The sequence below is a fragment of the Antricoccus suffuscus genome (genome assembly GCF_003003235.1).
Lineage (GTDB): Bacteria > Actinomycetota > Actinomycetes > Mycobacteriales > Antricoccaceae > Antricoccus > Antricoccus suffuscus.
Window position 1 is genome coordinate 1 of record NZ_PVUE01000025.1, and the last position, 51,799, is coordinate 51,799.

The following is a 51,799-nucleotide window of genomic DNA, read 5'->3' on the forward strand; positions in this document are numbered from 1 at the left end:
CGGTGCCGTTGCTACCAGCGTTGCCGGTGCCAGCACCATCGCCGCCGCCGTTGCCGTTGCTGCCAGCGTTGCCGGTGCCAGCACCACTACCACCATCGCTGCCGCCGTGACTGCTGTTGCTGGTGCTGTTGGTGTCGAGGAGTCGGTTGACTGCCGTGAGTAACGCGTCGTGCACGCGCTGCCCACCACTGCGGGCGTCCCGCCCGGACGCGTCGGCGGGTCGGGGCGCGGCGAGCGGGTCGAGGACGGCGCGCAGTTTCGCGAGCAGTTCGGCGGTCACCTGACCGGTCACGGCGCCACTGTGGTGAAAATGCACGGCGCGTTGCCGGGCGCGTTGCTCGTCGCGGGGTTCGTCACCGTCGGGGTCCAACCGGTCGATGATCTCGGCCGCGAGCCGGGTGAGGTCTTTCGGCCCGAGGGTGGTGGCGTGAGTGGTCAGGATGGTTTCTGCCTCGCCGCGGTCCGCGTCGGAGACGTCGGGCCGGTGGGCCAGGTGGTTCAGGCAGGTAGTGATCACGCGGGCTTGGGCCGGGGTGAGGCGTCCGGCGCGTTGCCGCGCCGCGAGGTACTCCCACATCGGTGGCTGCGGCTGGCCGGTGAACGTGACCCGCGGGCCGAGGCTGGCGGCGGCCTCGACCCGGTGCCGCGCGTCGGTGTGCGTCAGGTGCAGTGTGTCGGCGAGCAGGATCGCGATGGTCCGTTTCGACGCTACCTGCGCGGCACTGGTGTCTTCTAGCGCGCCGATGACCGCGTGGTCCACCGCGGCCAACGCGTTACGGGCTTGTTCGAGGTTAGTGGCGAACTGCATCAACCCGGCCGGTCCGAGCCCGGACAAACTGGCGCGGTCGGCGGTATCGATCAACTCCCGCGCGGCCTCAGTGAACGCGTGCTGGACGGTGGCGAGGCGGTCGGGTGCGGGGAGGTAGGCCACGCTCACGACCAACTCACCTCGTTCCATTCGCCAGTCACTTCATTCACTAGCACGTACGTTCGATTCTACTCCGAGGTATCGACGCTTGTCTAGAGGTCAGACTCTATTTTTCGCACGATCACCCAAACGGCGCTATCGGCCCCTCAGAACTGTGCGCGGTCGGCCGCGCGACGACCGGCGTCCCAGCCACGCGGATTGACTGAGTAGGTCCCGCTCTTGCCCAGCCGCGGAAACAGCCGATCAAACTCGCTCTCGACAGCTTCGGCCTGCCGCGCGAACATCGGCACCAAATCGCGGCCGTGCGCTTTGGCTTCCGCCGCGGTGGCCTGCGCGTCCGCTTCGACGAGCCGTTCCCCTATTCGGACCGCGTAGGCCAACAGGAACGACTTACGGAACGATGACGACCGATCGTGTCCACCCGATTGCGACCCGCCCTCCTCGAGCATCGCGTGGGTCGCCTGGACCAGCAACGACGTAAAGAGCATTTCGACTTGGCGTACGTCGACCGGCGTACCGACAACCGTCGCGATCGCGAGCTCTTTGGACCAGACAACGCGGACCCGGTTGGCCTCGCCGATGTGGTGCAGAAGCTGCACTTTGGCCGAGGCATAGGGAGCGACGATGTGGATCCGGGTGGACTGAATTGCTATCTTCTCGTTCTCGCCCTGCAGCAGCGCCTCGTCGATAGAGTGACGCGTCATCAGATCCTGCGCCTTCGCCGTGAGCGCTTCGGCCTCGGCGGCGTACGGCGTCGCCTCGGCCTTGGCGAGAAGGTTGCGGATACGGCCGAGGATCTTCGCGTTGTGAGCGCCGGTCGTCTGCCGTTCGCCATTCTGCCGATGCCGGCGACTCCACTTCGACGGCGGCGGGAGGAGCTTGGGCATGTCTGGTTGGTAGCACAGGATGCCGATCAGCCTCAGCACGTCCAGCCAGGCGTCGCGTAGCGTCCGGCCCGCCTCCGATTGCATGTCGATCGCGGACCAGGGTTTCGTTGTAAGGGGCTCGGGCCCTTCCTGGTCTTCCACCTCGATCTCGAACAGCCCGACCTCGGGCTCGGGAGCCGGAGCGATCGCCTCGACGTCCTCGTCGAGTTGAAAGAGTTCATCCAACTGGTCGAGCCAGCCATCCGGAGCGCGGAGCGCCGCCGACGAGCGACGCGCCTCCTCGCTTACCGCCGCAAGTGCGAGCGGCTCAAGTCGTGGCGCCTGGCGTCGTACCGCATGGATCGAGTCGAGCGGCTGCCAACCGACCTCCCACAGTTGTTGCAGTGCTTGCATCAACACGTCGGTCGCGAGCTCGGTCGGTCCTGAGACACCCTTTGACCTGGCCGCCGCGGCTTCGGCAACCAGGTCATCAACGAGGCCGCTGTGCTGGCGCCCGCGTTTGATCGCCAGCACCAAGCCGATCTCAATCATTCGTTGTTCTAGGGGATCCATTTGCGCGCGCTCAAACAAAATTCCTCACTCCTTCGCGGTCTCAACCTAGCGAAGCAGAAGCGTCCGACACGTGCCTGCGTTGTCCACAACCAAAGTCGGAGGATCTGGGCTGAGCGGTTCCTCCGGAGGTCAGGTCTTGGAAACGTCGAACGAGGATCAGTGTGACACGCTTCGATGAGTCTCGGACGCAATCAGCAGCGATCGTTTCCTGCTGACAGCAAGGCCATAGCCGTCTAGACCGTGTCCCATAAGAGCTTTGCGGCGAGCGCGAACCCGAGGATCGCGATGACGATTCGGGTCGGACGCTCGGGGAGCCGACGCATGATCTTCGGGCCGATGAAGCTTCCGACTACGCCGCCGATCGCGACCGCGAGAGCGGCGAGCCAGTGCACGTGGTTGAAGATCGCGAACCCGACGGCCGCGGTCAAGTTCGCAATCCCGAGCAGCACGTTCTTCTCGGCGTTAACCCGCGGCAGACTCTCCCGGCTCGACATGCTGAGCATCGCGAGGACCAAAACCCCTGCGCCAGCGCCAAAATAGCCGCCGTACATCGCGGCGAGCAGGACCACGATCAGGAAAACCGGACCGGTCCGGCGTAGGTGGTTACCGTCGACCTGGCGCTTCAGGATGTACGGACGGGCGAGGAGTACGCCGCTTGCCCCGGCAACCAGCCACGGGACGATGAAAGCGAAGACCGTGCCGGGCAACGCAAGCAGCAGTACCGCGCCTGCGGCACCGCCGACGAGCATCAACGCAGCCAGCGGCAGCAGTGAGCGAGCCTTTCCGCGCAACTCGGGTCGAGAACCCAGTACGGCACCGACGGTGTTAGCAGTCAGGGCAACGGTATTGGTGATGTTCGCCTGCACAGGAGGGATTCCCACCAATAGCAGCGCGGGGTAACTCGCTAGTGACGCCAGCCCGGCGATCGACCCGGCCAAACCGGCGCCGAAGCCGGCAAGGACGAGAAACCCGAACTGGGCAGTGGAGAGCACGGAATGAAACTACCGTCAGTAGCTCATCGACATTCCACCGTCTACCGCAATCGTCTGACCCGTCACGTAGGTGTTGAGAGCCGACCCGAGTAGCAGCGTTAGCGGTACAACCTCTTTTGCATCACCGAATCGTCCGAGCGGGATCCGGTCTGCGGCGAACGCCCGCCGAGCCTGCTCATCCGGAAATGCGCGATCCAACTGCCCGCTGCGGATACGGCCCGGCGCGATGCAGTTGGTCAATATGTCGTATCCGGCAAGTTCGCGGCTCAGCGTCTTCGCGAGCACCGTCACGCCCGCCTTGCAAACATTCGACACGACGTGATCAGCGCGCGGTTCCGCCGCGGAGACCGCGCCGAATATCACGATGCGTCCTGACCGGACCTTCAATGGATCCGCGGCAGCGCGGCACAGTCGCATCACGGCCATCAGGTTTGTCTGCAGCGCCATTTCCCAGTCATCGTCCGAAGCAGACTCAATCGTTCCTGATACGGCACCGCCTGCGGCTGCGATGACCGTATCGATGCCTCCCATCGATGCGGCCGCGGACTCGACGAGCCGCTCCGGCGCGCCATCTGTGCTCAGGTCGACGTACGACGACCCCTTGCATCCTTCCGGCATAGCCTTCTGCTGATTGCGCCCAGCGCCGAAAACCACCGCACCTTCGTCGATGTAGCCCTCAGCGATGGCTTTACCCAGCCCGTCCGTGGCACCTGTCACCAGTACCCGCCGCCCTGTTAGCCCAAGGTCCATTTTGAGTCTCCTCGTCGAGTTTTCTTGATATCTCGAGCGCAGTACGCCCTATCGTCGTTCGTATATGGCGGGACGCTTTTCGATGAATGAACGGAGCGCCTCTGCGTGGTCGCGGGTCTGCGCCATCTCAAGGAACTTCTCCCGTTGTAGCGTGGCCGCCTCCTTGGCAGTCAGGTCGAAGGCACTCGTCGCGCAGGCCTTTGTGTTCTCCACCGACAGCGGCGCGCGCGATGCGATCTGCTCAGCGAGATCGAGTGCTGCGGGCACCAACGCGTCCGGTTCGTGCAGGGAACTGACAAGTCCGAAGTGATCGGCCTTCGCCGCGTCGTACATCTTGCCGCTGAGCAGCATCTCCTTTGCGCGGCCCATACCAATGACTCGAGGAAGCCGCCACCAACTCAGTATGAGCCCGACGTTGACACCGGCGCAGACGAACCGCGCATTGGTGGACGCTATCCGGATGTCGCAACACAGTGCGAGTTCGAGCCCGCCACCGAGGGTAAAGCCGTTGATCGCCGCGATTACAGGCACTCGCGATTGCTCGATCCTGGTCATGATCGCGCCCAAGCTGGTCGGCGCATCGACGTACGCGCTGAGGTCGTCGAGCGAGGTGACCTGTTCTTGTTCTTTCAAGTTTGCCCCGGAACACCACGACTTGTCCGTGCCTGTGAGTACGACGCAACGTAAATCCGTATCGGCCTCGACCTCGTCCAGTACCCGGAGAAACGCACGGTTCTCCTCCTTGCCTAGCTGATTGCGAGGCGGGCTGTCGATGACAATCATTGCCACGCCGGCGCGCGGCCGCTCGAGTCGGATGGCCGTCGTGTCGGCGATATTGTCGTGTGCAGTCATGTTTGCCTCCCGGCGCTTAAGTGGTTGATAACTCGATTCATCAAGAGTTACGGCGCACTAGCTTTGTTTCGTTTGTGGAGTGATTCCGGCGTAAAGACACTTCCCTGCTTTACCAAGCGATCGATTTCGTCGCTCGACATCCCGACCTCTCCAAGAACTTCTACGGTGTGCTGTCCATGTAGCGGTGCCGCGAATCGAATCGATCCTGGCGTGTCGCTAAGCTTCGCGGGTATTCCCAGCGCCGGGATGCTCCCCTCGATCGGATGCTCGACGTACTGAACGAGCTTGCGAGCAAGCACTTGCTCATTCGACAACGACTGGCGATAGTCGAGGATGGGGCTCGCAGGTATGTCGGCGACCAGGAATGTGTCGATCCACTCGTCGACAGTGCGATCGCTAAGCGCCTGTTCTATTTCAACGATCAGCGCAGGCAAATTCTCCATACGGTTTTGGTTCGTGGCGAATCGGTCGTCATCGAAAAGCGCAGGTCGTGAAATCACCTGGCAGAATGCCGCCCAGAACTTCGCGTTGTTGACGGCTATGGCCAGGTAACCGTCTTTCGCCTTGACAGCTTGGTAGGGCGCAGTCGCACGATGGGCGCTGCCCAAGGCCTCCGGGACATGATCTGTCGCCCAGAGCTCCGCGCTTTCCCATACAGACAGCGAAATCGCGGCGTCGAGCAATGAAGTCTCGACATATTGTCCACGTCTGGTTCGAGTGCGAGCGATGATCGCCGTCAGGATGGCCTGCGAGCAGACCAGACCCGCGGTCAGGTCGCCAATCGGCAGCCCAGCCTTGGCAGGGGGTCCATCCGGCGAACCAGTCACGCTCATGATTCCGGAGAGTGCCTGTGCGAGTAGGTCATAGCCGGGGCGCTGTGCGTAGGGCCCGTCCTGGCCAAATCCAGAGATGCTCGCGTAAATCAGCTCCGGGTTGACGTGTGCAAGCGTCGGCCAGTCGATCCCCAGTTTCGCGGTGACTCCAGGGCGGAAGTTCTCGACGAACACATCCGCCTGCGCCACAAGCTCCAACAGCGCCGCACGCCCGTCGTGATCTTTGAGATCCACTACAAAGCTTCGCTTATTACGGTTGACCGCCAGAAAACCGGCGCCGTCGCTGCCCTTCATCGGATATCCCATCGCCCGCGGGGCCGTACTGGGTTGCTCGATCTTGATGACATCCGCGCCCATGTCCGCCAGCATCATCGTGCAGTACGGTCCGGCGATCACCTGAGTCATATCAAGGATCGTCAAATGGTCGAGTGCTTGCACAGAGGATTCGCTCCAATAGTTGGCGGCGCTTGAGAGCGCCGATGGGGATGAGCTTGGTGTCCACGCGTCGATCGGCTGACACCTTGTTGAGATCGCCTACGCGCTGACGAGCTCACTCGAGGCCTCAACGGTTTCCGACACCCGCTCGACAGCTACCGCGCCATTGAGCCTACAAATGACGCTGTCGCCATTTTGTACACCGACATACGGGCTAATATCGGCCAGCAGCGGGGTTTCAAACCCGTTCAACCGGATCCGCACCTCTTTGGACTCACCGAGAAAGACGACATCCTCCACGACACCTTCGAAATCGGCATCAGAAGTAGAACCATCATCGACAATGCTGACGCCTATCGGCCGCACAACGGCCCACGCATCCGAACCGGTGGGCAGGTCGGAAACGCTTGCGCATTGGATGCGTTTCGACCCGGTCTCGAGCACACCGTCACCGACAACTGTCGCCGGGAGCATGTTCGCTCGCCCGATGAAGCCCGCGACGAACTCGTTCGCCGGTCGCAGGTACAGGTCGGCCGGCGTGCCCACCTGCTGAATTACGCCTTGGTCCATGACCACGATCCGGTCAGCTAAGGCCATCGCCTCACTTTGATCATGAGTCACGTATACCGCGCTAAAACGAAGCGCTGCATGCAATTCGTGCAGCTGCTGACGCATCTCTTCACGTAGCTTCGCGTCGAGGTTCGACAGTGGCTCGTCCATGAGAAGAAGCGTTGGATCCACTGACAGTGCTCTGGCCAGCGCAACTCGCTGTTGCTGTCCGCCTGAGAGTTCTCCAGGATAGCGATCGGCAAGGTGGTCGAGCTTGACCCGCGCCAAGGACTCCTCGATCCGCGTCTGCATGGTCCGCTTCGGCATTTTGCGAAGCTTCAACCCATAGCTGAGATTTTTAGCCACTGTCATATGCGGCCACACCGCGTAACTTTGAAACATCATCGCCATGTTGCGTCGCTCCGGAGGGACGACGCGTCGGGACGAGGAGATCACCTTGTCCTTCAAGAGGATTTCCCCGGACGAGGGATGCTCGAACCCGGCGATCATTCGCAGTGTGGTGGTCTTTCCGCATCCGGACGGGCCCAGCAGCACAATGAACTCGCCGTCCTCGATCTCAAGCCGAAAATCCTCCACCGCCGTTGCGTCGCCGAACTTCTTACCGAGCCCTCGCAGTTCGAGTACCGAACCCATATCATTTGCTCCTCTTGCCTAGAAACCGATCACTGGCCAGGATCCGGCCCACAATTACGGCGATCATCGTGATGCCAACCATTACTACTCCGAGCGCCGCGATTCGTCCGTACAAGGCCTGTTCATAGAGGTTGGTCACGAGCGTCGGCATCACCTGCGTGTCGATACCCACCAGCAGCATCGCGGCACTGATCTCGTGAGTGGAAAGGACGAAGGTAAAAATCCACGCCGAGACCATCGCCCCGCCGGCGAGCGGCACCGTAATACGTGCCATCGTCTTGACCAGCCCAGCGCCGCCAATCCGAGACGCCTGCTCAAGCTCAGGGTTAATCTGCGCAATCGCAGGCTGTATGTTCTGAAACGCGATTGGCATGAACCTGACCCAGAACGCGACGATCAGAATGACGCCCGTGCCATAGATCAGGATTGGTGGGCGGGAGTACGCCGCGAGCATTCCGATCGCAAGAATCATGCCCGGCACTACTAGCGGCGTCGTCGTGAGGAACGCGAGGACACGGTTCACCAGATTGTTTCGTCGTTCCGACAGATACGCCACGACAAAACCGACGATCATGCAGAGCGTCCCCGTCCAAAGTGCGAACTCCAGGGAGTTTCCGATCGCTTGCGCACCGTTGTTGAATACCCAGTTGAAATTGTCGAAGTTCAGATCGAGACCGAGCCGGGTCCAGTTTCGCAATAGCGCCATATATACGAGCGTGCCGGCGGGCAGCAACACCGCAATCACAAAGAATCCCCATGACAATACGGCGGCAGGCCATTTCCACGCGCCGAGCTTTACTTTGTACGGCGCACCGCCTCGACCGCCCACCGTGACATAGCTGCGGCGCCCCATGATCCGTTTCCGAAGCCAGATCAACAGCGCCGCGAAAATGACGAGCGGAAGTGCGTACGCTGCTGCGAGTTCGGGGCGTTGCGGGAACGCGAAGAACGAGAACAGTTGGGTCGTGATCACCTGCTGTCCGGCAGGAACAGCGATCAGCGCGGGCGCTCCGTAGAGCGCGATGGTCTGCAGAAAGGTCACGATCATCGAACTGAGGATCGCTGGTAACACTAGCGGCAGCACAATCGTTATTGTCCTTCGCAGTCGGCCAGCACCCATGATCGCCGCGGCTTCCTCAACCTCTCCACCGACATTGTCCAAGCTGGACACAGTGAATATGAACGTATACGAAAACAAGCTGAACGAGATCAGCAGCGCGAGGAACGTCATCGAGAAGACGTTGAACGGCTTGACACCGAACAGCGAATCGGTCAGCTTATTGAGCATCCCCGAGTTTGGGCTGGCCAACAGGACCCAAGCGACCGCCGTAATCAGGGACGGAAGCACAAAGGAGATATAGACGGCCGAACGCATCAGCTTCGCGCCAGGCAGGTCTGTGCGAGCAACCAGCCATGCGAGCGGCACGCCGATTACGACGCACAAGATCATGACCGTTCCGCTGAGCCGGATTGAGTTCCAGACCGGCCTTAGGAACTCCGGGGCGCTGAAGGCGTCCACGAAGTTGCTGAACGTGAAGCCATCCCCCTTGGGATCACTGATGCTGTCGAAGAAGATCCAGGCGAGTGGTAATACCACCACCAGCAACAGCACGACCAACGTCACGAACGACGGAATGCCCCACTTGACACGCTCACTGATCATGGGGCGCCTGGTTCGGACCTCACCCGGCCGGCCCGGAGACGGTGGCGCGCCGACCGCTCCCGGATGCGCGCCCGCCACTATGTGTACCGGCGACTCCTGTCCTACAGACATACGCGACACTCCTCATCGGTGTACGGCATCGGTACGCCGGCCCGAACACACATGGGCGACATGCGTATCAGCATCGTGGCCCAAGTGGCCACGCTCATGCGCCGAACAGGGCTTGCCAGCGTTTGATGACTACGGGAACCGTGGACTCCAGCGCTGGCAACTCCGGCCGGATGTAGTCGGCGGTCTTGGCGCCATCCAAGTTCTTGGGCGGGTTGACGCCCTCGATTACCGGCAGAAGACTCGCATTCTCCGCGAGGTACTTTTGCACTCCCTTGCTCAAGATGAACTCGGCCAGGAGTTTTGCCGCCGCCGGATGTTTGGCACTCTTCGGAATCGCGTTGGGACACGGCATTATCACTGCCCCGTCCTCCGGATACACCATCGCAATCGGGCTACCGTCCTTGATTGCCTGCGCGACAGTCTGATCCGAAGAAACACCAACAGCACGCTCGCCGCCGGCAACCCGCGGAATCGTATCGGTGACCGACTGCCCGACGAGTACGTCCTGCTTCTGTAGGTTGACCAGGTACTGATCGCCGAACATCAGGTACATCTGCGTTGCCCAAGTTCCGACATAACCGCTGGCGCCCGGGTTACCGGTCGCGATTTTGCCTTTCCACTTGGGATCGAGCAGATCACTCCAATTCTTCGGCGCGTCTTCGGGCTTCACCTGGTCGGTGTTGTACGAGATGATGTTGTTGCCAACAGCGCCAATGTGGTAGTAGCCGGCGGGGTCGTCGTACGCCGAGTACGCGCTGATCCGGTTGAGGTCCTTCCTCGGCTTGAAAGGCAAGAGCTTGCCGTCCTTGGCGAGGCCAGCGACAATTCCCATCTCGGTGATTCCTAATAGATCCGCTGACGGCTGTCCCGCATCTTCCTCTTGGCTATATCGCTGGTAGATCCGCTGGGCAGTTTGGCGATAGAGACTCACCTTGATCTTCGGGTATGCCTCTTCAAATAGGCTTTTGACGGTCTCGGCGGTCTCGCTGTCGTAGTGCGCTGTGTACCAGGTGACCGCGCCTTCCTTCTGGGCATCGGCTAGATATGGCGAGCTCTTATCCGCAAGATCTTTGCCCGCTCCATCTGTCGTCGACCCTCCACCGCAGGCCGCCAAACCCAGCGCCAGAGCCAGAATCGGCGCAGCGAGAAATTTCAAATGACGGTTCATTCCACGTGCCTTCCAATAGCGCGTCAACAGACGGTTTGCGTGTTTGCTCGTTCAACTGGGAGAAATCGCTAACCACGTGTTGGCGGGAGATGCGTTGGACTACCTGAACTCAGAATTGAGTCTCGCTCGATCCTGATTCATACCGTTCCGTTTTACGGAACACATGTTCCGTTTTGACGTCGGACGTCATTTAACAACGGTCGTAGGGTGATGTCAATAACCGCGCTTAGATCAGACGACTACGGAGTTGGCCGCCCCGATGACAAGGGCCCCGTATTCGGCCCACTTGGATCGCGGCACACGCGACGATGGCGCGGAGATACTGATAGCCGCTACCGGGCGTCCCAGACGATCGACGATGGCGGCCGCGATCGCCGTTATATCTGGATTCCCTTCGCGATCATTAATCGCGTAGCCCTTCCGTCGCGTCTCTTTGATCTTCTTCATAAAATTGTCGAACGAGGTCACCGTGCGCGGCGTAAGTGCGGCCAACTCGGTGCCAACAATCTGTCGGATTTCCTCGTCAGATAATGGCGCTAGCATCGCTTTGCCGGTCGATGCGGTATAGGCCGGCTGCGTCCCGCCAATCCGACTCCACGTGCGCAACGCACGCGCCGGCGACGACTTCTCGATCAACACAACGACCGATCCCTCAAGGACAGTCAGATGGACGGTCTCCTGAACCGCCTCGGTGAGTTTCTTCATCGCCGGTTTGGCGACCCGCGACAGGTGTTTCTGAACGTCCATGTGTGCAGCCAGACCCAACACTTTGCTGCTCAGGATCCAGTCCCGGTTGTCGCTGCGCAGAATCCATCCCTCGCGCGCCAAAGCTTCGAGCGACCGCTGCACCGTAGTCTTCGGCAATTCCAACTCGCGCGAGATCAGGGATACCCCAACCGGCTGGTTTTCGGCAACGCATTCCAGTACGGCAAACGCGACTTGGAGACTCCTCAACGTATTTCCAATCATGATGGCGCTAGGGCGCAACTAGGGCACAGCAGGTCAAGAATCCGCCGGATCGGCCTGGCGCGATAGACAAGAAGCGAACCTCGTCAGAATTCTATGGGCATCGCACACAAGAGCGACGGACTCAGGCCGCGAGTTCTGACGGTCGGGAGGTCATGCGGCCTGGTCGTAATGGGCGCCGCCGCGTACGACCTCCTGCATGGAAGTTAACCTGGTGTCCCCATCACAGCAGGGAGCATGAGTGACCATCCATAGCAGTATCAGCGAACTTTCCGTCGAGGTCCGCAATGGAGTTGCGATCCTCAGCCTCAACCGAGCCGAGAAACGCAACGCGCTCGCATTACGTATGTGGCAGGCAATCCCGGCGATTCTGGATAGCGTCGAGGCCGACTCGGACATCAGCGCATTGGTATTCACCGGAGCGGGCGATCATTTCAGCGCGGGCGCCGACATCAGCGAGTTCAAGACTGTGCGGGGCACCGAGGAAGGCGCCGACAGCTATCGGAACGCAGTCGATGCCGCGGAACGCAAGCTCGCGGCAATGACCAAACCGACCATTGCGATGATCCGTGGCTACTGTGTCGGTGGCGGCTGCGAGATCGCCCTCGCTTGCGACTTCCGGATTGCCAGTACGACGGCGAAGCTCGGCATCACCGCCTCCAAGCTCGGCATTGTGTACGGCGTACCGTCCACCCGCCGACTCGCCAGCATCGTCGGCCCGGCATGGGCAAAATACGTGTTGTTCTCGGCGAAGATCCTGGACGCGGCGAAGGCCGACAAGATCGGCCTTCTCACCGAACTCGTCGAAGACGAGGCGCTGGAGAGTACGACGTTCGAGTTCGCCGAGCTGCTCGCCGGCCGGTCGCCGATCACCATCGCCGCGTCGAAGATGGTCATCGACCAGTTCAGCCAGGTCGACACTCTTGAGGCACCGGACCTCGCGCCGCACGCACGCGCGGCCGTCACCGGCACTTATTATCAGGACGCGGTGACCGCCTTCAACGACAAGACACTCCCCCGCGAGGTCTGAATCGGCCTCTAAACTGGCGACATGCCAACCGCCCCACCAATCCGCGCGGCGGATATTGCAGCAGCCAGCGAACGCATAGCCCCCGTCGTACGGCGCACTCCATTAGAGTTCAGCCCCCGGCTGTCCGCGTCGTACGGCGCGACGATCTATCTCAAGCGCGAGGACCTTCAGGTCGTCCGGTCGTACAAACTGCGCGGCGCTTATAACGTGATGGCGCAGTTGACGGACGCCGAGCGACGCGCGGGTGTGGTCTGCGCTAGCGCAGGCAACCACGCTCAGGGCGTCGCTTACTCGTGCCGCACGCTTGAGATCTCCGGCCGGATCTACCTTCCGCGCAATACGCCGCGGCAGAAGCGAGACCGGATTCGCGCCCTCGGAGCAGATCAGGTCGAGCTGGCGTTCGTCGGCAACACGTACGACCAGGCGGCCGCGGCCGCGATGGAGTACGCCGCGCAGACCGGCGCCACCGTGGTCGCGCCATTCGACGACCCGCGCACGATGGCCGGGCAAGGCACCGTCGCAAAGGAAATTCTCGAGCAGCTCGACTCTGCACCGGACTCCATCGTGATCCCGGTCGGCGGCGGCGGGCTGGCCTCAGGGATGACAGTGTGGTGCCGCGAGCAGGCCGCGTCGACCCGACTTATCGGGGTAGAACCCGAAGGCGCGCCGTCGATGCAGGCAGCGCTGGCGTCCGGGATGCCGGTCAAGCTGCCGGCCCCGGACCCCTTCGTCGACGGCGCCTCGGTCGGTCAGGTCGGCAGCGCTCCGTTCGACGTGCTGTACGCCGGGGACTTCGAAATGGTCGACGTGCCCGAAGGCGCCGTGTGCACCCACATGCTTGACCTCTACCAGAACGAAGGCATCATCGCCGAGCCCGCGGGAGCCCTGTCGATCGCGGCCCTCGACGTGATCGAGATCAGGCCCGGCGAGACGATCGTCTGCGTGATCTCCGGCGGCAACAACGACGTCTCGCGGTACGGCGAGATCCTCGAACGCTCGCTTGTCCACAAGGGCCTCAAGCACTATTTCCTGGTCAACTTCTCCCAAGAGCCCGGCGCGCTGCGGCGGCTATTGGACGCAGTGCTCGGCCCCGACGACGACATCACGTTGTTCGAGTACGTCAAACGCAATAACCGAGAGCTCGGGCCGGCGCTGGTCGGAATCGAGCTCGGTAACGCGGACAGCCTGCCGGCGTTCCTCGAACGCGCCGCGCACGCGCCGTTCGAGATCGAGATTTTAGAACCGGGCTCCAACGCCTACCGCTATCTGACCTAGCCGCAGCCCGCGGCTGCCGTAACCTTCGCCCAGGTCTCTGGACCGACAATGCCGTCGGCGGTCACTCCTTGCGCCGCCTGGAACTCCTTCACCGCGGCGACGACCGACGCGGCCATTTCGCTCCGGTTGGCCTCGTCTTTGGCCAGGTACCCCTTGTCGGCCAGGAACTGCGCGAGGTCGTAGACCTGCCATCCACTGGTCGCCCCGATCGACGCATCGGCGGACAATTTGGGCAGGCTGGCGGCAGGATACGAGCAGACACACAGCAGGTTGCTCAGTCCGTCCGTTGCGCTGCCTTTCAGCGTCTTGAGGCTCGTCCCTGGCAGAGTCTGGCGCGCGGCGCACGCCGCATTGCCGTCCGGATAGGGACCGAACGCAATGACCACGCTTGCACCGGAGGTCGAGTTCGCCAGGCAACCGGCCTGGATCTGGCTGAGCACCCCACCGGGGTACGTCGCGGCGATCCCCGCCGGGTCGGACAACAGCGCCGTCTCACTCACGCCGCCATCGGTCACGACGTACGACGGCCCGGCGCAGTCCAGCGCGGGCAGCGAATCAGGGTTCGTGGTCGGCGGGGCGGACGACGTACTTGACTGACTTGCCGATGATGACACCGAGGACGACGGCGACGAGGTGCTCGCAGACTTCTTGGACGCCGCGCCGGTCTGGCCGAACACGATGAACGCCACGACGACAAGTACGACGACGACGGCAACCACCGCGAGCACGGGACGTAACGGAATTGGGTGCCGATCCGAACTCGCGTGCCGCGGCCCCCGTTGGTTATTTGGCGAAGTCACCCAGCAATTTTAGGCCGCGAACACTTCGAACGCGCGCGTATCCGTCGTGTCGCCGGGCGAATCCAGTAGCGTTACCTCCGTGGTGAGCCAGTGCTAGGTCCGTATCGGGAGGTCTTGCGCACCCCACACACGATTCCGATGGAACTCTCCGGGTTCATCGGTCGGCTACCGCTCTCCATGGTCGGGCTCGGGTCGGTATTTCTGATCATCGGCAACTATCCGGGCAAGGCATACGGCCTCGGGGGCACTGTCGCGGCCGTCGGCGCCATCGCCACGGCCATCATGGGCCCCATCCTCGGCCGCTTGGCCGACCGGTTCGGACAGCGACGGGTGCTCATCCCCGTCGTCATCCTGTTCGGTGCCGGCGCGACGCTATTCATCATCGCGGTCAAGAACCTCGCGCCGGCGTGGGTGCTCTGCATTGCCGCGTTGCTGGCCGGAGGCTGTATCCCGCCGGTCGGGTCGATGCTGCGCGCACGATGGTCCTACCTCCTCGAGGGATCTCGGCGGCTTCCGGCCGCACTTGCGATGGAGTCGGTCCTCGACGAGCTGGTCTTCATCATCGGACCGGTGCTCGTGACGTTTCTGTCCTCCACTGGGCACGCGACTAGCGGGATGGTGGTGGCCGCCGCACTGGCCGTCATCGGCAGCCTCACCTTCGCGGCCCAACACCGGACCGAACCACCGCCGGGCCGGTCCGAGAGCTATTCAGGTCCGTCCGCCATCCGTACGCCGGGCCTGAGCATTCTGTGTCTCGTCGGGTTGTCCATGGGAATGACGCTCGGCACGTTTGAACTCGTACTCGTCGCATTCGCCAAGTCGCAGCACGAAAGTTCGCTCGCCGGCGTGCTGATCGCGGCGCTCGCCGTCGGCTCGATGCTCTCCGGGATCGTCTGGGGCACGATCAACTGGCTCGCACCGCTCAACCGCCGGCTGCTGCTCATTCTTTGCGCCCTCGCGATCGCGACGCTGCCAATGCTCGTGACCACCAATATCTGGCTGCTGCTGATCTTCGTCGTCATCTGCGGGATGGCAGTCTCGCCGACCCTGATTACGTCGTTCACGTTGTGCGAGGAGCTAGTGCCCCGCGAATCGACCAACGAAGGGTTCACCTGGATCGGTACGACGATCGCGCTCGGCGTCGCCGTTGGCACGTCTGCTTCGGGCATCATCGTGGACTCCTACAACGCCAATCTCGCCTTCGGGGTCGCGACCATCGCGGCCGGGATCTCCGCACTTGCGGTGTGGGCGGCGCAACGACTGCTGCATCCGAAAGGGCGCATTATCTCCACCGATTCGTCGTACGGCTATCCGGACCTCACCGAGTAGCCGGCCGGACACTACAGTCGAGGCATGCTCGTAGCGTTCAGCATTTCCCCAGGTTCAGCGTCCGAAGACGGCTCCGTCACCGACGGGGTCGCGGCGGCGGTCAAGGTCGTTCGCGACAGCGGACTCCCCAACGAGACCAACTCGATGTTCACCAACATCGAGGGCGAGTGGGACGAGGTCATGGCCGTCATCAAACGCGCGATCGACGCGGTCGCCGCCACCTCGCCGCGCGTCGGCCTCGTGCTCAAGGCAGATATCCGGCCCGGGTACGACGGGCAGATGACCGCCAAGGTCGAGCGCCTCAACTCAGCGGTCGGCTAAGACGCCGGGTCCGGATGTGTCCGAGACCTCGTGACTACGAAATGCCCATAACTACCGTTGCGGACATTGGCCAACTCACCGAGTCTCGGCTGCGTTCGCTGCGCTCACCGCTCGACGGCCGAGAATTGATCGGCCGGGAATCGCGAGGATCAGCATGATCACGGCCGCGGCAATCCCGAGCCCGACGATCGTGCTGCCACGTTCCATCGTCTGTTTACCCCAGATCAGCGACAGCACCGTCGGGCTGGAATACCCGATGTACACCACGATGTAGAACATCGAGATCAGCGCACCTCGACGCTCGGGTGGCGCGAGCAAATCCGCGACGGTCACGCCGGAGGTCATCGACAGACCGCCGGCGAGGCCAATCACCACGGACGCCGGGAGCACCCACGGCCAGCCGCCCGGCTGTACCGCCAAGTAACCGAGTGCACAGCCAGCGGCGCCACATAGCCCGGCCATCCAGCCGGCGTTACCAGGGCCCAGCCGCTTGGCCCAGATCGTCGCCAGGGCCGCGAAGCCCTGCACCAGCAGCGCACTGACGCCGAGGATGAAGTAGATCTGCACGAACCCGGCCTCGCCGAGCTGGATCGGGAACGCCACCAGCGAGAGCATCGCGAAGGTGTAGACCAGTAACCCGCACGGTACGAGGTAACAGAGAAATCCGGTCACCGTCCCTTTGGGTAGCCCGATCTGGATTCGACCCGGCCGGTGCTCGGTCATCGTCTCGGGAAGGGACCGGGCGATCGCGATTGCGGCGACCACCGCTATCAAGGCGATCACGAACGAGAGGATTCTCGGCAGCGGCAGCCACTGGACGAGGATGCCGGCGACAAACGGTCCGACCGCGAAACCGAAGGCCATGACCCCGCTGGCGCGCATCGCCGCGCCGGCCGCATGTTTCGTGCCGGCGAGCTCACGGAGCCAGACGGTGCCGACGGTGAAAACGGCACCACTGGCGACACCCTGGACGAATCTCGCGATGAGGATCATCGGCTCGCCCCACGCCGCGGCGCCGAGTAACGCGATGATTGCCAGCAGCAGTAGACCCATCGACGGTACGACGACGGCCTTTCGGCCGCGCTTGTCCGACTGCGGCCCACCAATGAGGAAAGCGATCATCAGTCCGATCGCGTAAACGGTGAAGAACAACGTCAAGGTCGTCGTGGACAGCTTCAGATCGACGGTATAGAAGAGCATTACCGGCGATACCGTCTGCGCGGAGTACGCGATCGCGAACAGCGCCAGGCACAGCAACGTCTGTTGTCTACGCGTCCCAACCGCGTCGTTTACGACGCGCGCATTTGCCATAGTCGGACCCTAGTGCACGACGATACGACGCGTGGATCGGCAACCGGCGAGGACGACGTTCATAAAGGACCGACCTTATTAAGTGGACGCCGGATCGCATGCGGCGTAAAGTTTTCCGATTGTGTCGACTGCCCCGGACCAAGCCAGCGCCCTTGAAGAACTCGCCGCCGAACGCGCGCACATGATCCGCTCGGATGAGTGCCTCAACCAGATGCGAGCGGTGGCCGAGGGCGTCGGTGACGCCGGCAGCGACGCGTGGACCTCCGAAGTGCTAGGCCGTTATCGGGCCGAACGGCTGGAGTCACTCAAACGAGACCGGCACGTGCCACCGTTCTTCGGGCGGATCGACTTCGACGAGCGCGCCGACGGACCCGAAGAGACATTCCACGTCGGTCGACGCCACATCCGCGACGAGCAAGGCGATCCCATCGTGATCGACTGGCGCGCTCCGATGTCCGAAGCGTTCTACCAGGCGACCTCGCTCGAACCGCGCGGAGTACGACGGCGACGACGGTTCGGTTTCGCGGACGGCGCTCTCACGTCGTACGAGGACGAAAACCTGCAGGATGCCGTCATCGACCCGCTGACCTCTCAGATTCTGCTCAGCGAAATCGAACGTCCGCGGGTCGGCCCGATGCGCGACATCGTCGCGACCATCCAGCCGGACCAGGACGACATCGTGCGATCGGCGCTCGACGTTGACATTTGCGTGCAGGGCGCGCCGGGCACCGGAAAGACGGCAGTCGGGCTGCACCGCGCGGCGTACCTGCTGTACACCTACCCGGACCAACTCAAGCAGGCGAAGGTCCTGATCGTCGGGCCCAACACCTCGTTTCTGTCGTACATCGGCGCGGTGCTGCCGGCGCTGGGCGAGTTCGACGTCGACCAGAGTTCGGTTGAGCAGATCACCGACGAGGTCACTATCCGCGGGACAGATCGCCCCGAAGCGGCTCGGGTCAAGGGCGAGGCGCGGATGGCGCAAGTCATCGCCAACGCCGTACGCCGCAAGATCACCAAGCCGCGCGAATCCGTTCAGCTGACTATGTCGGGGCGCAAATACCGTGTCTCCGAACATCATTTCGTGCGCTACGTCGACGACATTCGGCGCAGTGACGTCTCGTACCTCGCGGGTCGAGAACGACTGTCGTTAGCCCTCGCCGAGGACGTACGCCGCCAGAAAGAAGCCGGCGGCGGATCGCCGACCGACGCCGAGTTGCGCCGCACGGCGCGCTCGCGCGAGGCGCAGGCTGCCGTGCAGGCAGTGTGGCCGCTGGTCACCGCGCCCGGGTTGATCTTCGAGCTACTCACGAATCCAGACACGCTGGCCGGAGCGGCGCACGGAATCCTCGACGAGAACGAGATCGAACTACTGCTGTGGGACAAGACACCGGCAAGTGTCAAGCGCGCTCGCTGGTCGGTCGCCGACGCCGTACTGGTGGACGAGGCTGCCGGCCTGCTCAATCGGGTGCGTTCGTACGGCCACGTCATCCTGGACGAAGCGCAGGACCTGTCTCCCATGCAGTGCCGGTGTATCGCCCGACGGTGCGTCAACGGCTCGCTCACGGTGCTCGGCGACATCGCTCAAGGAACGACCGATTGGGCGGCGACGTCGTGGGCGCAGACCCTGGAACACCTCGGCCGGCCGCAGGCGCATGTCGAGCCGCTGACGCTCGGCTATCGCGTCCCTGGCGAGGTCATCGACTTCTCCAACCAGCTGCTGCCGCTGATAGCCCCGGAACTCCCGCCTGCCTCGTCGGTACGCCCTGGTCACGGTTCACTACGCATCGAACAGGCCGCCGACATCGAGTCCCGGCTGGCCGAGCTGGTCATCGAGTCGGCCGGCAAGGAGGGTACGACGGCCGTCATCTGCGCAGATGCGAGCGTGACCTCAATCGTGAGCAACTTGGCGGCGCGAGAGATCCGTATCACCGTGCTCGGCGATGGTGACACAGGTCTGATTGACGTCGTACCGTGCTCAATAGTGAAAGGTTTGGAGTTTGATCACGTGATCCTTGTCGAACCGGCAGACATCGTCGAAGCAGAGGACCGAGGCCTCAATCGCCTCTACGTATGCCTCACCCGCGCCGTGGCTGACCTGCACATACTGCACCGCCGCCCGATGCCCGATTTTGAGTGAACAGTGTTCACATTGCCGACGCCCCAACTAGTTTTGCGTAGATCACACCGAACTTCTTTGAGAAGTTCGAATGTTCGGGTTGCTAACTTCCGAAAAGTCTTTAAGGTTAATACCGGAAAACCTCCGGTTGCAGCTCAGACCCCCCGCTGAGTTAAAGCTCATCTCTCCCCCCGTTGAGATTTTGCGAGCCGGAGGTTTTCCCCTTTCTTAACGGCTGTACCTAATGGCCGTCGTGGTCCGATTTGACATACATCAAGTCACCTCCGTTGCCGCGGCACTTATCAGCGCTACCAACGGGTTTGGCACGTGTGCGCACGACATCGGGCGCATGAAACAGTAGGTGCATGGCCAGCACCCCACCGCGACCGCGCGTCCACGTCATTGCGCTGGGCGGCACGATCGCGTCCACCGCCTCCGGAGCCGACACCGGCGTCACTCCCGGGATCAGTGGCGACGACCTTGTGCGCGCGGTACCGGCGATCACCGAGTACGCCGACATCACGACCGAGCAACTCGCGCAGGTCGGCTCGGCAAGCTTGACGGTCGGCAAGATCGTCGTCGTTGCCGAAGCGGCGCGAAGCGCCATCGACGACGGCGCCGTGGGCGTGGTTGTCACGCAAGGCACCGACTCACTCGAGGAGACTGCGTTCGTACTCGCGATGCTGCACGACCGGCCGGAGCCGGTGATCGTCACTGGCGCCATGCGCAACCCCACGCTTCCCGGCGCGGACGGGCCCGCCAACCTGCTCGCCGCCGTTCAGGTGGCCTGCAGCGAGCAGTCCCGAGACTTGGGCGCCGTCGTCGTTTTCAACGACGAGATCCATGACCCCGTCTTCGTGCGCAAGAGCCACACGTCGAGCCCGGCGACGTTCACCTCGGGCCCAGCGGCCGGCCCGATCGGCTGGGTCAGCGAGGGTGACGTCGTACTGCCGCACCGACCGGTACGGCGCACGCCACTGCCGATGCCGTCTGGTGAGATCGCGCCGGTCGCACTTCTTCCGGCCACGCTCGGCGATGACATGCGGCTTCTAGACTTCCTGCGGGAGTGCGGATATGTCGCCGTGGTCATCGACGGAATGGGCGGCGGCCACGTCCCCGAGACCGCGGTCGACGCAATTGCGCGGATCGCCGCGCAGATGCCGGTCGTGATGGCCTCGCGGACCGGTGCGGGCCGCACGCTGCGCCGTACCTACAGCTACCCCGGAAGCGAGATTGCGCTCGCGGGGCTCGGCGTACTGTCCGCCGGCGTCCTGGATGGGCGCAAGGCCCGGCTCGCCCTGTCCCTCCTGCTGAGCGTCGCGTCCAGTGCCCCCATTGACCAACGTTGGCGCACCTTCATCGACGAGATCTGAGAGTCCGCAGGGCGCGGCGGCGGGGGGACTATCGGCGAGCCGCCACAAGACGTTCATCGTCGACGGTGCCGTAGGTGGTGGTGCGCTGACGGGGCGTACGGCCGGCGCCGCGGACCATCGTCTCGAGCTCTTCCACTGACTTGCGCGAACCGTGCATTGACCCCGCCATCCGGCTGATTGTCTCCTCCATCAGCGTGCCGCCGAGATCGTCGACACCGCCGTGGATCACGCGAGTGCACTCCTCGGGCCCGAGTTTGACCCACGAGCACTGGATGTGGTCGATCCGTTCGTGCAGCATCAGCCTGGCGACCGCATGCACGGCTCGGTTGTCGCGCACCGTGGGACCGGGCCGAGCGACTCCGGCCAGATAGATCGGGGCGTTGTTGTGCACGAATGGCAGCGGCACGAACTCAGTAAAGCCGCCGGTCTCCCCCTGCAGGTTGCGCAGCACTCTGAGATGGCCTATCCAGTGATGAGGCTGGTCGACGTGGCCGTACATCATCGTGCTGGTCGTGGGGATGCCAAGCCGATGCGCGGAGGTGACGACCTCGATCCACTGCGCGGTAGGCAATTTCCCCTTGGTAAGCACCCATCGCACCTCATCGTCGAGAATCTCCGCGGCCGTGCCGGGCAACGAATCTACGCCGGCCTCTCGGGCCGCGACGAGGAACTCGCTGATCGAGACGCCCATCCGCGCGGCCCCGTTGACGACCTCCATCGGGCTGTACGCATGCAGGTGCAGACCCGGCGCGCCCGACTTCACTGCCTGCGCGAGCTCCAAGTACGCCGTACCCGGGAGCGCAGGGTCAATGCCGCCCTGCATACAGACTTCGGTCGCGCCTACCGCCCAGGCTTCACGGGCCCGATCGGCTACCTCGCTGAGTGACAGCGAGTATGCATCGGCGTCCGTACGCCGCTGCGCAAATGCGCAGAACCGGCAGCCGGTGTAGCAGACATTCGTGAAGTTGATATTGCGGTTGACGACGTAGGTCACGTCGTCGCCCACGGTGTCACGTCGTACGTCGTCAGCCAGCGCGCACACGGCCTCCAGATCCGCACCATCGGCCGTAATCAACGCGAGCGCCTGCTCGTCGGACAGCGCCGAGGGATTGTCCCTGGCAACCCGCAGAGCCGCGGCGACATCGCTGCCCAACGGCTTAACCGTGGTCGGGACCGAGGCCTTCACGGCCGCCCAGTCGCCATACACCTCGTCGAAGTCGCCTCGCCGGTCCGTTGTCCTGCCCACGGTGTCGATGCTTGCGTGCAGGTCCGTGCGGCCGGTGCCAGCACCGTTTTGCGCCAGACCACCGTCGGGCTCTTGCCACGGCCTGCCTTCTGCGGTTACGTCTGCCGCCAGACCGTCCGGGCCCGCGAGAGCCGCCACGTGTGCACTCAACCGCGGATCGAGCCACGGTTCGCGCAGGTACGGCGGATGAGCCGTCAGCCGCTCGCGCAACGTGAATCCCGCCGCGTCAACGATCTGCGCCAGGGCCTCAATCTCGGGCCACGGACGCTCCGGATTGACGTGATCGGGCGTAAGCGGCGAGATTCCGCCGAAGTCGTCGACACCGGCAGCGATCAGCCGCCGGGTCTGGTCCAGATCGACCAGGTTGGGCGGGGCTTGGACACGCATCCGCGGACCCATCACGACCCGGGTGACCGCCACGGCCGCGAGGAACTCGTCGAGCTCGACGTCCGGGACCGACCGCATCGCGGTGTCGGGTTTTGCCCGGAAGTTTTGCACGATGACCTCCTGCACGTGACCGTGCAGTCGGTGGGAGCGGCGGATGGCGAAAATCGTCTCAGCCCGCTCGGTCAGCGTCTCGCCGATGCCGACAAGCAAGCCGGTCGTGAACGGAACAGACTGGCGGCCGGCATCCTCCAGCACGCGCAGTCGCACCTCGGGATCTTTGTCCGGGCTCCCGTCGTGCGCATGCACCCGGGCGGTGGTCTCAAGCATCATGCCCATCGACGGTGCGACGGGCTTGAGCCGCTGCAACTCCGACCAGGTCATCACACCCGGGTTGAGGTGCGGCAGCAGACCGGTCTCCTCCAGTACCGCGATCGCGCACGCCCGCACATACGACAGCGTGTCGTCGTAGCCCGCCTCGTCGAGCCAGGCGCGGGCCTGCTCCCAACGGTCCTCCGGACGGTCCCCAAGGGTGAAAAGCGCCTCCTTGCACCCCATCGCCGCGCCCTGGCGGGCAATCTCGAGGACCTCGTCAATGCTCAGGTACGCCGACGGCACCCGGCCGGGCACCGTCGCGAACGTGCAGTAATGGCAACGATCACGGCACAACCGGGTCAGCGGTATGAAGACTTTCTTGCTGTACGTGATCAGGCCCTCGCGTGCGGCGTCGATGAGGCCCTGGTCGCGAACTCTGGACGCCGTCACGCATAACTGCTCGAGATCGTCGCCGCGCGCGGCCAACAGGACGGCAGCTTCGCCTACGTCGAGCGACTTCCCGTCTCGGGCTCGAGCGAGCGAGCGGCGCATCGCGCTGGATGTGGGAACCGACTCGTGCATTGGCGCTCCTTCGGCAGGTTTTGCGGGGCCCAGCGAGCATGCAAGCCGCCGCGAGTGGGCCGCTACCGACATTACGTGGTGCGCTGGTGGCCGAATTGGCGCGGTGCAAGTTTGGCAAGCTGCGTATCGGCGACACGACCGGTGGCGCTGGCACTCCGTTGTCTCATATGCTGAGATAGTCCGTGATCACCATCACCGAGTCGCGTCACGCCAGCACGGCCCCATCACGGTCGTCCGTGCGTAGTCGCTTTGCGAATCGTCGCTACCGCGGCCGTCGCGCTAAGGAGTGAAAGCCCATGTCTTTGCATTACGTAACCCCGGAGCCGGTGCCCGACATGGTGCAACTGCTCACGCCCGAGGGACAGCGCGTCGACAACCCCGAGTTCGAGTGGACCTTCACCGACGACGAGATCCGCGGCCTCTACCGCGACCTGGCGATCGTGCGACGAATCGACGTCGAGGCCATGGCGCTGCAGCGGCAAGGCGAACTCGGCATCTGGGCGTCCTGCCTCGGACAAGAGGCCGCGCAAATCGGTAGCGGACGAGCACTCAGCCCTAACGACATGGCGTTTCCGACGTACCGCGAGACCGGTGTCGCCTGGTGCCGCGGAATCGACCCCCTTGACCTCACCGCAGCGTGGCGCGGTCTCAATTACGGCGGGTGGGATCCGATCGAGAAGAAGTTCAACCTCTACACGATCGTGATCGGATCACAGACCCTGCACGCGGTCGGCTACGCGATGGGCGTGCAGAAGGACCATGCCGACGACGCCGTCATCGCCTACTTCGGTGACGGTGCGAGCTCGCAGGGTGATGTCAACGAGGCGTTCATCTTCGCCGCGTCGTACGACGCCCCGGTCGTCTTCTTCTGCCAGAACAACCAGTACGCCATCAGCGAGCCCTTCTCTCGGCAGTCAAGGGTGCCGCTTTACCACCGCGCGGAGGGATTCGGGTTTCGCGGGATCCGGGTCGACGGCAACGACGTACTCGCGTGCCTAGCGGTGACTCGCTATGCGCTCGAGGAATGCCGCACGGGCAACGGCCCGGTGCTCGTCGAGGCCTACACCTACCGGATGAGCGCGCACACCTCCAACGACGACCCGACCCGCTACCGGCTCGCGGCGGAGGTCGAGGAGTGGACACTGCGCGACCCGATCGAACGCGTCAAGGCCTACCTCGTGCGCAACGGCCACGTCACCCAGTCGTTCTTCGACGAGATCGACGCCGAAGGCAACGAGATCGCCACTCGGCTGCGCGCCGGCACCCTGGCAATGGAACCGCCTGCGCTGGAAGAGATGTTTGACTGGGCGTACGCCGAACAGACCGACCTGCTCACCAAACAGCGCAAGGACTTTGTCGACTACAAGGCATCGTTCGTCAGCGAGGAGGCATAGGTCATGGGCGAGAACATCACGCTTGGCCGAGCGCTTAACATCGGCCTTCGCAGGGCGATGGAGGACGACCCCAAGGTACTGCTGATGGGCGAGGACATCGGTAAGCTCGGCGGGGTGTTCCGCGTGACCGACGGCTTACAGAAGGACTTCGGCGAGGATCGCGTCATCGATACGCCACTGGCCGAGTCCGGAATCATCGGCACTGCGGTGGGTCTGGCCATCCGCGGCTACCGGCCGGTCTGCGAGATCCAGTTCGATGGCTTCGTATTTCCGGCGTACGACCAGATCGTCACGCAGGTCGCCAAGATGCACCAACGCACCCGCGGCAAGGTCAAGATGCCCATTGTCATTAGGATCCCGTACGGCGGAGGCATCGGCGCCGTCGAGCATCACAGCGAGTCGCCGGAGGCCTATTTTGCACACACGCCCGGTCTCAAGGTCGTGTCGCCGTCCAACCCTCAAGACGCGTTCTGGATGATTCAGCAGGCAATCGCGTGCGACGACCCCATTGTCTTCTTCGAGCCAAAACGTCGCTACCACGACAAGGCCGAGGTCGACACGTCGGCGCCGCTTTCCGCTGCGCCGCAACATCTTTTCAGCGCGACCGTCGCACACTCAGGCACCGATGCCACGCTGTTGTGTTACGGACCCATGGTCAAAACCTGTGTGACCGCAGCCGCTGCCGCGAAGGAAGAGGGGCGTTCACTGGAAGTGGTCGACCTGCGGACGCTGTCGCCGCTGGACATGGCGCCGATTATCGCCTCGACACGCAAGACCGGTCGGGTCATCGTCGTACACGAGGCGCAAGGCTCACTCGGCATGGGAGCCGAACTCGCCGCCCGAATCACCGAAGAATGCTTTTATGACTTGGAAGCACCGGTGCTACGGGTCACCGGCTTCGATACGCCGTACCCACCCTCACGATTCGAAGAGGACTATCTGCCCGACCTTGACCGCGTACTAGACGGCGTCGACCGCGCCTTCGGATTCTAGGAGGCGCCGCTCATGCCCACGATCAGCGAATTCAAACTGCCGGACATCGGCGAGGGCCTTACCGAGGGCGAGATCGTCAAATGGATGGTCGCTGTCGGCGACACGGTCACGCTCAACCAGCCCATCGTCGAAGTCGAGACGTCCAAGGTCACGGTCGAACTCCCCTCGCCGTACGCCGGTCTCGTCACGGTGCTGCACTATCCCGAAGGCGCTACGGTCGAGGTCGGAGCGCCGATCATCGCCATCGACACCGACCCGGACGGTACGGCGCCGGCGACCCCGGACGCCTCCGAAGGGATGCTGGTCGGGCCCGGGCCAAAGACTGCTTCCACCGCACGACGTGCGCGTCATGGGAAGCCTCCGGGCGTGGCCGAGGCGGTACGAGCGACGAAAACCGCCGTACACTCGGCGTTTGACCCCCCGCCGTCGATATCCGGCATGCCACCGGCCGTGCCGCCGACCCTCGACGCTCCCGCACATCCGGACTCACACGGAGCGGTCAGCACCGACCCCCCGCCGATCGACGCCGCCGTCGATCAGACCGCTCCCACCGACATCAACACCGCGTCCGGCGCCTCAGACGTGCCGGCGCGCCCCCGGGCAAAGCCACCGGTTCGCAAGTATGCCAAGGATTCCGGCGTCGACCTAGCCGCCTGCACGCCTACCGGACCGGGCAATGTCGTGACTCGCGCGGACGTTGACAACTACCTGGCGATGTCCGCCGCCGCGGCGTCCTCGCCTGCTGCTGCGACGATCCACGCCGCTCCCGCGGCCGCGACGCCGACCGGCCGCGAGGAACGCATTCCGGTGAAAGGCATCCGCAAGGCTACCGCGCAGGCGATGGTGAGCAGCGCGTTTACCGCGCCGCATGTCACCGAGTGGATCACGATCGACGTCACGCCCATGATGAAGCTGCGCAAGAAGCTCGCTGCGGATCCGACGTACTCCGGCGTGAAGTTGAGCCCGCTGGTCTTCGTGGCAAAGGCGGTGCTGATGGGGCTGCGGAAGTACCCGATGGTCAACTCCGCGTGGGACGAGCCTGCGCAGGAGATTGTCGTCAAGCACTACGCCAATCTCGGCATCGCCGCGGCCACGCCTCGAGGGCTACTCGTGCCCAACATCAAGGACGCCGACCGATTGTCGCTCCGGGAACTCGCCGATGCGATTGCCACGCTGACAGCCACCGCTCGCGACGGCGGATCCACTGCGGCCGACCTGTCCGGCGGATCGTTTACCATCACCAACGTCGGAGTCTTCGGCGTCGACATGGGTACGCCGATCATCAACCCCGGCGAGGCGGCGATCCTCGCGTTCGGCACGATCCGTGAACAGCCGTGGGTGCACAAGGGCAAGGTCAAGGCGCGGCAGGTGACCACGCTCGGGCTGTCGTTCGATCACCGGATCATTGACGGCGAACTCGGCTCCCACTTCCTCGCCGATGTCGCCGCACTACTCACCGACCCGCGCACCGCGTTCATCATCTAGCGTCGATCCGCAATTGGCCCGCCGGCGTAACGCACGCCCTTCTGACATCACCTCAACGCTCGACCGGCCGCAGCACCGTGATCGACGCCGTTCTCCGGGACGACCACAACCGGCCGGTGCGCACGATGCAGGATCCCTCGCGAAATCGATCCGGTGACCAAGTGATTAAGCATGGCGCCAAGTCCTTGCTCTGGCTTGCCGACGATGATCATCAGCGCATCACGCTTTTCGCATGCGTCCACCAGCAGCCGCACCGGGCTACCCCGTCGCACGTCGTACGTCCATTTAGTTAGGCCGTGCGCACCAAGTACCTCCCGCGCGCTCTCTCGCTCGGCCGAAACTTCACGCTCTGCGCAGGCCTCCCAGTCCAGACCATCCGGATCGATCGGGTAGTCGTCGATACTAAGCACATGAACGATGTTGAGCTCTGCGTCGAGCCGGACGGCGAGCGCCGCGGCGAAGTCAAGCGCGGCGCCGCTGGCAGGGTGCTCGTCGTACCCGACAACTATGTTCACCGCGTCCTCCTCCCACGAGTGAAGGGGTGGGAGCCATCAGTCCGCAGACAGGCCCGATGGACATCCATCGCTTTTCACAGCGTAACCCCCGGATCGGAGCTTGAACGTCGCCTGCACGCGCCGATCATGTCGGGTTTCGCCGACGCCATATGCCCAGACGCGACGTTTAGTTGCACCTAGATGTCAATCGCGACCTGGTTGATACCGGTCAGCGTGGATCGCGTCATGTAAGGGTCGTTTCTGCCGCCAGCCCAGCCGTTCAAGATCGGGTTTTTCCTGGACTCGCGACACCGGGCCGACGCACAGCCAGGCAACCGGCCGGACTGAGGTGGGTATTCCCAGCAGCTCCTGCAAGAAGCTCTCGCGATAGAAGGAGACCCATCCGATCCCGAGAGACTCGGCGGTTGCGGCCAGCCAGAGATTCTGGATGCATAGGCAGACCGAGTACAGGCCGGCATCGGCGATCGCGTGGCGCCCGAGGACGTGCGGCCCGCCGCGGTCGGCATCGTAGGTCACGACGATCCCGAGGGTCGACTCCATAATCCCCTCGACTTTGATGCGCGAGAACGTCTCTCGCCGAGAGGGATCGAGGCTTTGGTCGAACACTTCGCGTTCGGACTCGACGTGTTGCTGGAACTGTCTTCTCATCTGCCGATCCCTTACGAGGATGAAGTCCCACGGCTGGCTGTGCCCGACGCTGGGCGCCGCATGAGCGGCCGCAAGGACGCGCTCTAAGGCGTCGGGCTGAATCGGCTCACCGTTGAATTCGCTACGCACGTCGCGGCGCCGATAGATGAGGTCGTAAAGATCGGATGATGGCATGTGGCTCCCGACAGTTATCCGCGTGATCGCAGCGAAGCGATGCGCGCGGCGGTGGAGCGAGGCCGGTCTTCGGACTTCCCGTCAACGTCAGTCGATCGCCTTCCCAAGTCCGAATCGGACTCAGTGGCTGCGCAAGCGCGAGATCGATGACTCCGGGTCACCGCAGCGGGCCCTGTGCCGGAGTCTCACCGGCTTCCCGATTCTCTCCGTTAGGAGCACCTCGCAGGCTTTGCCGCTGGGTACTCTACCCGGAGACCGGTCAGCAAGCGCGCGACGAGTTCCTGGGGTCGGCCGGACGTACGCCGATCCCGAGTCGTCGCCAGGGCTGCTTTTGCCGACGATCAAGCCAGAAGAAGCGGTCGACAAGGGGTGCTTGCGGGGCGCTAGAGTCGGGTATGCACGGTCAAGGGGGATCGACGCAACTGACGAAAGGTACTCGCATGCCGCTGTCTGACAAGCCACTCGAGAAGAAGTACGCCGACGTACTGGGACAACGGATGGCGTACGCCGAAGCCGGTACCGGCGACCCGATCGTGTTTCTGCATGGCAACCCGACCTCGTCGTACCTCTGGCGCAACGTCATCCCGCATCTGCAGTCACAGGGCCGGTGCATCGCGCCGGACCTGATCGGCATGGGCGACTCGGACAAGCTCCCGGACTCGGCGCCGGGCAGTTATCGTTTCGTCGACCATCGCCGTTACCTCGATGCCCTACTCGAGCAGCTCGGCGTGACCGAACGCGTCACTCTGGTCATCCACGACTGGGGCTCGGCGCTCGGGTTTGACTGGGCTAACCGTCATCGCGACGCGGTCAAGGGAATCGCCTATATGGAGGCGATCGTCCGCGAGGTCACCTGGGCAGACTGGCCAGAGGCCGCCCGCGGCATCTTCCAAGGATTCCGCTCCGACGCGGGCGAGAAGCTGATCATCGAGAAAAACATGTTCGTCGAGCGGGTGCTGCCTGCCTCGGTCCTGCGGACACTCACCGATGCCGAGATGGACGTCTACCGGGCGCCGTATGTGAATCCGGGCGAGGATCGCCGACCGACGCTGACGTGGCCGCGGGAAATCCCGATCGAAGGCGAGCCATCCGACGTGTGCGCGATCGTGGGCGACTACAGCTCTTGGCTCGCGTCGAGCGAGGTACCCAAGCTCTTTGTGAACGCCGACCCCGGGTCGATCCTGACCGGGCCGCAGCGGGAGTTCGCCCGCACCTGGCCCAACCAGCGCGAAGTCACCGTCGCCGGCAACCACTTCATCCAGGAAGACTCCCCAGATGAGATCGGGGCGGCGATCGCCGACTGGTACGCCGGCCTCTAGAACGGCCTCGAGCCGTTAGGCAGCTACCGCTTTCTTGTCGGACGACGCGTTGCGGGTGTGACGAAGCGTCGACAGCGGTCAGGAGACGCCGCGAAGCAGCGCGTCACGGTGATCGGGGTGCGCGATCGCGACCAGCCGCTCGATCCGCTGTTCGATCGTCGCGGCCCGCAGGTCGGCGACGCCGTACTCGGTGACAAACAAGTCAGCGTTGGAGCGCGGCGTCGTGACGATGCCGGTCGCGATGCGCGAGACGATCCGCGACAGTTTGCCTTTGGCGGCGGTGGCGGGAAACGCAATCACCGACCGGCCGCGTTCTGAGGACATCGCGGCCTGCGTGAAGTCGACCTGCCCGCCGACGCCGCCGGCGTACTTATCGCCCATCATCTCGGCGTTGACCTGACCGGTGAGGTCCATCTCGATCGCACTGTTGATCGCCCACAGGTCTGGAAACTGAGCCAATACGGCAGGCGAGTGAGTGTGCTCCAGGGACCGCACGCCGAGGGCCTTGTTCTGGTGCGCCCATTTCACGAGCCGTTCGGTGCCAAATGCGAGGCCGGTCGTCGTAACGCCAGTATCAATTGGCTTGCGCGCATTGGTCACCACGCCCGCTTCAATCAGGTCGACTACCGTATCGCCGATCATCCCGGAGTGGATGCCTAGGTCGCGCCTGTCTGTCAGCGCCGCGCAGAGCGCCTCCGGGATCGCGCCGATCCCCAGTTGCAGCGTCGCGCCATCCGGGATGAGCTCGGCGACATTGCGCGCGACCGCAGACGCTTCTGGGCTCGGCGTACCCGCGGGCCACTCCAGCAACGGTACGTCGGTGTGTACGACGTAGTCGATATCGCTCAACGGCACGAGAGTGTCGCCGTATGTGAACGGCACGTGCGGATTGATCTCCGCGACGACCGTGCGCGCGGCGCGGATCGTCTCGCGCATGAAGTCCGCGAGTAGACCGGTTGAGCACATTCCGTCGGCATTAGGTTCGCTGAGCTGAATAAACACGACGTCCGCATGCAGATGCCCCGAGTTGAACAGAGCCGGCAACGTCGACAGCCGGATCGGCATCGTCTCGACGACACCCTGGCGGCTCAGTTTCGATGTGTCACCGAGACCGCCGAGACCGAAGTAGCGAAACGTGTCGACGTACTCGGCCTTCAGCGTCTCGCCCTTGAGTACGCCGAGGAAGATCGAGAGCCGGTCTTGGCCGTTATTGCTGAGCTCTTGGCGCTGCGCGACTAGGGCGTGCGTCAGCGTGATCGGCTCGGCGGCGCCCTGCCCCCAGACGAGCGTGTCGCCTGGCCGTATGACGCCACTCAGGTCCGGAGCCACCGAGTCGAGCGGGACGGGCCGGTCACTGGTCGGCTTGTTACGGCGTTCGAACGTCGTGCTGGCCATCAATCGTTACTTCCATTCGGTCCTAAGCTGGAAAGTTTGATGCGCTGAACGCATCAAACCTTCCAGTTAAATCTCTAGCTATTACGATTCGTCTCGCTCGCGGGTTACGACGACTGGGCAGCGCGCATGCGCGACAACATGTGAGCTGACCGAACCGAGTACGGCGCCGACAAAGCCACCGTGGCCGCGCGAGCCGACGACGACGAGCTCGGCGCCCTTGGACGCCTCGACCAAGACGTCGGCCGGATGGCCCTGGACGTTTTTCTTGGTCACCACGGCGCCGCTATCACCTATGGCTTCGCTCAGAGCGGCGTCGAGGATCTCATGGGAGTTCGATTCCCAATCGACTGTTTCGACGGCCCCCATCGCAACCCCGAACGACACTGGGACGCTCCAACAGATGATCGCCTCGACCGAAGCGCCGGTCAGAGCCGCCTGCGCGACCGCCCACTTAATTGCATCGACTGAGGCTCCCGAACCGTCTACCCCGACAACGATCCGTCCGCTACCCTGCGCCATCGCGACTCCCTAGGAAGGTGATATCTACTTTGCTGACCCTATGTGGCATGGGCTCCGTCGCCGGAGACCGGGTAGACGGCACCGCGATAGTGGCCACCCGACTCACGAATTCGATCGGCTCAGTCGATGGGGAGGGTCAGCCGGAACCTGCAGTAACCTTCCGGCGACTCGGTCGCAGTCAACGTGCCGCCGTGCGCCCGCGTGTACTCCGTGGCGATGGCCAGGCCCAGCCCGCTGTTACCGCTGCCGCGAGAGCGACTGTCGTCGAGGCGCACAAACCGTTCAAAGATCCTGGTCCGCTCATCAACGGGCACCACCGGGCCGTCATTGTCGATGTCAACGACGGCGGTCGTGCCGTCCGCGGCAACGGTGACCCAAATTCGCGACATAGCGTGCCGGCCGGCGTTATCGAGCAGATTACTGATCACTTGTTCGATCCGCGGCCCGTCGCAATGGAGCCTGATTGGCACTGCGCGCACCACGATCGTATGGACCGAGGCGCCACGGATTCGGCCTACTTCGGTTTCGACGATATCGTCGAGATCTTGTTCCGTTCGCCGTATTTGCACGCCGCGATCGTCCGCCTTTGCCAGCACCAGCAAGTCGTCTACGAGATCTTTCATGCGCTCAGTCTGGGAGGTAAGGACCGGCTGCATGTCACGCCAGGTCTGCCCCGAGGTGTCGGCGATCGCGATTTCGAGCGTCGCGCCCAGCGTCGCAAGTGGGCTGCGCAACTCGTGGCTCGCGTCCGCTGCAAAACGGCGCTGGGCCGCATCAGATTCCTCGAGGCGAGCCAGCATTTCATTCATTGTCTGTGCCAGCCGGGCGATTTCGTCTGCGGTCCGCGGTACGCCGATGCGTTGGCTGAGACTGGCGCGCCGCACCCCGTCGACTTGCTCACGTATCCGTTCGACCTCCCTCAACGCTCGGCCCACGAGAAACCACGTGACGGCCGCAACGAGACCAACGAGCACCGGGAATCCAACGAGAAGGTAGAGCCCTGCGGTGCGCACCGACGCGGTTTGCACATCGACGTCGGCCTGCACATTGACCGCATAGTCCATACCGTGATTGACGAAGCCCACCGACGTGACAATGCTCGGATCTTCGTGTTCGGAGATCTGCGCCGAGTCCGCCGGATAGGTCACCGTTTTGCCGGGCGGCGCGAGGGTCGAGACCAGCGACCGAGTGCGGTATTCGGCGTGCCCGGCCGCAACCACCACGCCGTCGGCTCGGACGATCTGGATCTCAAGACCTTTGTGCCTCAGGTCTTTTGGCAGGCTGTCGGTCGGACTGATCTCTTGGTTGTCGTATCGCGAAGCAATATCTTTTGCCGTCGTCGATGCGGAATTGGTCGCGTCGTTGATGAGAGCTTGCTGCAGGAAGACGAGCAGCAATGCACCTCCCCCCAGCAGTGCGACAAGTACGACGGAGGCCGCGACCAACGTCGCCCGTTTACGCACGCCCCAACGGCGCATGCGCGCGCGCATTCGCATCAACAGCACACCACCTCCACTCCATCAGACGCTACCGTGCCCCACACATTCGCGAAGCGCAGTCGGCCTATTGGCCGTCGCCACGAGCCAGACCTGAGATCAGCCTGAGTGCACCACTTCGGAACAGTGCCATGAACGGGTCGCAGCGTGTTAACTGAGTGCACTGCGTTAATTGCGCTGCACAAGGGGGCACCATGACCGTCGCAAGGTCCGTCGTACGCTCATCGACTCCGACGCTTGAGGTCGCGGACCAGGCAACAACACAGTCCCGCTTCAGCGTGGTCGTCCCCGCCTACAACGAAGAGCACTTCCTCGGCGCGTGCCTCGATTCTCTTGCGGCGCAGGATTTTCCCGGCGACGTCGAGATCATCGTGGTCGACAACAACAGCACCGATGCCACCGCTGCCGTCGCCACCCGCCCCGGGGTCACCGTCATTTCCGAGCCTAAGCAGGGAGTGTGTGCCGCGCGTCAGGCCGGCACGGCGGCCGCCACCGGCGAGATCGTCGTGTCCACCGATGCGGACACGACATTTCGATCCGATTGGCTCTCAACCATCGACCGATCGTTCCGCGAACAGCCGGACCTGACCGCCGTGGCCGGTCCTCCGCACTGGGTCGACGCGCCACGGTGGGGCCGCGTCTACGAACGCGCCTTTTTCGGACTTATACAGGGCTTCTACCGACTCACCGGACGGGTCGCATACGTCTCGGCGGCCAACATCGCATTCCGACGTAACGCGTGGAGAGGGTACGACGTACGCCTCACACAAGGCGGCGATGAGCTCGATCTGCTGCGCCAACTGCACGAGCACGGCACCGTCGTCTATAACCACCGCAACGCCGTACTTACCTCTGCACGACGGATGGATCGCGGCTTCCTCTACAACGTCTTCGTCACCTGCTTTTACTACTACCTACTCGGTTATGCGACCAATCGACTGTTGGGACGTACGGCGATCGGAATGGCCCCGTCGTTTCGCACCGAGCCTCGCCGCTCGCCCCGGCGCGGCGACAGCTGGACGTGGCGACGTCGGACCGCAATCGCGCTTGTAGTCACTGGTCTGGCATGGATCGGCTGGACACTTCTGCTATGAGTGTCCGCCTTCCGAAGGCGCGATCGGGAGCGGCAATCGCCGCCGTCACCGCGACCGCGGCCTATTGGACCACGATGTCGTCGTACTCGCAGCTTTACGGCGCGTTCCCCTACCGAGCTCGGACCCTCGAACGAGTCGTCGCGCTGACATTTGACGACGGACCAAACGAGCCTCACACATCTCGTCTCGCGGACATCTTGGCCACCGAGGACGTACGAGCAACGTTCTTCCAGGTCGGTAGGTGCATCGAACGACATCCCGAAGTCACCGCGCGGCTTGCCGCGGCTGGCCATTTGATCGGCAACCACAGCTACTCGCATCAGTTCCACAGATGCTGGAACGACGCGACCATGCGGCTCGAAATCGACCGTACCCAAACAATGCTCACCGAGATCCTCGGTACGCCGCCGGTCTACTACCGTCCGCCGTGGCTATTGCGTACGCCGTCGCTATTTCGAACGCTCAACGAACGCGGGCTGACACCGATCTCGGGCGAGTTTTGCCACGCGTTCGAGCCGGTGCAGCCTCCGGCAGCCGCGATTGCCCGCCGCGCGCTGGCTAAGGCGCGCCCCGGCGCCGTGCTGATCTTTCATGACGGCTTCGACGGACGTGGCGGAAATCGCGCGCACACCGTGCAAGCGGTCCGCATTGTGATCCGAGAGCTGAAGCGACGCGGCTACCGCTTTGCCACGATCGACGAGTTGCTCGCCGCGGCGTAACCCTTTTTCCGTCACACCCCGTATTGGGCGGCCCAAATGTGTAGTAGCGTTTCTTTCGGTTTGGTAAGCCTTACCGAAATAAGCGACCCGCGATTGGACCACAAATACTATGACCAGATCAAGACCTCTCGTGCTGCTGGCAGCCGTCGTCTCGCTCGCCTTCCTCGCGTCTGCGTGTAGCAGCGCGTCAGGATCCGACGAGTCGTCGACTTCGTCTTCTGCTGCTCTGGACACGTCTGCCGAACTGGTCCTCTACAACGCGCAGCACGAAGATCTTATGCAAACGCTGGTCGACGGGTTCACCAAGGAGACCGGCATAAAGGTCACGATGAAGAACGGCAAAGACTTCGAGTTGGCCAACCAACTCGTTCAGGAAGGCGCCGCGTCGCCGGCGGACGTTTTTGTCACCGAGAACTCGCCCGCGATGACGCTTGTTGACAGTAAGGGCCTATTCGCGCCGGTCGACAAGGCGACCCTCGCGAACGTGCCGTCACAGTTCGTCCCGTCGAGCAAGAAATGGACCGGCTTCGCAGCGCGCGCCACCGTGGTCGTCTATAACAAGGACAAACTCACCAAGGATCAACTGCCAACCTCGATCATGGACCTGAGCAAACCCGAGTGGCAAGGCAAGTTCGGCGTCGCGGCCGGTGGCGCGGACTTCCAGGCCATCGTGAGTGCCGTCCTCGCCGAGAAGGGGACCGCTGCAACCGAGAAGTGGCTGACTGGACTCAAGACCAACGCGAAGATCTACCAAGGCAACGGCGCGGTGATGAAGGCCGTCAACGCCGGCGAGATCGAGGCCGGGGTCATCTACCACTACTACTGGTACAAAGACCAGGCCGAATCCAAGGCCAACAGCGCAAATACCGAGTTGGACTTTCTGGGAAACAAGGATCCCGGCGCGTTCGTCAGTGTCTCCGGCGCCGGCGTACTGAAGTCGAGCAAGCACCCTAAGGAAGCCCAGAAGTTCGTCGAATACCTCACGAGCAAGGCCGGCCAGAAGGCGCTGGCGGGAAGTACAGCGATGGAATACAGCATCGCTAGCGGCGTGGCGTCAAACCCCGCGCTCAAGCCGCTCAACGAGCTGGACCCGCCCAAGCTCGACGTTGCCAAACTCAACGGACCCAAGGTCGTCGAGCTGATGCAGAAAGCCGGCCTGCTGTAGTCCATGGTGCACGACACAACCGTGAGATCCTCGACCGCGCCGCCGGTCGAGGATCTCACGCGTCCGGTCGCGCCGACACCCTCGGCAGACCCCGGCAGCGTGCAGAAGGTACGCCGGCGGCGTAGACACCCACCGATGCTGGTGGCCGCCGCTATCGTCGTCGCCGCCATTGCTCTCATCCCACTGGGATTCATCCTCGGCTACACGATCAGCATCGGGCCGAGCACTGCCGCGCAGTTGATCTTCCGGCCCCGTATCGGCGAGCTGCTCTGGAACACCACCCGGTTGACGGTCGGCGCCATGACGTTATCGATTGTGCTCGGGGTCAGCGCCGCTTGGCTGGTCGAACGCAGCAACCTGCCGTTTCGGCGTACCTTGCACATCCTGCTGGCCGCGCCGCTGGCGATCCCGGCGTTTGTCAACAGCTACGCCTGGATCTCGGTCCTGCCCGGCGCCAATGGCTATTCTGGGGCACTGCTCGTCGTCACCCTGTCGTACTACCCGCTGGTCTATCTTCCCGCCGTCGCGGCATTGCGCGGTCTCGACCCGGCGCTCGAGGAGACCGCTGCGGCTCTCGGGCTGAGCCGGTGGCGCACCTTCCTGCGGGTCGTCGTGCCCCAGCTGCGGCCGGCCGTATTCGGCGGCTGCCTCCTCGTCGGCCTACATCTGCTGGCCGAGTTCGGTGCACTGCAGATGGTTCAGTTCCCGACCTTCACGACCGCGATCTATGACCAATACCAGTCGACGTTCAACGGTCCGGCCGCCAACATGATCGCCGGCGTACTCGTGCTGTGCGGTCTGCTCCTCGTGCTCGGCGAACTGCGGCTCCGCGGCCGCGCACGCTATGCGCGGGTCGGCCGCGGGTCGGCCCGGCCCGCGGTACGCGCACGGCTGGGTCGGCTCCGCATACCCAGCACCCTTTATGTATTCGCCATCGTCGCGGTCGGCGTCGGCGTACCGGTCGGGAGTCTCATCTACTGGTTGTCGGTCGGCGCATCCACGCATGTTGACACCTCCCTACTCATCACGACAACGATGACCTCCGTCGGGTACGCCGCCGCGGCGGCCGCGGTTGCCGTCGTATTCGCCACTCCTGTTGCATGGCTGTGTGTCCGGCACCCCGGCAAGCTCAGCACCGTGCTGGAGCGCAGCACCTACTTCGGCAACGCGCTACCCGGGATTGTCGTTGCGCTTGCGCTGGTCACGATCACCATCCGTGTCGCTCCAGCGGTATATCAGTCCGCGCTTGTGGTCATCATCGCCTACATCATCCTGTTCTTGCCCCGCGCGATGGTCAACATGCGCTCTGCGCTCGGCCAGGCGCCTCCGGTGCTCGATGACGTGGCGCACTCCCTGGGGCTCAGCCGTTTGGGGACGTTTCGCCGAGTCACGCTGCCCCTGATCGCTCCGGGGATCGGCGCCGGCGCCGCGTTGGTATTCCTTGCGGCAGTGACCGAACTGACCGCGACCCTGCTGCTGGCTCCGATCGGGACGCGTACTCTGGCGACGCAGTTCTGGAGCTTCAGCGACAGCATCGCGTACGGGGCAGCCGCGCCGTACGCCGCCGTCATGATCCTGATCTCCGCGCCTGCGACGTTTTTGCTCACCCGTCACGCCCGTTCAGGACTCATCGAATGACACCGCTAGACATCGAGGGCATCACCAAGTCATTCGGCACGACTCAGGTGCTGCATGGCGTCGACTTGCACGCGCCCGAAGGCGAGCTCACCGCGATCCTCGGTCCATCCGGGTGCGGAAAGACCACGCTGCTCAGGCTGATCGCGGGATTCGACGAGCCCGACGCGGGCACGATCTCGATCGGCTCGACGATGGTCGCCGGACCGCGCGGCGTCGTACCACCGCAGCGCCGCCGTGTTGGCTACGTACCGCAGGAAGGGGCACTGTTTCCGCACGTGAACGCCGCCGCCAACATCACCTTTGGGCTGCCACTGCGCCAGCGCCGCGGACGGCACCGTGTCGAGGAACTGCTTGAGCTCGTCGGACTTGCTCCTGAGGTCGGCAAGCGGTTTCCGCATCAGTTGTCCGGCGGCCAGCAGCAGCGCGTCGCCCTCGCACGGGCACTGGCGCCGTCGCCATCCTTGGTGCTACTCGACGAACCGTTTTCATCGTTAGATGCCGGGCTACGCAACCAAACTCGGCGCGCCGTGGCCCGGGCACTGCGCGAATCCGGCTCGACCGCGGTCCTCGTCACGCACGATCAGGACGAGGCGCTGTCGATGGCGACACAGGTCGCGGTCATGCGCGGCGGCCGGCTCGTGCAGGTGGACTCGCCAGAAGGTATCTACACCCGCCCGCACGACGTCGCGGTAGGCCGTTTCGTCGGGGACGCCATAGCGCTACGCGCCAAGATCGTCAGCGGCGTAGCCGAATGCCCGCTCGGCCGCATCCCTGTCGCCGGCGACGTACCGGATCATCCCGCACGCGACATCCTGATCCGCCCTGTACAGGTAAAACTTCACTCAGCTAACAGCGCAAACGCCGTCCGCGCCGAGGTCATCGAGGTGGCGTACTACGGCCACGACGCCGACGTCCGGCTGCGACTGACAGACTCCGATCACGTTGTGCACGCCCTAACGCCCGGCCACGACGTGCCGGCAGTGAGGTCCATCGTGTACGCCGCCGTCGACGGTGAGGCGTTGGTCTTTCCCAGCGAGTAGCCGCATTCGCTCAGCATCTCCTCAGTGGACCTGCGGAGGATTAGCGGTGTGGCAGATTTGCTTGCACCTCCGCGAGACCGCTCCGACCCGACCCGATCTCGGGCGCCGGGCGGGACTGGGCCGACCCTATCGGCGCCGCCCGTGACCGGGCCCGCGCCGCGTTGGGTCACCCCATCGCTCATTGCGCTGCTGGTGCTCACCGCGGTGCTGTATCTTTACCGGCTCGACGTCTCCGGGTACGCCAACTCCTACTATGCCGCCGCCGCGCAGGCCGGATCGACGTCCTGGAAGGCATTCTTCTTCGGTTCGCTCGACGGCGGCAATCTGATCACCGTCGACAAGCCGCCGGCGGCCCTGTGGTTCATGGCATTGTCCGTGCGGGTTTTCGGCCTGAGCAGCTGGGCAATTCTCGTTCCCCAAGCACTGATGGGTGTGGCCACCGTCGCTCTGCTGTTCTTCACGGTGCGTCGCTGGAACGGTCCGGTCGCCGGGATCATCGCCGCCACGACGTTGGCGGTCACGCCGGTCGCGACCCTGATGTTTCGGTTCAACAATCCCGATGCGTTATTGACACTGCTCGTCGTCGCTGCGGCGTACGCAACTGTGCGGGCGATCGACTCCACAAAACGGCGATGGGTCTATCTCATCGGAGCACTCATTGGCCTTGCATTTCTGACCAAGCTCCTCCAGGCATTCCTCGTCGTACCGGCGTTCGCGTTGACCTATTTAATCGCCGCGCCCATCTCGCTGAAGGCGCGAGTCCTGCAACTGTTCCGCGCCGCAGCGTCCATGGTCGTGGTTGCCGGGAGCTGGCTGGCGGCCGTCGGGCTGACGTCACCGGCTAACCGGCCGTGGATCGGGAGCACCGCCACCAACAGCATCTGGGACCTGACGATCGGCTACAACGGGCTCGGCAGACTCACCGGGAACGAGGTCGCCGGCGGCAAGCAGGTCGCGGGCGGTTCGGGCAGTGTGCTGCGGATGTTCGGTTCGCGGATGCTCGTCGATGCCTCATGGTTGCTCATAGCCGCCGTCGTCTCGCTCGCAGTGGGACTTTGGTTGACTCGTAAGGCAGGCCGCACCGATCGGACGCGAGGTGGCCTGATCTTGTGGGGGACGTGGTTGATCACCTGCGTCGTCGTGTTCTCCGGCATGTCGGGAATCTTCCATACGTACTACGCGATCGAACTGGCGCCGGCCGTCGCCGCGCTGTTCGGGATCGGCGCCACGATCCTCTGGAAACAGCGCCATCGACCAGGCATCGTCTTCGCGATCATCGTGACCATCGGCCTGACCACGGCGTGCGCGGTCGCGGCTTTTCTGGTCAACCAGGGATTCTTGCCGTGGCTCATGTGGTCCATCCTGGTGCTCGGTTTGGCCTGCGTGATCGGCTGGGCGGCACCACTTCTGATGCAGATGCCGCCGACGTACACGCATCGTGCCCCCAAACTCCTCGCGATCGCGACGATCGTGACCTGCCTTGCCGGGCCCACGGCCTTCTCGATATCGACCGCGAACTCCGGCCACGTCGGATCGTCGGTGTCGGCCGGTCCCAACGGCACGGGCCGCGACGTGACCAATAACTTCGACTGCGCCGCACTCGCCCCGATGCTCAGCAAGAACAGCTCTCAGTTCCAGTGGGTCGCGGCGGCGAGCCGCGTGCGCATCCCCGAGGGCTGCCAGCTGGCCACGAAACTGCCCGTGATGTCGATCGGCGGTTTCTACGGACACGACCCCGCGCCGACCTTGCGCCAGTTCGCGAATTTGGTGAGCGAACACGCGGTGCATTACTACCTCGAATATCCAGGCAAAGTCTCGCGCGCCGCGGGTCCGGCCTCACAGATCCAGGCGTGGGTGCGGACGAACTACAAGGGGGTCCGAATCGATGGGATCAACGTCTACGATCTGACCGCCCCGCGCGCGGCTCGCTAGAGCGACACCGTCGTACGCCAGCAATATTCTCAGGCAACGCTCAGAATTATGCCGGACCATGAGAATTGTGACTGACCAGATTGAGGCGAGCGACTTCGACGTAAGCCGGACGCACAGACCATGATCATTGGCCTGCTGTGCGCATTCGGCGGCGCCGTCGCAATGGGCGTCGCCTCGATCCTGCAGTCCATCAGCGCCAAACGCTCAGCCGCGCTGTCGACAATTCACGCGGGTCGGATCGTCAGGCTCATTGGCCACCCGATGTACGTCGCGGGCATCGCGCTCGACCTCGTTGGCGCCGTCGCTGCGCTTATTGCCCTGCAACACCTGCCCATTTTCCTTGTGCAGTCGGCGCTCGCGTCGAGCGTTGCGATCACCGCCCTCATCGCGGCCTTCTTGGGATCACGGATCCGGCGAGCGGAGTGGCTCGCATTGGGCGCCCTGGCCGTCGGCCTGATTCTGCTCGCGCTCGCGGCGGCACCCGCGCCGTCGTCGCCGCTGGCTGGTCACTGGAACTGGGTGATGCTGGCGGCAGCGATTCCGGTGGTCGCGCTCGCCGGAATCGGGGTGCGCGCCGCGGACCGACGCGCGGGAGTCATTCTGGCTGTTGCCGGCGGACTGAGTTTCAGTATCGTGGCCATCGCCGCCCGAACGCTGTCGATGTCCGCACCGTTGTGGCACCTGCTGGCCGCGCCGGCATTGTGGGTAATCGTGGTGCATGGAATCCTCGCGACCGTAATGTTTGCGATGGCCTTGCAGCGCGGATCCGTCACCTCCGTCACCGCGCTGACGTTTGGCACCGAAGTGCTAATCCCGTCGGCCATCGGCCTGGCCTTCCTCGGTGACGCGGCACGGTCCGGTTTCGCGGCCGCCGCCGCCGCGGGTTTCGTTCTTGCGATCGTCGGCGCGCTGGCACTTGCCCGATTCTCCGAACCTGACCTGAACACCGGGCGCACTAATGTTGTGCCTACATGACATGCGCAGATAGGTAACCAGACTCGATGCCCGAACCCACACTTCCGCCCGAGCTCGACCCGCGGCGCCGTCCGGCCGTGCGGCCCCGAGCGAACACCGGCAATCGGGCTCGTTCACGAGCCGACCGCAACAAACGCAAACGGTACGCCGTACTCGTCGCGCGCACGCTTGCCACCGTCATCTCGGTGGCCCTCCTCGTTGGCGCGGGTTTTGTGCACAGCTCGATTAACCGATTCAACGCGCACGCCGGGACCCTGCCCGGGACTTCGGATGTCGCAGGCAACAAGGACGCCAAGGGCGTCAACGGCGCGGATATGAACATCCTGGTCATCGGTGACGACAGCCGGGACGGCTATACGCAGGCGCAGCTTGCCGAACTCAGCACACAAGCGAATCCTGGCAACAACACCGACACGCTGATGCTCATCCACGTGCCCGCCAACGGAACCGCTGCCTCTGTCGTGTCGTTCCCGCGCGACTCGTATGTGTCGATTCCTGGCTACGGCAAGAGCAAGATCAACTCGGCGTACGCCGACGGCTATAACGACGCGCCGCAGAGTTCGACGCCCGCACAGCGCCAGGCCGCCGGCCAGGCCCTGTTGATCAGCACGATCAGCCAGCTGAGCGGCGTAAAAGTCGACCATGTCGTCACCGTCAGCCTGCTCGGCTTTTACAACCTGACCAATCAGCTTGGCGGGGTCGAGGTCAATCTGTGCCAAGCCGCGAAGGACAGCTACAGCGGGATCGACCTGTCGGCAGGCAAGCACCTGCTCATGGGCAAGGAGGCACTCAGCTTCGTCCGTCAGCGGCACGGACTTCCTAACGGCGACCTCGACCGGGTCAAGCGTCAGCAATACTTCTTTGGCGCAACCATCCGAAAACTGCTGGGTCAGAATCTGCTCGACGTACTGAACATCTCCAAGCTCAACAACCTCATCGACGCGCTTGCCGGGACCATCAACTACGACAAGGGCCTCAATCCTTTGGACCTTGCCGCGCAGATGCGCGACATCGCCGCGGGCAACGTGAAGTTCCAGACGATCCCGCTCGCGGCACAGCCATTCGTCACCAAGCCAGGAGTCGGTGACGTCGTCATGCCAGTGGGACAGAGCGAGATGTATTCGTTCTTCCAGGGCCTATCCGCGGCCACCACCGCGCCCGCGCCCAGCAGTACGTCGTCCGCCGCCGCGCCGTCCGCGTCCGGGAGCGCGGCGCCGACGACGGCAGCGGGCTCCGGCAGCGCGGCCCCACCGACTCAGGCGACGACCGCGGCCAACACCGGCTGCGTCAACTAACTGCGTCGCACGCTTGCGTCCGTGGCGCATTCCGACTCGAACACTAAGCGGCGTCGGTAGATCTCGACTTCTTCGATTTCACCGGGTAGTGCTCGAGGAGAGCGTTGTTGAACTGCGCGCCGATAATGATGGCCATCGATGCGAAATAGTAGAACAGCAGGAAAGTGATCGGGGTCGCGAGCGCGCCGTACGTCAACCCGTGGGAATAGACGTAGCTGAGGTAGATGCGCAGCCCGATGCTCGCCACGAGGAAAATCGCGGCGGCGAGCAGCGCACCGGGAAGCCCGCGCAGCCACGGATGTCGGAATTTGGGCGCGACTTTGTAGAACGTCGTCATCAGCAGGATGATCACAATCGCGAGCACCGGATAGTACGAGAACCCGACAATGGTCGCCACGTCGTCGCGCCACGAAGTCGGGAAAAGGTTCGGCAGGTACGACGGGCCGATCGCCAGGATCGGCAGCAGCAAGATCCCGGAGAACAACGCGATGAGATACAGGCCGAGCGCGAAGAATCGCTCCTTGATCGGGTGGCGCACCTCGTGCTGGCCGTAGGCAACCGTGATCGATTCGACGAATGCCGCCATCGCCGAAGACCCGGCCCAGAAGCTAATGACCAGCCCGACCGAAATAGCGCCACTTTGGTTGTGCCGCAGGATCGTCGACACGGTGTCGCCGAGGAGGTTGGACGCGACCTCCTCGTTGAAGACGCTGTGCAGGAATTTGTCGATCTGATGGTCGATCTGGTTCAGGGTCCCGGGACCGAACAGCCGCGCAAACGGCCCGACCAGACCGAGCAGCGCCAACAACAGCGGCGCCGTTGACAGTGCACACCAAAACGCGGCCTGCGAACTCATTCCGAAAAGGGAGTCGTCCCACGTCTTGGACAACGTCCGCAGCAATACTTTGCGAACTCGGTGATGGACCCGTCCATCGGCGCCGCGCTCGGGCTGCTCTCCCGCCTCCCGCCAGAATTCCGCAGCATCTTTGGTATCGACGCTGCCCGTCTCATCGGGGATGTCCCCGACCGACTTCACAAGGTGGCCGTCGACTTCCAGCCCGCTGTACTCCCGTGAAGCGTCTCGGTCAGGTACGTCGACAGACTCCTCCGAAGGGTCTGGAGGCGGCGAAGTGGTCACCAGTTGAGCATGCCGGAAATTTCGCTCAGCCGCTCGGCCAACACGCGCAACGGGAGTGAGACACCCACCGCGCCTGCCACAACTCACCTGAGCACAAAATATTCGGGGTTGAGTACGCCGCTCATCTGATAAAGACTGCATCAGTGAGCATTCTTGGTACCCGCGTCCTTCGGACCGAAGACCCCCGCTTCTTGACCGGACAATCCATCTACACCGCAGACCTGAAGGACGACCGGCTCGCCGGCGCCCTGTTCGCGCACTTTGTGCGCTCGGACGTCGCGCACGGCACTATTCTCAGCATCGACACCGACGACGCCGCGCAGATGCCCGGCGTCGTTGCAATCTATACGGCTGATGACCTGCTAATGCTGCCCAGCCCGCCGACGATGCGGCCCACCGAGACGAAGATGAACCGGCAACCGCTGGCGACCGACACGGTGCGGTTCGCCGGCGAGCCGGTCGCGATCGTGCTGGCCGAAACCGCCACGCAGGCGGCGGACGCGGCCGAGCGGGTCGAGGTCGACTACGACTTCCTCGACGCGGTCACCGATCCGCGCGAAGCACTCAAGGACCAGGTGCTGCTCTATCCCGACGTGGGCACCAACGTCACGGTGCAACACGGCTTCGAAAACGAACCCGACGAGAACCTCTTCGACGGTTGCGAAGTCGTCGTCACTCAAGAGGTCCTCAACCCGCGGCTTGCCGTCGTACCGTTGGAAGCCCGCGCGGGCGCCTGCTGCTGGGGGGACGACGGTCGGCTGACGATCTGGCTGAGCAACCAGGGCGCGCAGAACGCCAAGCGCGAGATCGCGCTGCAGCTCGGCTTGGAAAAGGATGTCGTACGGGTAATCACGCCCGACGTGGGTGGAGCGTTCGGCGCGAAAGCGGGGGCGGACGTCGAGTACGGCATCATCGCCGCTGCGTCACGCAAGGCCGGTCGCCCAGTGCGGTGGACCGAGTATCGCTCGGAAAACATGATCGGCATGACCCACGGCCGCGGCCAGATCCAGACCCTCACCATCGGCGGGTCCAAGGACGGCAAGATCGAGGCCTACCGGATCGACATCCTGCAGGACTCCGGCGCATATCCACGCTCCGGCGCGATGCTGCCAACCATGACCCGGCTGATGGCGCCCGGCGTGTACGACATTCCGCGGGTCGAGTCCCGCTCGACGTCGGTCGTCACCAACACGACGTCCATCGCGGCGTACCGCGGCGCCGGTAGGCCCGAGGCCGCAGCCGCGATCGAGCGTGCCGTCGACCTGTTTGCGCAGGAGATCGGCATGGATCCCGCGGACGTACGCCGGCGCAACTTCATCAAACCCGAGCAGTTCCCCTTCCAGACCCACGGCGGGGCCAACTACGACAACGGCAACTACGACGGCGCACTCACGATGGCCCTCGAAGCTGCCGGGTACGACGCCCTGCGGGCCGAGCAGAAGCTACGCCGGGAGCGCGGCGACACCGTGCAGATCGGGATCGGTATCTCGACGTACGTCGAGGTCACCTTCGGCGGCGACCGCGAAAACGCGACCGTCGAGGTCCACCCGGACGGCACCGTCACGGTGCTCACCGGCACATCGCCGCACGGGCAGGGTCACGCGACCTCGTGGGCGATGCTCGTGTCCGACCAGCTCGGTATCGACATCGACAAGATCACGGTGCTGCATGGCGACACCGACCTGATCCCCAACGGCGGTGGCACCGGAGGTTCACGCTCGCTGCAGCTCGGTGGCGTGGCCGTCATGGCCGCGACCGGCGACCTGGTCGAGGAGGCGAAAAAACGCGCCGCCCTGGTTCTCGAGGCGGACGTCTCGGACCTGCAGATGGACGCGCGCACCCAGGCCGTGGTCGTCAAGGGCGCGCCTGGTGCCAGCGTCGCGCTGGCAAAATTGGCCGAAGACGAACCGCTGTCGGCGTACCGGGTATGGAACGGCGAAGGTCAGACATTTCCCTTCGGCGCGCACATTGCCGTGGTCGAGGTCGACACCGAGCTCGCCGACGTCCGGCTGCGCACCCTCACCTCGTGTGATGACGCGGGCACAGTGCTCAACCCGCTGTTGTGTGAGGGCCAACGGATGGGCGGTATAGCGCAAGGCGCGTCGCAGGCGCTCTATGAAGAGTTCGTGTACGACGAATACGGCAACCCGATGACCTCGACGCTGATGGACTACCCGTTCCCGACGGCGGCGGACCTGCCGTCGTTCAACCTCGTCACACAAGAGACACCGACGCCGCGAAATCCGCTTGGCGCCAAGGGAATCGGCGAGGCCGGCACGATCGGCGCCACCCCGGCCGTACAAAACGCGATCGTCGATGCGCTCAGCTACCTCGGCGTCAACCACGTCGACATCCCCGCCAATCCACAACGGATCTGGGAGACGATCCAACGCGCAAACACCAAGTAACGCGAGCATGCGCGCGCACGCATGTCGAAGTTGGCTCAGACTGACGCGTCAGGCACGGATCGCTACCGCCCCGGACGGTTGAGCACGCGCCAAACGGTCAAATCAGACATCGAACTTGCCGACTCGGCATCGGAACACTGAATGGGCGCCGCCGGTCCATTAGCATGATCTACATGGCTAGACCACGTGCGGATGACGTGCGAGACCGTGTCGTACTTGAGACTTTCGCACAGATCGCCGATCGCGGAGTCGACGGCATGAGCATGCGCACCTTAGCCGCGGCAACCGGTCTCAGTGTTGGGACCATCACCTACCACTTCACGAACAAGCGGCGGCTGCTGCTAGAAGCAATCACCTACGGCTACCAACGTCGGCCGTCTGGCTTTCAAGACGGAGACGCCGTACGAAGCCTGCAGGCCCTCCTGCACCGCTACGATCTCGGGACCGAGAAGCGCCGCACGTGGTGGCAGTTCTGGTTGGCCGTCGTCACCTACGCCCAGAAGGACGACGAGATTCGCAGCCTGCTCACCGCACAACATCACTCGGCCGTCGGGCGATTCCGGGACCTCATCTTCGAGGGCATCACCAGCGGCGAACTCCAGGACGTCGACGTGCCCGCGACGGCGGAACGATTGGTCGCGCAGGCGCACGGACTCGCTATTGCACAACTTGTCGACCCGTCGGCCGACGAGATTCTCCGACGGGGACTGCCTGCACTCCTCGATCCGATCCGGCGGAAAGACGAAGACCGCACGCCGACTTAGAGCGACGAAAAGAAACCCGAATGCCGGTTCAGAACTTCTTACCGAGGATGTCGCGGGCCATCACGATCTTCATGATCTCCGTGGAGCCCTCCATTTGCTTACACATGCGGAGCTGGGCGTAGAAATCGCCGAACGGGTAGTCCTCAATCGCCAACCCCCGGCCACCCAGGACCTGCATAGAACGGTCCACTACCCGCAACCCCGCATCGATGCAGTAAGCCTTCACCATGGATGCCTGTACACGCGCCGCGGAATATCCTCCACGATCTACCATCCACGCGGCGTAGTAGGTATTCCAACGAATCGACTCGATGTCGTAGTGGTTATCAGTCAGCATCCATTGGATCGCTTGGTTGTCACCGAGCTTTCCGCCAAAGACTTCGCGGCTGCGGGCGTAGTCCACAGCCAGTTGCTGGCTACGCTCGGACATCCCAAGCGCGAGGCCGCCGAGCCGAAGCCGGAACCTATTGAACTGATGCTGCGCGATTTGAAAGCCCCCACCCTCTTCCCCGAGAAGATTTTCGGCCGGCACCACAACATTGTCGAGGGCCACCTCCTCCTCGATCCCCCACGTGCGAGAAAGGACCGGGATGTCACGCGCCTTCTCGAATCCAGGAGTGTCGTTATCGACGAGAAAGATGCTGATCCCTCGGGCGCCCTTTGAGGCATCCGTGACCGCCGCCACCGCGGTGTACGAAGCACCTTGATGCCCGGTGCGCCACATCTTGCGTCCGTTGATGACCCAGTGGTCACCCTTGCGAACTGCGGTCGTCTTGATCCCCGCCAGGTCTGAGCCCGCGCCGGGTTCGGTGAAGCACATCGACCAGCCGGTCTTGCCTTCTAGCACCGGATAGAGGTATTTCTCCTTTATCGGATCCGCGGCGTCGTACATCACCGGCCACGGCGCGAATATTGTTCCTGGAATACGACGAGGGGACCTTGAAAACTCGGCAAGGACGAGCGCGTCCTCCATAGCTCCCAGTCCCTGACCGCCGTACTCCTTCGGGACGATGAGGTTGGTAAGGCCAAGATCCTTTTGGCGCTCCTTCAATGTTGCAACGAGTTCCGGGCTGTATTCCGCCACCGTCACCGGCCAGCTGCGGTAGTGCGGCAGCACGTCGGTGTCGACGAACTCTCGCGCCCGGCGTTGTAGGTCGAGCTGGTCTTCAGTTAGTTCTAGGTCCATGCTTAATGTCCTCTCACGGTGATTAGTGCTAAGCGGTGAGGCGCGTCAAGCCCGCATACTCACAGCGATTTTTCCGACAGCTCGCCGCGACTCGAGTCTTGCGACCGCGGCCGGCGCATCCTCAAACGTGAACCGCTCGGTGACCTTCGGCTCGATTTGCCCGGCTTGCCACATTGCTAGTAGGGCCTCGACGTTTGCCGCGTTTGCGTCGGGTTCTTGCCGGATGAACGTCCGCCAGTCCACGCCGAGGATTTGGCAACTCTTCAGCAGTGCGATATTCAGTGGCACGCGCGGAATCCCTGCGGTAAAGCCGATAACGAGGTGGCGACCGCCGCGCGCGATGCTGCGCAAGACGGGTTCGGTGTAGCTCCCACCAACCGGGTCGACGACGACGTTGATGCCACCCGGAGTGAGATCTTTAAGTTGTCCGGCAAGGCCCCTTTGTTGAGCGCCATCCTGCAGGTTTGCGTCGTACACGAGCCCTGCGCTCGCCCCGCACGACAGTGCGAAGTCGAGCTTTGACTGACTCGACGCGCAGGCGATCACGTTCGCCCCGAGGGCCGCGGCTACGTCGATCGCGGCGGTACCGACACCACCTGCTGCACCTAGTACCGCGAGTGTTTCGCCAGCTCGTAAGTGGCCCACATCGTGGAGTGCGTGGTACGCCGTCGCGTAGGCAAACAAGAAGGTGGCCGCTTCGGCGCGCGGCAATCCGTCCGGGACTCGGAAGCAACGGTCCTGTGACTGGACGACGTACTCGGCCATTGCACCCCAGCCACAGGTGCCGCTCACAACGTCGCCCACCCGGAACCGGGTTACTGCACTTCCGGTGCCTTCGACGACACCGCAGAACTCACTGCCGGGGACAAACGGGCGGGGCGGTTTGACCTGATACAGGTCGCGGATCAGGAGGCTGTCGGGAAAGTTGATACCGACGGCCTCGACGCGAATGAGGACATCGCCGGCCGCGCACTCGGGAATTGAAACCTCCTCGAGCGCAAGGCTCTCGGGGCCTCCCGCCAGGTGGCTGATCCACGCTTTCATCTTGCCAACCGACGCCAATGGTCGCTCCGCATCACTTGGGGTCTTGTTTACCCGCGTAGACTCGCACGATCGTGCGACTTCTGTCAATACGCATCGATGAGCGCTGAGGGCGCCGAGTCACCTGCGCCAGGCGGTCCGCTCCTGCCGTGCCGTGCCGAATCGCTCGTGCAAGTAAACTGCGCACGTGCAGCGACCCGAGACCACATACTTCGCAGATGTTCTGACCAACGAGATGATCACGCCGCACATGCGGCGAGTCGTCTTCGGCGGCCCCGGCCTTGCCGAGTTCACCTCGTGTGGCATCGCCGACGAATGGATCCGATTGTTCTTTCCTACTGCCGCAGGCGAGCCCGCTGTCCTGCCAGTCAGCCAAGGAAAGGGGTGGTCGTTTCCGGACGACGTACCGCGCGAAGGCCGCTGGTATTCGGTACGCCGGTTCGATCCCGCCCTGTCCGAGTTGACCGTTGACATCGTCGACCACGACGGCGGCGTCGCCACGGCGTGGGCTCGGACCGCGGTGCCCGGCGACCGGATCGCGGTCAGCGGCGCCGACGGTCGCTACGGCGCCGACGTACCCACCGACTGGGAATTGATCGTCGCGGACATGACCGGGTTGCCCTCAGCGCTGCGGATACTGGAAGAAATGCCCGCGGGCAAGACGGTCGTCGCGGTGTTCGAGGTCCAGTCGGTGGCAGACCAGCAGGTGGTGCAGACGTCGGCGGAGGTCGACGTGCACTGGCTAGTCCATCCCGAGCACGGCAGTGCGCCGAGCCAGCTCGCACCGTACGTCGAGGCTTTGGAATGGCACCCGGGCACGCCGTACGTCTGGATGAGCGCCGAGGCCGGCGCAACTCGCGACGTCCGCAGCTATGTACGCCGCCAACGACGAGTGCCGAACGGCTGCGCTGATGTCGTCGGCTACTGGAGTATCAAGCGCAACACCCGCTGACGGTCAAGAGCGACCGCTCATGGTGGATCGAGGACTCTCGTACTCGCTAGTTCCGTTGCCGGTGGCGGGTCTATTCGCGTCTGTTGTTGAGGGTGATGCGGTGATGCAGGACCGGGACGCGGTCGGGGTCGATCCACGCCGGTGGCGGGTCTATTCGCGTCTGTTGTTGAGGGTGATGCGGTGATGCAGGACCGGTACGCGGTCGGGGTCGATCCACGCCGGCGGGCGCCAGTGCGGTAGTCCGCTGATCATGACTGATTCCCAGCCGCGGTCCTCGTATTCACGGTGGTGATACCCACACGCGAGAGTCAGGTCGTCGATGTCGGTCGGGCCGCCGTCTCGCCACGCGGTGACGTGGTGGATTTGGCACCATTCCGGTGGCGTGTGGCATCCGGGGAAGGTGCAGCCGCCGTCCCGCGCGACCAGCGCGATGTATTGGCTCGCGGTCGCGAGCCGTTGCGCCCGGCCGAGGTACAGCACGACACCGTTCGAGTCCAGGACCGCGGGCAGGAACCGCAGGTGCGCCGCTTCGGCGAGTAGGTCCCGCACCGGGACGCGGACACCATGCGTGCTGGTGGCGTATCCGCAGCCGGCCTTGAGGTCCTCGAGGCGGATGGTGGTGATCACGGTCCCGCGGGTCCCGCCGCGGCCACTCGGCGCACCACCGCTACTGCCGCCGTTGCTGGTGCTGCCGTTTCCGTTGCTGCCGCCGGTGCCGCCGTCACGGTCGCTGTTGGTGCTGCCGCCGTTGCCGTTGCTGCCAGCGTTGCCGGTGCCAGCACCATCGCTACCGCCGTGACTGCTGTTGCTGCTGCGGTTGGTGTCGAGGAGTCGGTTGACTGCCGCGAGTAACGCGTCGTGCATCCGTTGCCCCGCGCTGCGGGCGTCCCGCCCGGACGCATCGGCCGGTCGCGGCGCGGCGAGCGGGTCGAGGACGGCGCGTAGTTTCGCGAGCAGTTCCGCGGTGACCTGCCCGGTCACGGCGCCGGAGTCGTGCAGGTGCAGGGCGCGTTGCCGGGCGCGTTGCTCGTCGCGGGGTTCGTCACCGTCGGGGTCGAGGCGGTCGATGATTTCGGTGGCGAGGTGCTCAAG

The 51,799-nt window shown here is 63.8% G+C and carries 43 protein-coding genes, 1 pseudogene and 1 riboswitch; of the genes and pseudogenes, 21 read left to right on the top strand and 23 right to left on the bottom strand.

Features of this window, described 5'->3' with window-relative positions; all coding sequences use genetic code 11:
- The 10 genes from CLV47_RS19930 to CLV47_RS19975 all read right to left on the bottom strand — a co-directional run.
- The coding region (locus tag CLV47_RS19930) for a DUF222 domain-containing protein (RefSeq protein ID WP_170111181.1) at positions 1-937 on the bottom strand (937 nt) is incomplete at its 3' end.
- A 137-nt stretch (positions 938-1,074) separates the two neighbouring features.
- Positions 1,075-2,346 carry a DUF2786 domain-containing protein gene (locus CLV47_RS19935; protein ID WP_170111182.1) on the bottom strand — a complete coding sequence of 424 codons (1,272 nt, stop codon included), beginning with the start codon at positions 2,344-2,346 and terminating at the stop codon, positions 1,075-1,077.
- Between the two features lie 254 nt (positions 2,347-2,600).
- Entirely contained in the window at positions 2,601-3,359 is a 759-nt protein-coding gene (locus tag CLV47_RS19940; protein WP_106350886.1) for a sulfite exporter TauE/SafE family protein, read from the bottom strand.
- A gap of 15 nt (positions 3,360-3,374) precedes the next feature.
- Entirely contained in the window at positions 3,375-4,109 is a 735-nt protein-coding gene (locus CLV47_RS19945) for an SDR family NAD(P)-dependent oxidoreductase (RefSeq protein WP_106350887.1), read from the bottom strand.
- 48 nt (positions 4,110-4,157) lie between these two features.
- Positions 4,158-4,961 carry an enoyl-CoA hydratase/isomerase family protein gene (locus CLV47_RS19950; RefSeq protein ID WP_106350888.1) on the bottom strand — a complete coding sequence of 268 codons (804 nt, stop codon included), beginning with the start codon at positions 4,959-4,961 and terminating at the stop codon, positions 4,158-4,160.
- 47 nt (positions 4,962-5,008) lie between these two features.
- Entirely contained in the window at positions 5,009-6,232 is a 1,224-nt protein-coding gene (locus tag CLV47_RS19955; RefSeq protein ID WP_106350889.1) for a CaiB/BaiF CoA transferase family protein, read from the bottom strand.
- Positions 6,233-6,328: 96 nt separating this feature from the next.
- Positions 6,329-7,432, bottom strand: coding sequence for an ABC transporter ATP-binding protein (locus CLV47_RS19960; protein ID WP_106350890.1), 1,104 nt, complete (start codon positions 7,430-7,432; stop codon positions 6,329-6,331).
- A 1-nt stretch (position 7,433) separates the two neighbouring features.
- On the bottom strand, positions 7,434-9,206 hold the full coding sequence (locus CLV47_RS19965) for an ABC transporter permease (protein WP_106350891.1): 1,773 nt from the start codon (positions 9,204-9,206) through the stop codon (positions 7,434-7,436).
- A gap of 94 nt (positions 9,207-9,300) precedes the next feature.
- Positions 9,301-10,374 (bottom strand): ABC transporter substrate-binding protein, encoded by a 1,074-nt coding sequence (locus CLV47_RS19970; protein WP_106350892.1) that lies wholly within the window; start codon positions 10,372-10,374, stop codon positions 9,301-9,303.
- A gap of 231 nt (positions 10,375-10,605) precedes the next feature.
- Entirely contained in the window at positions 10,606-11,328 is a 723-nt protein-coding gene (locus tag CLV47_RS19975; RefSeq protein WP_170111183.1) for an IclR family transcriptional regulator, read from the bottom strand.
- A gap of 253 nt (positions 11,329-11,581) precedes the next feature.
- Between CLV47_RS19975 and CLV47_RS19980 the strand changes: the two genes are divergently transcribed.
- Together CLV47_RS19980 and ilvA are read left to right on the top strand one after the other, a co-directional pair.
- Positions 11,582-12,370, top strand: coding sequence for an enoyl-CoA hydratase/isomerase family protein (locus CLV47_RS19980; RefSeq protein ID WP_106350894.1), 789 nt, complete (start codon positions 11,582-11,584; stop codon positions 12,368-12,370).
- A gap of 21 nt (positions 12,371-12,391) precedes the next feature.
- Entirely contained in the window at positions 12,392-13,645 is a 1,254-nt protein-coding gene (gene ilvA / locus CLV47_RS19985) for a threonine ammonia-lyase IlvA (protein ID WP_106350895.1), read from the top strand.
- Here ilvA and CLV47_RS22250 read toward each other — a convergent pair.
- On the bottom strand, positions 13,642-14,445 hold the full coding sequence (locus CLV47_RS22250) for a peptidoglycan-binding protein (protein ID WP_177557581.1): 804 nt from the start codon (positions 14,443-14,445) through the stop codon (positions 13,642-13,644). The genes ilvA and CLV47_RS22250 overlap by 4 nt on opposite strands.
- Positions 14,446-14,535: 90 nt before the next feature.
- Here CLV47_RS22250 and CLV47_RS19995 point away from each other — a divergent pair, with 90 nt between their 5' ends.
- Both CLV47_RS19995 and CLV47_RS20000 read left to right on the top strand, forming a co-directional pair.
- Positions 14,536-15,774 carry an MFS transporter gene (locus CLV47_RS19995; RefSeq protein WP_106350896.1) on the top strand — a complete coding sequence of 413 codons (1,239 nt, stop codon included), beginning with the start codon at positions 14,536-14,538 and terminating at the stop codon, positions 15,772-15,774.
- A gap of 24 nt (positions 15,775-15,798) precedes the next feature.
- Entirely contained in the window at positions 15,799-16,095 is a 297-nt protein-coding gene (locus CLV47_RS20000; RefSeq protein WP_106350897.1) for a thiamine-binding protein, read from the top strand.
- Between the two features lie 75 nt (positions 16,096-16,170).
- Here the strand turns inward: CLV47_RS20000 and CLV47_RS20005 are convergent, their stop codons facing one another.
- Positions 16,171-17,406: an MFS transporter gene (locus tag CLV47_RS20005; RefSeq protein ID WP_106350898.1), complete on the bottom strand. Its 1,236-nt coding sequence runs from the start codon at positions 17,404-17,406 to the stop codon at positions 16,171-16,173.
- A 1,042-nt stretch (positions 17,407-18,448) separates the two neighbouring features.
- On the opposite strand from CLV47_RS20005, the pseudogene CLV47_RS22815 reads away from it, so the two are divergent.
- Positions 18,449-19,501: pseudogene (locus CLV47_RS22815) on the top strand (helicase domain-containing protein); the annotation flags it as partial.
- Here CLV47_RS22815 and CLV47_RS22820 read toward each other — a convergent pair.
- Positions 19,482-19,547: a hypothetical protein gene (locus tag CLV47_RS22820; protein ID WP_420313801.1), complete on the bottom strand. Its 66-nt coding sequence runs from the start codon at positions 19,545-19,547 to the stop codon at positions 19,482-19,484. The pseudogene CLV47_RS22815 and the gene CLV47_RS22820 sit on opposite strands and share 20 nt — an antisense overlap.
- A 340-nt stretch (positions 19,548-19,887) precedes the next feature.
- On the opposite strand from CLV47_RS22820, the gene CLV47_RS20015 reads away from it, so the two are divergent.
- Positions 19,888-20,895, top strand: a complete 1,008-nt coding sequence (locus tag CLV47_RS20015) for an asparaginase (RefSeq protein ID WP_106350899.1) — start codon at positions 19,888-19,890, stop codon at positions 20,893-20,895.
- Between the two features lie 28 nt (positions 20,896-20,923).
- Here the strand turns inward: CLV47_RS20015 and CLV47_RS20020 are convergent, their stop codons facing one another.
- Positions 20,924-23,422 carry a bifunctional FO biosynthesis protein CofGH gene (locus tag CLV47_RS20020; RefSeq protein WP_106350900.1) on the bottom strand — a complete coding sequence of 833 codons (2,499 nt, stop codon included), beginning with the start codon at positions 23,420-23,422 and terminating at the stop codon, positions 20,924-20,926.
- A 296-nt stretch (positions 23,423-23,718) separates the two neighbouring features.
- On the opposite strand from CLV47_RS20020, the gene pdhA reads away from it, so the two are divergent.
- From pdhA to CLV47_RS20035, 3 genes are read left to right on the top strand one after another with little or no spacing between them, the layout of a single operon-like run.
- Positions 23,719-24,816, top strand: coding sequence for a pyruvate dehydrogenase (acetyl-transferring) E1 component subunit alpha (gene pdhA, locus CLV47_RS20025; protein ID WP_106350901.1), 1,098 nt, complete (start codon positions 23,719-23,721; stop codon positions 24,814-24,816).
- Between the two features lie 3 nt (positions 24,817-24,819).
- Complete coding sequence (locus CLV47_RS20030; RefSeq protein ID WP_106350902.1) at positions 24,820-25,809, top strand: alpha-ketoacid dehydrogenase subunit beta; 990 nt, start codon at positions 24,820-24,822, stop codon at positions 25,807-25,809.
- 12 nt (positions 25,810-25,821) lie between these two features.
- On the top strand, positions 25,822-27,294 hold the full coding sequence (locus CLV47_RS20035; RefSeq protein WP_106350903.1) for a dihydrolipoamide acetyltransferase family protein: 1,473 nt from the start codon (positions 25,822-25,824) through the stop codon (positions 27,292-27,294).
- A 47-nt stretch (positions 27,295-27,341) separates the two neighbouring features.
- Here the strand turns inward: CLV47_RS20035 and CLV47_RS20040 are convergent, their stop codons facing one another.
- Together CLV47_RS20040 and bluB are read right to left on the bottom strand one after the other, a co-directional pair.
- Positions 27,342-27,809 (bottom strand): universal stress protein, encoded by a 468-nt coding sequence (locus CLV47_RS20040; RefSeq protein WP_106350904.1) that lies wholly within the window; start codon positions 27,807-27,809, stop codon positions 27,342-27,344.
- A 183-nt stretch (positions 27,810-27,992) separates the two neighbouring features.
- A complete protein-coding gene (bluB, locus tag CLV47_RS20045; protein WP_106350905.1) occupies positions 27,993-28,631 on the bottom strand; it encodes a 5,6-dimethylbenzimidazole synthase in 639 nt (212 codons plus the stop codon).
- 43 nt (positions 28,632-28,674) lie between these two features.
- Positions 28,675-28,869: riboswitch (cobalamin riboswitch) on the bottom strand.
- A 202-nt stretch (positions 28,870-29,071) separates the two neighbouring features.
- Here bluB and CLV47_RS20050 point away from each other — a divergent pair.
- Complete coding sequence (locus CLV47_RS20050; protein ID WP_106350906.1) at positions 29,072-29,950, top strand: haloalkane dehalogenase; 879 nt, start codon at positions 29,072-29,074, stop codon at positions 29,948-29,950.
- A 78-nt stretch (positions 29,951-30,028) separates the two neighbouring features.
- On the opposite strand, the gene CLV47_RS20055 is transcribed toward CLV47_RS20050, so the two are convergent.
- The 3 genes from CLV47_RS20055 to CLV47_RS20065 form a co-directional block, all read right to left on the bottom strand.
- Positions 30,029-31,345: an acetyl-CoA hydrolase/transferase family protein gene (locus CLV47_RS20055; protein WP_106350907.1), complete on the bottom strand. Its 1,317-nt coding sequence runs from the start codon at positions 31,343-31,345 to the stop codon at positions 30,029-30,031.
- Between the two features lie 81 nt (positions 31,346-31,426).
- Positions 31,427-31,864, bottom strand: coding sequence for a universal stress protein (locus CLV47_RS20060; RefSeq protein ID WP_106350908.1), 438 nt, complete (start codon positions 31,862-31,864; stop codon positions 31,427-31,429).
- 119 nt (positions 31,865-31,983) lie between these two features.
- Entirely contained in the window at positions 31,984-33,360 is a 1,377-nt protein-coding gene (locus CLV47_RS20065; RefSeq protein WP_238145534.1) for a sensor histidine kinase, read from the bottom strand.
- Positions 33,361-33,554: 194 nt separating this feature from the next.
- On the opposite strand from CLV47_RS20065, the gene CLV47_RS20070 reads away from it, so the two are divergent.
- The 8 genes from CLV47_RS20070 (at position 33,555) to CLV47_RS20105 (ending at position 43,218) form a co-directional block, all read left to right on the top strand.
- Positions 33,555-34,454 (top strand): glycosyltransferase family A protein, encoded by a 900-nt coding sequence (locus tag CLV47_RS20070; RefSeq protein ID WP_106350910.1) that lies wholly within the window; start codon positions 33,555-33,557, stop codon positions 34,452-34,454.
- Positions 34,451-35,173: a polysaccharide deacetylase family protein gene (locus CLV47_RS20075; protein WP_202862712.1), complete on the top strand. Its 723-nt coding sequence runs from the start codon at positions 34,451-34,453 to the stop codon at positions 35,171-35,173. Before CLV47_RS20070 ends, CLV47_RS20075 begins: the two co-directional genes overlap by 4 nt.
- 109 nt (positions 35,174-35,282) lie before the next feature.
- Positions 35,283-36,338 carry an iron ABC transporter substrate-binding protein gene (locus tag CLV47_RS20080; RefSeq protein ID WP_106350911.1) on the top strand — a complete coding sequence of 352 codons (1,056 nt, stop codon included), beginning with the start codon at positions 35,283-35,285 and terminating at the stop codon, positions 36,336-36,338.
- Between the two features lie 21 nt (positions 36,339-36,359).
- Entirely contained in the window at positions 36,360-37,976 is a 1,617-nt protein-coding gene (locus CLV47_RS20085) for an ABC transporter permease (RefSeq protein WP_238145533.1), read from the top strand.
- Positions 37,973-39,016 carry an ABC transporter ATP-binding protein gene (locus CLV47_RS20090; RefSeq protein WP_106350912.1) on the top strand — a complete coding sequence of 348 codons (1,044 nt, stop codon included), beginning with the start codon at positions 37,973-37,975 and terminating at the stop codon, positions 39,014-39,016. The genes CLV47_RS20085 and CLV47_RS20090 overlap by 4 nt, the downstream gene beginning before the upstream one ends.
- Before the next feature lie 48 nt (positions 39,017-39,064).
- The gene (locus tag CLV47_RS20095; RefSeq protein ID WP_146135466.1) at positions 39,065-40,948 is read left to right on the top strand and encodes a glycosyltransferase family 39 protein; all 1,884 of its coding nucleotides are present in this window, start codon (positions 39,065-39,067) and stop codon (positions 40,946-40,948) included.
- Between the two features lie 120 nt (positions 40,949-41,068).
- A complete protein-coding gene (locus CLV47_RS20100) occupies positions 41,069-41,923 on the top strand; it encodes a hypothetical protein (protein WP_106350914.1) in 855 nt (284 codons plus the stop codon).
- 26 nt (positions 41,924-41,949) lie between these two features.
- The gene (locus tag CLV47_RS20105; RefSeq protein WP_106350915.1) at positions 41,950-43,218 is read left to right on the top strand and encodes an LCP family protein; all 1,269 of its coding nucleotides are present in this window, start codon (positions 41,950-41,952) and stop codon (positions 43,216-43,218) included.
- A gap of 43 nt (positions 43,219-43,261) precedes the next feature.
- Here the strand turns inward: CLV47_RS20105 and CLV47_RS20110 are convergent, their stop codons facing one another.
- Entirely contained in the window at positions 43,262-44,356 is a 1,095-nt protein-coding gene (locus CLV47_RS20110; protein WP_202862713.1) for a YihY/virulence factor BrkB family protein, read from the bottom strand.
- A gap of 143 nt (positions 44,357-44,499) precedes the next feature.
- Between CLV47_RS20110 and CLV47_RS20115 the strand changes: the two genes are divergently transcribed.
- Positions 44,500-46,764, top strand: coding sequence for a xanthine dehydrogenase family protein molybdopterin-binding subunit (locus tag CLV47_RS20115; protein WP_106350917.1), 2,265 nt, complete (start codon positions 44,500-44,502; stop codon positions 46,762-46,764).
- 173 nt (positions 46,765-46,937) lie between these two features.
- On the top strand, positions 46,938-47,528 hold the full coding sequence (locus CLV47_RS20120; protein WP_170111185.1) for a TetR/AcrR family transcriptional regulator: 591 nt from the start codon (positions 46,938-46,940) through the stop codon (positions 47,526-47,528).
- 28 nt (positions 47,529-47,556) lie between these two features.
- Here CLV47_RS20120 and CLV47_RS20125 read toward each other — a convergent pair whose 3' ends face one another.
- A complete protein-coding gene (locus CLV47_RS20125) occupies positions 47,557-48,714 on the bottom strand; it encodes an acyl-CoA dehydrogenase family protein (protein WP_106350919.1) in 1,158 nt (385 codons plus the stop codon).
- A gap of 45 nt (positions 48,715-48,759) precedes the next feature.
- Positions 48,760-49,758 (bottom strand): NADPH:quinone oxidoreductase family protein, encoded by a 999-nt coding sequence (locus CLV47_RS20130; RefSeq protein ID WP_106350920.1) that lies wholly within the window; start codon positions 49,756-49,758, stop codon positions 48,760-48,762.
- 184 nt (positions 49,759-49,942) lie between these two features.
- Between CLV47_RS20130 and CLV47_RS20135 the strand changes: the two genes are divergently transcribed.
- Positions 49,943-50,707, top strand: a complete 765-nt coding sequence (locus CLV47_RS20135) for a siderophore-interacting protein (RefSeq protein ID WP_106350921.1) — start codon at positions 49,943-49,945, stop codon at positions 50,705-50,707.
- Positions 50,708-50,857: 150 nt separating this feature from the next.
- On the opposite strand, the gene CLV47_RS20140 is transcribed toward CLV47_RS20135, so the two are convergent.
- A partial coding sequence (locus CLV47_RS20140; RefSeq protein WP_146135467.1) for an HNH endonuclease signature motif containing protein occupies positions 50,858-51,799 on the bottom strand: 942 nt, incomplete at its 5' end.

Bases quoted from the DNA above. Each gene is read 5' to 3' on its own strand.
- CLV47_RS19935 (WP_170111182.1), bottom strand. From the start codon at position 2,346: ATGATTGAGATCGGCTTGGTGCTGGCGATCAAACGCGGGCGCCAGCAC.
- CLV47_RS19945 (WP_106350887.1), bottom strand. From the start codon at position 4,109: ATGGACCTTGGGCTAACAGGGCGGCGGGTACTGGTGACAGGTGCCACG.
- CLV47_RS19950 (WP_106350888.1), bottom strand. From the start codon at position 4,961: ATGACTGCACACGACAATATCGCCGACACGACGGCCATCCGACTCGAG.
- CLV47_RS19960 (WP_106350890.1), bottom strand. From the start codon at position 7,432: ATGGGTTCGGTACTCGAACTGCGAGGGCTCGGTAAGAAGTTCGGCGAC.
- CLV47_RS19965 (WP_106350891.1), bottom strand. From the start codon at position 9,206: ATGTCTGTAGGACAGGAGTCGCCGGTACACATAGTGGCGGGCGCGCAT.
- CLV47_RS19970 (WP_106350892.1), bottom strand. From the start codon at position 10,374: ATGAACCGTCATTTGAAATTTCTCGCTGCGCCGATTCTGGCTCTGGCG.
- ilvA (WP_106350895.1), top strand. From the start codon at position 12,392: ATGCCAACCGCCCCACCAATCCGCGCGGCGGATATTGCAGCAGCCAGC.
- CLV47_RS20000 (WP_106350897.1), top strand. From the start codon at position 15,799: ATGCTCGTAGCGTTCAGCATTTCCCCAGGTTCAGCGTCCGAAGACGGC.
- CLV47_RS20005 (WP_106350898.1), bottom strand. From the start codon at position 17,406: ATGGCAAATGCGCGCGTCGTAAACGACGCGGTTGGGACGCGTAGACAA.
- CLV47_RS20015 (WP_106350899.1), top strand. From the start codon at position 19,888: ATGGCCAGCACCCCACCGCGACCGCGCGTCCACGTCATTGCGCTGGGC.
- CLV47_RS20020 (WP_106350900.1), bottom strand. From the start codon at position 23,422: ATGCACGAGTCGGTTCCCACATCCAGCGCGATGCGCCGCTCGCTCGCT.
- pdhA (WP_106350901.1), top strand. From the start codon at position 23,719: ATGTCTTTGCATTACGTAACCCCGGAGCCGGTGCCCGACATGGTGCAA.
- CLV47_RS20030 (WP_106350902.1), top strand. From the start codon at position 24,820: ATGGGCGAGAACATCACGCTTGGCCGAGCGCTTAACATCGGCCTTCGC.
- CLV47_RS20035 (WP_106350903.1), top strand. From the start codon at position 25,822: ATGCCCACGATCAGCGAATTCAAACTGCCGGACATCGGCGAGGGCCTT.
- bluB (WP_106350905.1), bottom strand. From the start codon at position 28,631: ATGCCATCATCCGATCTTTACGACCTCATCTATCGGCGCCGCGACGTG.
- CLV47_RS20050 (WP_106350906.1), top strand. From the start codon at position 29,072: ATGCCGCTGTCTGACAAGCCACTCGAGAAGAAGTACGCCGACGTACTG.
- CLV47_RS20055 (WP_106350907.1), bottom strand. From the start codon at position 31,345: ATGGCCAGCACGACGTTCGAACGCCGTAACAAGCCGACCAGTGACCGG.
- CLV47_RS20060 (WP_106350908.1), bottom strand. From the start codon at position 31,864: ATGGCGCAGGGTAGCGGACGGATCGTTGTCGGGGTAGACGGTTCGGGA.
- CLV47_RS20065 (WP_238145534.1), bottom strand. From the start codon at position 33,360: ATGCGAATGCGCGCGCGCATGCGCCGTTGGGGCGTGCGTAAACGGGCG.
- CLV47_RS20070 (WP_106350910.1), top strand. From the start codon at position 33,555: ATGACCGTCGCAAGGTCCGTCGTACGCTCATCGACTCCGACGCTTGAG.
- CLV47_RS20075 (WP_202862712.1), top strand. From the start codon at position 34,451: ATGAGTGTCCGCCTTCCGAAGGCGCGATCGGGAGCGGCAATCGCCGCC.
- CLV47_RS20080 (WP_106350911.1), top strand. From the start codon at position 35,283: ATGACCAGATCAAGACCTCTCGTGCTGCTGGCAGCCGTCGTCTCGCTC.
- CLV47_RS20090 (WP_106350912.1), top strand. From the start codon at position 37,973: ATGACACCGCTAGACATCGAGGGCATCACCAAGTCATTCGGCACGACT.
- CLV47_RS20100 (WP_106350914.1), top strand. From the start codon at position 41,069: ATGATCATTGGCCTGCTGTGCGCATTCGGCGGCGCCGTCGCAATGGGC.
- CLV47_RS20105 (WP_106350915.1), top strand. From the start codon at position 41,950: ATGCCCGAACCCACACTTCCGCCCGAGCTCGACCCGCGGCGCCGTCCG.
- CLV47_RS20120 (WP_170111185.1), top strand. From the start codon at position 46,938: ATGGCTAGACCACGTGCGGATGACGTGCGAGACCGTGTCGTACTTGAG.
- CLV47_RS20125 (WP_106350919.1), bottom strand. From the start codon at position 48,714: ATGGACCTAGAACTAACTGAAGACCAGCTCGACCTACAACGCCGGGCG.
- CLV47_RS20130 (WP_106350920.1), bottom strand. From the start codon at position 49,758: ATGAAAGCGTGGATCAGCCACCTGGCGGGAGGCCCCGAGAGCCTTGCG.